The following is a 56,648-nucleotide window of genomic DNA, read 5'->3' on the forward strand; positions in this document are numbered from 1 at the left end:
CACCACCCAGGCGGGCCAGGTGATCCACGGCGATCAGACAATCTGGTTCAAAATGCTGGAAGAAGGGACCAAATCCTTTAGCAGCGACACTTACCAGAACGCCGGTAAATTCATGCAGGGCGAGTTCCCGCTGATGCTGTTCGCGCTGCCTGCGGCCTGTCTGGCGATGTATCATGAAGCCCACACCAAGAATAAGAAAATCGCCTTCGGTATTCTGTTCTCAGCGGCGTTAACCTGCTTCCTGACGGGCATCACCGAGCCGGTGGAGTTCACCTTTATCTTCGTGGCCCCAATCCTGTACGTCTTTAACGCTATTATGGCGGGTCTGGCCTACATGACGATGTATCTTCTGCACGCTCACATCGCCAAATCCTTCTCTGCGGGCCTGATTGACTACATTTCGTTTGGTATCCTGCCGTCGTTCAACGGCTATCAGACTAACTTCCTCAACGCCGTGATCATCGGTATTCCGATGGCGCTGATCTACTACTTCACCTTCCGCTTCGTCATCCGCCGTTTCGACGTCAAAACGCCGGGCCGCACGGAAGTGACCGCCACCACGGATGACAAAACCGACACCGAAATCGCGACCGAAATCATCGGCCTGCTGGGTGGCGCGAAAAACATCGACTCCGTCGGCTCCTGTATCACGCGTCTGCGTCTGGAAGTGGCGAAGAGTGATGAAGTGGATAAAGACGGGCTGAACGGTCTGGGTGCGCGCGGCGTCGTCTTCGTCGGCGATAACGGTATTCAGGTGATTTTCGGTGCCAGAGCACAGTTTATCGCCCAGACCATGTCCACCATGATCGGTAAATAATAAGATGCCGGACCGGCACGTCTCCTGTACTCTGGGAGGCGTGTCTTATCTGGCTGATAATCGAGAAATTTCAGGGAGCGAGTTTGAAGAAAGTCAGCATTATTGATGTCGCAAAACACGCAGGCGTATCGGTGTCCACCGTCTCGCTGGTGTTACGTCAGAAAGGGAAAATCTCAGAGGCAACGATTGAGAAAGTCCACGCTGCCATCAATACGCTTGGCTACATTCATAACGTCGCTGCCGCCAATCTTCGCGCCAACACCTCCAATCTTATCGGCCTGATCCTGCGTGATTTCAGCGACAGTTTCTCCATCAAAGTGATGGCGAGCATCGTGCAGGAGCTGGAAAAGCAAGGCTATATGGTTTTCCTCGGGCAGCCGCTTAACGATCACGAGCATCTTGAGCGCTGCCTGCTTTCGTTTAAACAGCAGGGCGTCGCCGGGGTGATCTATCTGGCGTCCGATACGCGAACCTCCACGCTTCCGGCGCAAATCCGCGAATGCCCGTTACCGCTGGTCGTGGTCTCCCAGTCCTTGCTGAATGAAACCTGCAATCTGGTGATGCGCGATAATCGCCAGGCGGCGAATCTCGCCACCCGTTATCTGATTGAGCGCGGGCATCGTAATATCGCCTATATCGGCGGGCGGGAAGGCTGTCTGATCCGCGAGCAGCGCCTGCTCGGTTTTCGCAGCGCGATGACGCAATACGGCCTGGTGAACCGCGAAGAGTCCGCCCCGGTCTGTAGCGACGATACCCAGGCGGCGGGGTTTATCACCCGTCAGCTGCTGGAAAAAAACAACACCATCACCGCCCTGCTGTGCCACTCGCCGGATGCGATGATCGGTTCGATTTCCGGGATTCATCAGGTCGGGCGTACCGTCGGAAAAGATGTGTTTCTGACGCAGCAGGTCGCGCTGGTCGGGTTTGAAGATATGCTGCATGTGAATCTGACCTCGCCGTCCTTCACCTATGTGTCGTCGGCGAGTGAAGAGACGGGCCGTCAGGCGGCCGGTTTAATGATTCGCAAGCTGAAAGAGCCAGATCTGCAAACGCAGCGGATTACCCTTTCCGGGCAGCTGATCGCGCGGGAGTCGGCCTAGAAATAGCAAAACGCCCGAACATGTCGGGCGCTTTATTGACTGTTTTACGGAATTGACCGGGTAACAGTGACCTACTTACGACGCCAGGTGGTGCCCTGCGGGCCATCTTCCAGGATGATCCCCATTTCGGTCAGGCGATTACGCGCCGCATCCGCCGCCGCCCAGTCTTTCGCCTGACGCGCTTCCAGACGCGCTTTGATCAACGCCTCAATTTCCGCCACTTCGCCATCGTCCGCCTGCGCGCTGCTTTGCAGGAACACTTCCGGCTCTTGCTCCAGCAGGCCGAGCACCGCAGAGAGTTTGCGCAGATGAGCGGCCAGCGCGTTCGCGGCAGCCATATCTTCTGTTTTCAGGCGGTTCACTTCACGCGCCATATCAAACAGCACCGAGTAGGCTTCCGGGGTGTTGAAATCGTCGTTCATCACCTCGATAAAGCGTGCTTCGAACGCATCGCCCCCTGCCGGTGCGACAGATTTGTCGGTGCCGCGCAGCGCGGTGTACAGACGCTCCAGCGCAGAACGCGCCTGTTTCAGGTTTTCTTCGCTGTAGTTCAGCTGGCTGCGGTAGTGGCCGGACATCAGGAAGTAGCGAACGGTTTCCGCGTCGTAATATTTCAGCACGTCGCGCACGGTAAAGAAGTTGCCCAGTGATTTGGACATCTTTTCGCGATCGACCATCACCATGCCGGAGTGCATCCAGTAGTTCACGTACTCGCCGCCGTGAGCACAGGTGGACTGAGCGATTTCGTTTTCATGGTGCGGGAACATCAGATCCGACCCGCCGCCGTGAATATCAAAATGCTTGCCGAGCTGCTTGCAGTTCATCGCCGAGCACTCAATGTGCCAGCCCGGACGCCCTTCGCCCCACGGGGATGGCCAGCTTGGTTCACCGGCTTTGGACATTTTCCACAGCACGAAGTCCATCGGGTTGCGCTTCACGTCAACGACGTCAACGCGCGCACCGGCCTGCAGCTGGTCCAGATCCTGGCGAGAGAGCTGGCCGTAGTTCGGATCGGTCGGCACCGAGAACATCACATCGCCGTTGTCGGCAACATAGGCGTGACCACGGGCGATCAGCTTTTCGGTGATATCGATAATTTCATGAATGTGGTGCGTGGCACGCGGCTCGCTGTCCGGACGCAGAATATTGAGTGCATCAAAATCTTTGTGCATCTCAGCGATCATGCGGTCCACCAGCGCGACAAAACTCTCACCGTTTTCATTAGCGCGTTTAATGATTTTGTCATCAATGTCGGTGATGTTACGCACATACTTGAGCGTATAGCCCAGGAAACGCAGGTAGCGAGAGACCACGTCGAACGAGACAAAAGTACGCCCATGACCGATATGACAGAGATCGTAAACAGTGATACCACACACGTACATGCCGACTTCCCCGGCATGGATAGGTTTAAATTCCTCTTTTTGGCGCGTCAGAGTATTAAAGATTTTTAACATCGAAGATTCCGTGTAGACGTGTGTGGATAATAAAGTCTGTATAATACCCATAATTCAGACCGGAATCAGCACACAATGCAAGATGATCCCGTCTTACGGTTATGCTATAACAGCCCTCTTATCTGTGACCTTACAGAGGTCGACGTACCACAATACCGGAACAGGATGCAAAAATGGTTACTTTCCACACTAATCATGGCGATATCGTCATCAAAACTTTTGACGATAAAGCGCCTGAAACAGTTAAAAACTTCCTGGACTACTGCCGCGAAGGTTTCTACAACAACACTATTTTCCACCGCGTGATCAATGGCTTTATGATTCAGGGCGGCGGTTTTGAACCTGGCATGAACCAGAAAGAAACCAAAGAAGCGATCAAAAACGAAGCGAACAACGGTCTGAAAAACACCCGTGGTACGCTGGCAATGGCGCGTACCCAGGCTCCACACTCTGCGACTGCCCAGTTCTTCATTAACGTGGCTGACAACGACTTCCTGAACTTCTCCGGCGAAAGCATGCAGGGCTGGGGCTACTGCGTATTCGCAGAAGTGGTTGAAGGCATGGACGTGGTTGAGAAAATCAAAGGCGTGGCAACTGGCCGCAGCGGTATGCACCAGGACGTTCCTAAAGAAGACGTTATCATTACCAGCGTGACCGTCAGCGAGTAATTGGTGGCGACACTCTTTATTGCAGACCTCCATCTGCAAACAGAAGAACCGGCGATCACCGCCGGTTTTCTGCGTTTTTTACAAGGCGAAGCCCGCTCTGCCGATGCGCTCTACATTCTGGGCGACCTCTTTGAAGCCTGGATTGGCGACGACGACCCCAACCCTCTGCACCGTGAAATCGCCGCCGCCATCAAAGCGCTGGTTGATTCCGGCGTCCCCTGCTTCTTCATCCACGGCAATCGCGATTTTCTGATTGGCAAACGCTTTGCCCGTGAAAGCGGCATGATGCTGCTGCCGGAAGAACAGGTGCTCGATCTCTACGGTCGCCAGGTGCTGATCATGCACGGCGACACGCTCTGCACCGACGATACCGGCTATCTGGCGTTTCGCGCCAAAGTCCATACGCCATGGATTCAGACCCTGTTTCTCGCTCTGCCGCTGTTTATCCGCAACCGCATTGCCGCCAAAATGCGCGCAGGCAGTAAAGCCGCCAACAGCAGCAAATCCCTGTCCATCATGGATGTGAATCCGCAGGCGGTTATCGAGGTGATGGAAAAACATCGCGTGCAATGGCTTATTCACGGCCATACCCATCGCCCTGACGTCCACACGCTATCCGCTAACGGCGAGCCCGCGCACCGCGTCGTGTTAGGCGCGTGGCACACGGAAGGCTCAATGGTAAAAGTCACGCCAGACGGTATAGAACTGATCCCTTTCCCGTTTTAATCCCCCTCTGTTTGTTGCCGAAATCATCGCTACGCAATCGTTTTCCTGCTCGTGATTTAATGCTATTCTCTGTGCCCTCAAAGCAGTGTGTTCCGCACCCACAGGAGTTTTAAGACGCATGTCTTCCCGCAATAATCCGGCGCGTGTCGCCATCGTGATGGGGTCCAAAAGCGACTGGGCTACCATGCAGTTTGCCGCCGAAATCTTCGAAATCCTGAACGTTCCACATCATATTGAAGTGGTCTCCGCGCACCGTACCCCCGATAAACTGTTCAGCTTCGCCGAAGGCGCAGAAGAGAACGGCTATCAGGTGATCATTGCCGGTGCGGGCGGTGCTGCACATCTGCCAGGCATGATCGCCGCCAAAACGCTGGTGCCGGTGCTGGGCGTGCCGGTGCAAAGTGCAGCCCTGAGCGGCGTTGACAGCCTCTATTCCATCGTACAGATGCCGCGCGGGATCCCGGTCGGTACGCTGGCGATTGGCAAAGCGGGTGCCGCGAACGCTGCGCTGCTGGCGGCACAAATTCTGGCAACACACGATAAAGAACTGCATCAGCGTCTGGCAGAGTGGCGTAAAGCCCAGACCGACGAGGTGCTGGAGAATCCGGATCCGCGAGGTGAGGCATGAAACAGGTCTGCGTCCTCGGGAACGGTCAGCTGGGCCGAATGCTGCGTCAGGCGGGTGAGCCGCTGGGCATCAGCGTCTGGCCCGTCGGGCTGGACGCTGAGCCAGAAGCCGTGCCGTTTCAGCAAAGCGTCATCACCGCTGAAATCGAGCGCTGGCCGGAAACTGCGTTAACCCGCGAGCTGGCGCGTCATAACGCCTTCGTGAACCGCGATGTGTTCCCGATTATTGCTGACCGACTGACGCAAAAACAGCTGTTCGACAAGCTGGGCCTGGCGACGGCCCCGTGGCAATTGCTGGCGGATAAAAGCGAATGGCCGGCGGTCTTCGAGACCCTCGGCGAGCTGACGATCGTGAAGCGTCGCACCGGCGGCTACGACGGGCGCGGCCAGTGGCGTTTGCGTGCAAACGAAACCGCCGAGCTGCCGGACGAGTGCTACGGCGAATGTATCGTCGAGCAGGGGATCAATTTTAGCGGCGAAGTGTCGCTGGTTGGCGCGCGCGCCCATGACGGCAGCACGGTGTTTTATCCCCTGACCCATAACCTGCATCAGGACGGCATTCTGCGCACCAGCGTGGTGTTCCCGCAGGCGAACGCCACTCAGCAGGCGCAGGCCGAAGATATGCTCTCAGCCATCATGCATGAGCTGGGCTATGTCGGCGTCATGGCGATGGAGTGCTTTATCACGCCAGCCGGTCTGCTGATCAACGAACTCGCCCCGCGCGTGCATAACAGTGGCCACTGGACACAAAACGGCGCCTCTATCAGCCAGTTTGAGCTGCACCTGCGCGCCATCACCGATCTGCCGCTGCCGCAGCCGGTGGTGAACAGCCCGTCGGTGATGATCAATCTCATCGGTACCGATCTGAATTATGACTGGCTGAAACTGCCGCTGGTCCATCTGCACTGGTACGACAAAGAGGTGCGCGAAGGCCGAAAAGTCGGGCATCTCAATCTGAACGATGACGACGCTGGCCGCCTGAGCGCCACTCTCGAAGCGATGGTTCCGCTGCTGCCACCTGAGTACGCAAGCGGCATCGCCTGGGCGCAAAGCAAACTCAAATAAGGTCTAAATGCCGGGGAGTTGATCTTTTCCTTCCCCGGCATCTTTCAACGCGCGTAAAATCCCCGCCTATTGCTGTTTTGTTTCCTTCAGGACTTCTCATGAACGATGGAACGGACTATCGCGCGATCCTTGCCGCCGATACCCCTTTAATCGACGTTCGCGCGCCGATCGAATTCACCCAGGGCGCCATGCCTGCTGCGCTCAATTTGCCGCTGATGACCGACGACGAACGCGCCGCAGTGGGCACGTGCTATAAACGCCAGGGGCCAGAAGCCGCGCTGGCGTTGGGACATAGTCTGGTCAGCGGCAACACGCGGGAAGAGCGGATTAACGCCTGGCGCGACGCCTGTCTGGCTAACCCTGGCGGTTATCTCTGCTGCGCGCGTGGCGGGCAGCGCTCGCACATTGCCCAGGCGTGGCTAAACGCGATGGGCATTGATTACCCGCTGATTGTGGGCGGCTACAAAGCCCTGCGTCAGACCGCGATCCAAGCCACCGCCGAACAGGTGCAAAAGCCGATGGTGCTGATTGGCGGCTGTACCGGCAGCGGCAAAACGCTGCTGGTTAAACAGCACGCGTCGGGCATCGACCTGGAGGGGCTGGCGCGTCATCGCGGCTCATCCTTTGGCCGCACGCTTAACGCTCAGCTGTCGCAGGCCAGTTTTGAAAATCACCTGGCCGTTGCGCTGCTGAAAAAGGACGCCGCACGCTGGGTGCTGGAAGACGAAGGCCGAATGATTGGCTCCAACCATCTGCCGGAGTGTCTGCGCGAGCGCATGGCGCAATCGCCTATCGTGGTGGTGGACGATCCTTTTGATATTCGTCTTGAACGCCTGCGCGAGGAGTATTTCGCGCACATGTGGCAGGATTTTTCAGCCGCATTCGGCGAAGAAAAAGGCTGGCAGGAGTACACCGACTATCTGCACCACGGCCTGTTCGCCATCCGCCGCCGTCTGGGGTTACAGCGGTTTGCAGAGTTCAGCGCCTTACTTGATTCCGCGCTCATCGAGCAGCAGCGCACCGGACGTACCGAGGCGCACTATTCCTGGCTTGCGCCACTGCTCAATGACTATTACGACCCGATGTACCGCTTTCAGCTGGCGAAAAAAGCCGACAAAATTGTCTTTCGGGGCGATTTTAACGCGGTGGCCACCTGGCTGGTGGCCTGATTCTCTAACGGCGATCGCGCTTATCGGCGCGCTTCGCCAGCCAGTCGCCCAGCACCTGAACAATCTGCACCAGCACGATCAGCGCGATCACGGTGACAACCATCACCTGGGTTTCGTAACGGTAATAGCCGTAGCGGATCGCCAGATCCCCTACCCCACCGCCGCCGACAATTCCCGCCATCGCCGAGTAACCGATCAGGCTCACCAGCGTAATGGTCAGGCCACGCAGCAGCCCGGCGCTCGCTTCCGGCAGTAAAACGGTGCAGATAATCCGCATCGGGCTGGCACCAAAGGCTTCTGCCGCTTCGATGATCCCCTTGTCCACTTCTCGCAGGGCGCTGTCCACCAGACGGGCGTAAAACGCAATCGCCGCCACGGAGAGCGGAACCGACGCCGCAATCGGACCGATGGTGTTGCCGAGCAGCAGCTGCGTCAACGGCAGCAGCAGAACCAGCAGGATCACGAACGGCACCGAACGGATAATGTTCACCAGCACGGAGCTCACCAGATAGACAGCGCGGTTTTGCCAGAACAGGTGGCGGTCGGTGACGAAAATCAAAAAGCCGAGCGGCAGGCCGCCAATTATCGCCAGCACCGTTGAGATGCTCAGCATCTGGAAGGTTTCGTTAAACGCAAGGCCCAGATCGGCCACTAAATCATCCACGGATCACCTCCACCTGGGCTGTACGATGACGAATATGTTCCACGGCAGACGCCACCACGGACGGGTCATCCGCCGTCAGTTGCACCACCAGAATCCCCAGCGCGCGTTCACCGATGTACTCGATTTTGCCGTGCAGAATATTCACCGCCACGCCAAATTTAATCGCCACATCCGAGAGCACGGGCTGCTCGGCGGAATCCCCGATAAACAGAATTTTCAGCAGTTGCCCCGGCAGGTGCTGCTGCAACCGCTCCGGCAGGGTCAGGTTCAGAGTATGGGAGACCAGCTGCTGCGTGAACGGATGCTGCGGATGGGCAAAGACGTCAAACACCTCGCCCAGCTCCACCACTTCGCCGCCGGACATCACCGCCACGCGATCGCAGATAGATTTGATCACGTTCATCTCATGGGTGATCAGCACGATCGTGATCCCCATCTGCTGGTTGATCTGCTTCAGCAGCGCCAGAATGGTGGCCGAGGTTTCCAGATCCAGCGCGGATGTCGGTTCGTCGCAGAGCAGGACGTCAGGATGGTTGGCAATCGCACGGGCGATCCCCACGCGCTGTTTCTGCCCGCCGCTCAGCTGCACCGGGTAACGATTCGCTTTGTCCGTCAGCCCGACCAGGGCGAGGATCTCCGCCACACGCGGGGCGATGTTGCTGCGCGCCCATCCGGCGGCTTTGAGGCTGAACGCCACGTTCTGCGCCACCGTGCGGGTATGCATTAAATTGAAATGCTGGAAAATCATGCCAATACGCTGGCGTGCTTTACGCAAATTCACGCCGTCGAGGGCGGAAATCTCCACGCCGTTAACATTCACGCGGCCCGCGCTCGGGCGCTGGAGCGCGTTAAGGGTGCGCAGCAGCGTGCTTTTCCCGGCGCCGCTGGTGCCGACAATGCCAAAAATCTCGCCCGTCGCAATCGTCAGGCTGACGTCGGAAACCGCACGGGTGGAAGGTCCACGTCCTGTCTGGAAGTCGACGCATACCTTGTCTAACTCAATCATGACTACCTCAGAAATGCGAAAAGGGCAGACTCGGCTGCCCTGTCGATCGGTTATGCGATTACGGTTTTGCGGCCGTCATCCAGTCCGGTTTCTGGAAAGCGGTGTACACGTTTTTCGGATCGTCGATCACCGCGCGATAGGCCGGGGACTGCACCACCGCCACGATATCTTTCGCGAAGGGTTTATCCGCATCTTCCGTGCGTACGGCGATGATATTTTTCAGGTTTTCATCGAGATGCTCCTGCGCCAGAGCGCTGGAGAGATCCAGCCCGGCGGCAATCGCAAAGTTGCCGTTCACCAGCGAGGCTGTAACGCTATCAAGCGTGCGCGGCAGCTGCGCGGCTTCCAGCGGTTTGAACACCAGCCCTTTCGGGTTGCTGGCAATATCGCGCTCAGAGGCTTTGGTTGGATCGATGTTGTCTTTGATGGTGATTAATTTCAGGGACTGCAGGAAACGCAGGCCGCGCGCGAGATTGGTCGGGTCGTTTGACAGGGTCACAATATCGCCCTTTTTAAGCTGATCCAGGCTCTTGATCTGGCGCGAGTAAAAGCCCATTCCCGCGGTCGGCACGGTGAGTAATTTGGTCAGTTTCAGCCCTTTATCCGCCGTGAACTTATTAAAATAGAGCGAGTGCTGGAACAGGTTAGCGTCGATGCTGCCGTTTGAGAGCGCCATATTCGGCTGCACGTAATCACTGAATTCGCGCACCACGACCTTGTAGCCCTTCTCTTTCAACGAGGGGGCAATGGCCTGTTTCACCATATCGCCGTAAGGGCCTGGGGCGACGCCAAACACAATGGTGTGCGGATCGCTGTTAGCGTGGGCGGTCTGCAAACCGCAGAGCAGCAAAAGCGCACCGGCAGCAGCGCGAAGCGTGTGACGAATTCCCATGAGATCTCCATTTCAAAGCGGTGTGACGTTGTGATGCCCCGTACGATGCGGGGCAGAGTCTGTTTAACATGACACAGATCACAAGCGGTTGTCCTTGAAATTATTTCATGATGTTGCGGAATATGTCGTTGAATGTGCAGGAGATTGGGATATGCGTTTTATGGGAAAGGATAGTCAGTGCGTGTATATAACCGGGGAGATCGGCACAGTTCGTGGCCCCGGTAGCAATGTGCCACCGGGGCCACGCGTTCAGACTTAGAAGTCGTAACGCAGACGTACCAGGTTCATATCACCCAGGTCGTCGGTGCTGGAGGTAAAGACGTGCTCGTAATCAACACGGAAACCGTAATCCAGCTGGAAGCTCACACCCACGCCATTATCGGTGCGCTGGTAGTTGCGGCCATTCACATACTCAATACGATCGCCCATCACGTACGGCTGAACGGATTTCAGCGCATACTGGCCAACCGGGATTTTGTAGCCCGCGAAGTATTCAATACCCCACGCATCACCGGCAAAGTAGTCGTTCACGGACACTTTTTTGGTGGTCATGAAGTTCTGATACCAGCCGCCGCCTGCGGAGAAGGTCCAGTTGTCCGGGGTCCAGCTCAGTGCCGTACCGAGGATGTTCTGGTCGTAAGATTTGCTGTCGCCGTTGTCCGGGTTACGCATATCCGCACGGGTGTAGTTCCACGCCGCGCCCCAGGTCAGGTCGGTAGTCAGGTGATAATCCAGACCCAGTGAACCGCCGCCTTTACGTTTGTAACGCAGGCCGTTACCTGGCAGGTATTCACCGTCTTCAAACAGGTAGGAGGCGTAGATATCGGCATCGCCCACGGTTTTCTTATATTTCAGCATTTTGCGTGAACGATAAGAGCCGTCATAGTCGCCGTTGATGCCGTTACCCGGAGCCTGACCGATCATGTCATAGTCCCAGATATCGGTTTTCGCGCCCACCACATCGTAATAGACGCTGTTCTGTTGACCGAAGGTCAGCGTACCCCAGGTATCGCTTTTCAGGCCGGTGTAGAGCATACGGCGAGAGGTGTCGTTCGCGCCTTCTGCGTAGTGATTATCCCAGTCGAACAGTGCCGGAATGTTCACACCCAGCTCGTAGTAGCTTATCCAGCTAATGTCATCGAACAGGTAGTAATCTGCGGCGAAACGGAAACGTGTACCGCCGTCGAAGCCGTTACGCTTGTAAGAACCTTTGTCGCCGTCGCCCGTCATCATGTTGAACTGAGGACGAATACTGCCGCCAACGGTGAAGTTAAGACGACTCAGGGGGTTGCCCGCCTGCGGATCTTGTTTCAGTACGGTGATTTCCGCTTGTGCTGCGAAAGACGCCAATGCCACTGCCGCGCCGATCGTTGCCGCCAGCGCTGTTTTTTTTATGGTCATTATTATTCCTTGATAGACACGCTGCTAATTATTTAGCAGACAAATAATATCCGGAATTAAACGAGCCGTGGTGTTGGGTTTTTAATGTTTTGTGCTGCTAAAAGTGGGGGTATTATCGATTTGTGCTACTTAATGATTACACACCAGTATATAAACCGGTGCGTAATCATCACGTGAGGGAATTAACTGGCAAACTGACGGAACAGAGCTTTGCCTTTTAACAGACGCGTTCCCAGCCAGCCACCGCACAAGGAGAGCAGCACTGCGCCGGAGACCGGAAGGATCAGCCACAGCCGCCAGTCCGGCTCCCACGGGAAATCGAAGACTTTGGTCTGAAGCACGGCCAGCGCGGTTTCAGCACCGATGGCCGCCACCAGTCCCGACACCAGTCCCAGCAGCGCAAACTCGCACCACAAGGTTGTGCGCAGCAGGGATTTACTCGCGCCGAGCGTGCGGTACACCACCAGCTCCTGATGGCGCTGTCGCATCCCCACCTGCACCTGCGCCAGCAGCAGCAATAGGCCGCAGGCGGTGACCAGCACCACCATGACCTCCAGCGCACGGCTTACCTGCTCCAGCACCTGGCCGACCTGTTTCAGGATCGCGCCAATATCCAGCAGGCTCACCGTCGGGAACTCGCGGTTCAGCTGCGTCAGCATGCCGTTGCCGTTTTCCCAGCGGAAGCTGGTCAGCCAGCTTTGCGGCTGCCCGTCGAGCGCCCCGGACGGGAAGATAAAGAAGAAGTTCGGACGCAGGCTTTCCCAGTCCACTTTGCGCAGGCTGGTCACTTTGGCGCTAAAGTCCTGGGTATCGCCAGTGAAGGTCACCGTATCCCCTAAACCGACTTTCAGCCGCGCGGCCAGCCCTTCTTCCATCGACACTTCACCCGCTTTTGGCGGCCAGTTTCCGGCGGTAATCGGGTTGTGATCCGGGCGCTTGTCCTGCCAGGTCAGATTCAGCTCACGGTTAAGCGCCTCGTCCTGATTCCCCTCCGTCGGCTTGCCGTTAATCTGCGTCAGCCGCGCGCGGACAATCGGATAGAACGACTCGGGCACAATCTGATGCTCAGACAGGAAACCCTTTAGCGGCGTGACCTGCTCCGGCGCGATGTTAATCAGGAAATAGTTCGGGCTTTCCGGCGGCAGCTGCTGCTGCCAGCGGTCAAGCAGATCGCCGCGCAGCACCAGCAGCATCGCCAGCAGCATAAAGGAGAGTGAAAATGCCGACAGCTGGCTGAGGGTGGACCACGGCTGGCGCAGCAGACGATTCACCGCCAGACGCACGGGCAGGGATTTCAGCGTCAGCCCTTTCAGCACGTTCAGCAGCATCCAGCCCAGCACGCCGCACAGCAGCGCCAGCACAACGGCGCCGGCCAGTACCGCCCACAGCAACATGCTGCCGCCCATCAGCCAGGCGAGCAACATCACGACTACCGCCACCACAACCGGCAGATAGAATTTCAGCGGCCAGACGCTGGCGACCACATCCCTGCGCAGCACTCGCAGCGGCTGCGTGGCCAGCAGCAAGCGATAAGGGCGAAGCCCCACCAGCAGCGAAATCACCACCATCGCCCCCATGGCCCACAGCCACGGCCACAGGCTGGCTGGCGGAAGTGCGGCAGGCAGCACCGGTTTCAGCAGGATCATCAGCACTTTTTCAAACAGCAGCCCAATCGCCCCGCCGGTAATGGCAGACAACGCCAGCACCATCAGCCACTGGCCGACGATCAGCTTGCGCAGCTGCGCCCTGCCCGCGCCGAGGGTTTTCAGGATCGCCACCAGATCGTAGCGGCTGCGGCAATAGTGCCCCATCGCCACCGCCACGGCAGCAACCGCCAGCAGCAGGGTCAGCAGCGCAGAGAGCAGTAAAAACTGTTGCGAGCGTTCGAGGGATTTCCCCAGCGCGCCGTCGTCCTGCTCCATGCCAATCCAGCGATGTTCCGGTTTCAGCTGCGGTTTCAGCCACTTTTCGTAGGCGTCGATCTGCGCAGGCGTGCCGCCAAATTTGTAGCGCCAGGTGACGCGGCTGCCCGGTTGTACGGCTCCGGTTTTTGCCACATCAGCGGTATTCATCAGCAGACGTGGTGCCATCTGGAAGGGGTTAAAGCCGGAATCCGGCTCCTGCACCACTTCCCCGGCGATTTTCAGCGTGGCGTCGCCCACGTCGATGCTGTCGCCGGTTTTCAGGTTCAGCAGCGCCATCAGCCGTGGAGCCAGTAGCACAGAGCCTGCCGTCGGTTTTAAACCCGGCGGCTCGGTGTGCAGCTCGCCGTACATGGGATAGATATCGTCGACCGCTTTCACGCTCGCCAGCTGAGGCGTATCAGCGGCGAAGGTCATGGTCTGGAAACTCAACTGCTGACCGACCTTCAGCCCCTGTTTACGCGCCTCATCGATCCACGCCTGCGGCACATCGCGTGAGCTGCTCAGGGTGCGGTCGCCCGCCATAAACTCGCGGCTTTGCTGACTTAAGCCCTTTTCCATACGATCGCTAACGCTGCCGAGCGCCAGCACGCAGGCCACCGCCAGACTCAGCGCCAGCCAGACAATCAACAGCGAGGGCGAGCGCCATTCGCGCCAGAACCAGCGTGCAATCATGCTTCCTCCTGCAATTGCCCGTTAACCAGACGCAGACGTCTGTCGCAGCGGGCGGCAAGCTGCGGATCGTGGGTGACCAGAATCAGCGTGGTGCCGTGCTCGCGGTTGAGGGAGAAGAGTAAATCGGCAATTTTATCGCCGGTCTGCCGGTCGAGATTCCCCGTCGGTTCATCGGCAAACAGCACTTCCGGGCGACCGTTGAACGCCCGCGCCAGCGCCACACGCTGCTGCTCGCCACCGGAAAGCTGCGCCGGAAGATGATCCAGACGCTTGCCTAACCCAAGCTGCTCCAGCAGCGCTTTGGCACTGCTGCGGCTCTGACTGGCGTTTTCACCGCGCAGCAGACCCGGCAGCTCAACGTTTTCCAGCGCATTGAGGGTCGGGATGAGCATGAAAGACTGAAACACAAAGCCGATATGCTTTGCTCGCAGCGCCGCACGCGCCTCTTCATCGAGCTTATGCAGCGGCTGACCGACCAGGTTGACCTCCCCGCTGCTGCCATCGTCCAGCCCGGCCAGAATCGCCAGCAGCGTGGACTTACCGGAACCGGATTCACCAATCAGCGCAATGGTTTCAGCGCGTTTGACAACGAGTTCAACTCCGGTGAGGATGGATAGCTCGTGCTCCCCCTGACCGACGGACTTCTTAAGATGATGAACTGCAACAATGTTTTCCGCTGGCATTTGCCCTTCCTGTTTCTGATTCTGATGACCTTTCGCGCCGCTGCGGCGGACACGTTACTGGTGCTGGGTGACAGCCTGAGTGCGGGCTACCGGATGGCGGCCACTGCCGCCTGGCCTGCGCTGCTCAACGATAAGTGGCAGACCCAAACGCCGGTGCTGAATGCCAGCATCAGCGGCGATACGTCCCAGCAGGGGCTTGCGCGCCTGCCCGCTTTGCTCAAACAACATCAACCGCGCTGGGTGCTGGTCGAACTGGGCGGTAACGACGGTCTGCGGGGATTCCAGCCGCAACAGACAGAAGAAACCTTACGCAAAATTATTACGGATATTCAGGCCGCCAATGCGCAGCCGTTATTAATGCAAATTCGTCTGCCTGCGAACTACGGACGCCGTTATAATGAGGCCTTTAGCGCCATCTATCCCAAGCTTGCCAAAGAATTCGATATTCCGCTGCTGCCATTTTTCATGGAGGAGGTCTATCTGAAACCGCAATGGATGCAGGATGACGGTATTCACCCCAATCGCGACGCCCAGCCCTTTATTGCAGACTGGATGGCGACTCGACTGGCTCCTCTAGTTAAACATGACTCTTAATTAAGCGGAGATCCTGACAGGTAAAGTTATGCAAAAATCGGTCTTAATTACAGGATGTTCCAGCGGAATTGGCCTTGAAAGCGCGTTCGAACTGAAGCGCCAGGGATTTTGGGTAATCGCCGCATGCCGGAAACAAGAAGACGTGGAACGCATGAACAGCAAAGGTTTTCAGGGCGTGTTACTGGATCTGGACTCGCCGGAAAGCATTGAACGCGCCGCCGCAGAAGTGATCGCTCTCACGGGTAATCGTCTGTACGGCCTGTTTAACAACGCCGGTTTTGGCGTGTACGGCCCGCTGCAAACCATCTCGCGCGAGCAGCTTGAGCAGCAGTTTTCCACCAACTTTTTTGGCATCCACCAGCTGACCATGGCGCTGTTGCCTGCGATGCTTCCCCACGGAGAAGGCCGCATTGTGATGACCTCGTCGGTGATGGGCCTGATCTCCACGCCGGGCCGTGGGGCATATGCCGCCAGCAAATATGCGCTGGAAGCCTGGTCAGATGCCTTACGCATGGAGCTGCGCCACAGCGGAATTAAGGTCAGCCTGATTGAGCCAGGCCCGATTCGCACCCGTTTCACTGAAAACGTAAATCAAACCCAGTCCGACAATCCGGTCGAAAACCCTGGCATTGCCGCACGCTTTACCCTCGGACCAGAGGCAGTTGTCACCAAAGTGCGCCATGCTTTTGAAAGCGATCGCCCGAAAATACGCTACCCGGTGACCCTCGTCACCCACGCCGTGGGCTTGCTCAAACGTCTGCTGCCGGGGCGCATGATGGATAAAATTTTACGCGGTTGAGTTGAAGCCACGCTCCTCATCCCCCATGTATTTGTCAAATTGATAAAAGAGAATGCCGTATGTCCGTACAGAATATTGTCAACATCACTGAAGCGAACCTGCACCAGACACTCGAAGTGTCGATGACCAAACCTGTGCTGTTCTATTTCTGGTCCGAGCGCAGCCAGCACTGTCTGGAGCTGACGCCGGTGCTGGAAAGCCTGGCGGCGCAGTACAACGGTCAGTTCCTGCTGGCAAAACTGGACTGCGACGCCGAGCAGATGGTGGCCTCCCAGTTTGGTCTGCGTGCCATTCCAACCGTCTATCTGTTCCAGAATGGTCAGCCCGTAGATGGCTTCCAGGGCCCGCAGCCCGAAGAGGCGGTTCGCGCCCTGCTCGATAAAGTGCTGCCGCGCGAAGAGGAGCTGAAAGCGCAGCAGGCGCTGGCGTTAATTCAGGAAGGCAAACACGACGAAGCGCTGCCGCTGCTGAAAGAGGCGTGGCAGATGTCGAACCAGGACAGCCAGATTGGCCTGCTGCTGGCGCAGACGCAGATCGAACTGCACCGTTCAGAAGAGGCTGAAGCAGTGCTGAAAACCATTCCGCTGCAGGATCAGGATACCCGTTATCAGGGTCTGGTAGCGCAAATTGAGTTGCTGAAACAGGCAGCTGATACGCCGGAGATCCAGCAGTTGCAGCAGCAGGTAGCCGAGAACCCTGACGATGCGGCGCTGGCCAGCCAGCTGGCGTTACAGCTTCATCAGGTCGGGCGTAACGAAGAGGCGCTGGAGCTGCTATTTAGCCATCTGAAAAAGGATCTGGCGGCTGCTGACGGCCAGGCACGTAAAATGTTCCAGGAGATCCTGGCGGCACTGGGTACCGGCGATGCGCTGGCCTCAAAGTATCGTCGCCAGCTTTACGCCCTGCTCTACTAATCCAGTCTGAAAGCCGGGCAAGCGACGCGCTGCCCGGCAACACACCTGCGCGTTACTCTGCATTTTTCAGTTGCGTCACCACCAGCTGATGGCGCGAGTTGTAGAATTTTCGATAGGTTAAATAGCAGGCGATAATGGTCGACAGGCTGGCCGTCGAGAGCAGCATAAACGTCACCATAATCTGATACTTAATCGCTTTCACGGGATCAATACCGGCAAAAATCAGCCCGGACATCATCCCCGGTAAACTCACCAGCCCGACCGTTTTCGCCGAATCAACCGTTGGGATCAGCGACGATCGTATACTCTCACGGATTAATCGCGCCGACGCCGTTTTTGGCGTGGCTCCCAGGCTGAGTTTCTCCTGGATCTGCTGCTGCTCGCTGCTAAAACGCTGGCCGAGATTGTTGTAGCACAACCCCACCGCCACCATCGCGTTACCCGCAATCATCCCGGAAATCGGGATCACCTGCATCGGCGAAAATTCAATCGATCCCGACAACACCAGCACTGCCAGCGTCAACGCCGTGCCGGTGGTGATGGCGATAAACGAAGAGATAAAGGCCTTGTCGATGTATTTACTGCGTTTTTGCGCATTCCACGCGGCGTTAAAGCAGATAAACAGCACCATCAGCAGCGTCAGCACCGCGTGGTTGACATTGAAAATATACTTCAGCACATAGCCGACGATAATCAGCTGAATGACCGCCCGGCAAATGCTCCACACAATGTCCTTTTCCAGACCGAGCTTCTCCCGATGGCTGACCAGAATCGCCACCAGGACCAGCACCATCGAAAGCGCCAGTGATTCGTTGGTAATATTATGCTCGTTCACGGTTTTCCTCCTTCATCTTCCCGCCCTGTGGCTGAAGGGTAATCACCTCATCTGCGTGGGCAATCTCACCGGCGTCGTGCGTTACCCACAGCACCGCAATGTTGTTCTCTTTGGCATAGCGATGAATGATCTCATTCACGTTGCGTTTGTTGTTTTCGTCGAGGGCGCTGGTCACTTCATCCAGCAACAGCACTTTGGGCAGAAACTGCAGATTACGAATCAGCGAGACGCGCTGTTTTTCACCGCCGGAAAGTTCGTTTACGGACTTTGTCAGGGTTTCCGCTGGCAGACTAAAACGCGCCAGATCGGCAATGAATTTTTCCGGTTCGGGGGCTTTATCGCGGATCTGCCAGGGGAAGATCAGATTGTCGTACACCGTCTCACCAAACAGCGAGGGCGTTTGCACGCAGTAGGAGACCTGCTGGCGATAATGCTCGGGTGTGAGCGTCGTGATGTCCTTGTCTTCAAAGAAAATTCGCCCTTCCGTCGGGCTGAGGAGTGAGGCGATAATCTTCAGCAACGTGCTTTTACCGCAGCCAGACGGGCCCGTAATGAGCCTGAATTCCCCTGGCTGCACGTTGAAGCTAATCTGCTGCAATATCGTGGTTTCGCCCACGCGAAAACCCACGTTCCTGAGTTCCAGAAGCGCATTATTATCCTTCATATTATTTCCCGTTTTTTAATTCAGCTTCGTTCCAATATTGTAACCACGTTAATGGATTGGAGGCGAACTTCCCTGCAATAGTCGATATACTTAAGTTCAACAAACGAGCAGTTTTTGCTGCTCCACGGAATGCAAAACAGGAGGTTTTCATGTTGATCGTCATCCCTATCCTTATTTTCGTCGCGCTGGTGATCGTTGGGGCAGGCGTAAAGATCGTGCCCCAGGGTTATCAGTGGACGGTCGAACGTTTCGGCCGTTACACCAACACCCTCCAGCCAGGCCTGAGTCTTATCGTCCCGTTCATGGATCGTATTGGGCGTAAAATCAACATGATGGAACAGGTGCTGGATATCCCTTCCCAGGAGATCATTTCCCGAGATAACGCCAACGTCACCATCGACGCCGTTTGCTTTATTCAGGTGATCGACGCGCCAAAAGCCGCCTATGAGGTCAGCAACCTGGAGCTGGCGATTATCAACCTGACCATGACCAACATCCGTACGGTACTGGGGTCGATGGAGCTGGACGAAATGCTCTCCCAGCGCGACAACATCAATACGCGCCTGCTGCATATCGTTGATGAAGCGACCAATCCGTGGGGGATTAAAGTCACCCGTATCGAAATCCGCGACGTACGCCCACCGGCAGAACTGATTTCGTCGATGAACGCCCAGATGAAAGCCGAGCGAACCAAACGTGCGTACATTCTTGAGGCCGAAGGGGTGCGTCAGGCAGAGATCCTGAAAGCCGAAGGGGAGAAACAGTCGCAAATCCTGAAAGCCGAAGGGGAACGCCAGTCGGCCTTCTTACAGGCAGAAGCCCGTGAACGTTCCGCCGAGGCAGAAGCACGCGCCACCCAGATGGTGTCCGAGGCCATCGCGGCCGGTGATATCCAGGCAATTAACTACTTCGTGGCGCAGAAATACACCGATGCGCTGCAGAAAATTGGCTCCGCCAACAACAGCAAAGTGGTGATGATGCCGCTGGAAGCCAGCAGTCTGATGGGCTCTATCGCCGGGATCGCGGAGCTTATCAAGAATAGCGGAGATGAGCGCAAAAAATGATTGAGATGATTGCAGCACACCCTCATGTTTTCTGGCTCAGCCTGGGCGGGCTGTTGCTGGCGGCTGAGATGCTGGGCGGCAACGGGTATCTGCTCTGGAGCGGCGTCGCGGCGGTCATCACCGGGCTACTGGTCTGGATCGCACCTTTTGGCTGGGAGTGGCAAGGTGCCCTCTTCGCCCTGCTGACGCTTGTCGCCGCCTGGCTCTGGTATCGATGGCTAACGCGCCAGGTGCGCGAGCAAAAACCCGCCGATGCTGCACTCAATCAGCGCGGCCAACAGCTGGTGGGTAAGCGCTATACGCTGGATACCACGTTAATTAACGGGCGCGGACACGTACGCGTCGGTGACAGCACGTGGCCAGTGGTCGCCGATGATGATCTCGTGGCAGGGACTCGCATTGAAGTCATCGCGGTTGAAGGCATTACGCTTCGGGTGAAAGCCCGTTAAACGCTGGCCTTACGATGGCAGCAGCCGGAAAGATTATCAATAATCGGACAGTCGGCGCTGTCATCCCCCGGACAGGATTCGGCGAGTGAGAGCAGCTGTTCACGCATCGCCTGCAGCTCCAGGATATGGCGCTCGATTTCCGCGACCTTTTCCAGAGTTCTCTTTTTCACATCGGCGCTGTGCCGTTTAGGATCGTTGAACAGATGGACCAGTTCACCGCACTCTTCAAGGTTAAACCCCACCTGCCGGGCCTGGCGTAAAAGCGTGAGTTCTTCGAGGTGCAGCTGCGTGTAACTGCGATAGCCGTTTTCGCTGCGCAGCGGCGGCGTGACCAGCCCTTTCTCTTCGTAAAAACGAATCGCTTTGCTGGTTAACCCGGTTTTTTTTGCCACATCACTGATATTCACATTTCCCCCTTGACCTTCCCCTTGATGGAAGGTTTAACCTTCATAACACTGTTCCAGAAAGAGTATGTTGGCTGAATAATCATACAGGAGTTTTGCTATGTCTCACACAATCAACCTGAGGCTGGATGGCCTGACCTGCGGTCACTGCGTCAAACGTGTCAAAGAGAGCCTCGAACAACGTCCTGACGTTGAAAGTGCAGACGTGACGATCGAAAGCGCCGTTGTCACTGGCAGCGCCAGCGCCGACGCGCTGATCGATACGGTTAAACAAGCAGGTTACGGGGCGGAGCTAAGCCACCCAAAGGCTAATCCGCTGACAGAGTCATTAACCCCGTCGGAAGCACTGACAGCGGACACTTCTGAGCTTCCGGCAGCCCATGATATTGACGACAGCCAACAGCTGCTGATCAACGGCATGAGCTGTGCCAGCTGCGTCTCCCGCGTACAGAATGCGTTGCAGGCCGTACCGGGCGTCTCACAGGCGCGGGTAAACCTCGCGGAACGCACTGCGCTGATTATGGGCAGTGCGTCAGCCGCAGAATTAGTGCAGGCGGTGGAAAAAGCCGGCTACGGCGCAGAGGCCATTGAAGATGATGCCGAGCGCCGCGAACGCCAGCAAGAGACCGCCATCGCCACCATGAAACGCTTCCGCTGGCAGGCGATTGTCGCTCTGCTGGTCGGTATTCCGGTGATGGTGTGGGGAATGCTCGGCGACAACATGATGGTCACCGACGACAACCGCACGCTGTGGCTGGTGATTGGTGTGATCACCCTTGGTGTGATGGTCTTCGCCGGTGGGCATTTCTACACCAGCGCCTGGAAGAGCCTCAAGAACCGCACCGCGACGATGGACACACTCGTCGCCCTCGGCACCGGCGCGGCGTGGCTCTATTCCATGAGCGTGAACGTCTGGCCGCAGTGGTTTCCGATGGAAGCACGCCATCTCTATTACGAAGCGAGCGCGATGATTATTGGTCTGATCAACTTAGGCCATATGCTTGAAGCGCGCGCGCGCCAGCGGTCGTCCAAAGCGCTGGAACGTCTGCTTGATCTCACGCCACCGTCGGCCCGCGTGGTGACGGACGAGGGTGAAATCAGCCTGCCGCTCGCCGAGGTGCAGGCAGGCATGACGCTGCGCTTAACGACGGGCGATCGCGTGCCGGTCGACGGTGAAATCACTCAGGGTGAAGCCTGGCTGGATGAAGCGATGCTGACCGGTGAACCGGTGCCGCAGCAAAAATCCGCCGGTGATGCAGTCCATGCCGGTACGGTGGTGCAGGACGGCAGCGTGCTTTTCCGCGCCAGCGCTGTCGGGAGTCATACGACGCTTTCTCGCATCATTCGCATGGTGCGCCAGGCGCAAAGCAGCAAGCCGGAGATCGGTCAGCTCGCCGATAAAATTTCCGCCATATTTGTGCCCGTGGTGGTCGGCATCGCGCTGTTCAGCGCCGCCATCTGGTACGTTTTTGGCCCGGCACCGCAGATTGTCTACACCCTGGTCATCGCCACCACAGTGCTGATCATCGCCTGTCCGTGTGCTTTAGGGCTGGCGACGCCGATGTCGATTATTTCCGGCGTTGGTCGTGCCGCCGAGTTTGGTGTGTTGGTTCGCGACGCCGATGCCCTCCAGCGCGCCAGCACGCTCGACACGCTGGTGTTTGATAAAACAGGCACCCTCACCGAAGGCAAACCGCAGGTCGTGGCGGTGAAAACCGTCGGTGTTACGCAAGAAGATGCCTTACGTCTGGCCGCCGCGCTTGAACAAGGCTCCAGCCATCCGCTGGCGAGAGCGATTCTCGAGAAAGCCGGTCACGCAGCATTGCCGCAGGTGAATAACTTCCGCACCCTGCGCGGGCTGGGGGTCAGCGGTGAAGTCGATGGCCATACGCTGCTGCTTGGTAATCAGGCACTGCTCAACGAAAACGGCATTGATACCGCTGCACTGAACGATGAATTAACCGCCCAGGCCTCTCAGGGCGCTACGCCGGTGCTGTTGGCGGTCGAGGGTAAAGCGGCAGCGCTGTTCGCTATCCGCGATCCGCTGCGGGCCGACAGCGTGGCCGCGCTGAAACGTCTGCATCAGGCTGGCTATCGTCTGGTGATGCTCACCGGCGACAACCCGACCACTGCCAACGCCATTGCCAAAGAAGCAGGTATCGACGAGGTGATCGCGGGCGTGCTGCCAGATGGCAAAGCCGATGCGATTATCAAACTGCAACGTCAGGGCCGACAGGTGGCGATGGTCGGCGACGGCATCAACGATGCGCCCGCACTGGCGCAGGCGGATGTCGGGATCGCCATGGGCGGCGGGAGCGATGTGGCCATTGAGACGGCGGCGATTACCCTGATGCGCCATAGCCTGATGGGTGTTGCCGATGCGCTGGCAATTTCGAAAGCCACGCTGCGCAACATGAAGCAAAATCTGCTCGGTGCGTTTATCTACAACGCGTTCGGCATCCCGATTGCCGCCGGGATCCTGTGGCCGCTGACCGGCACCTTGCTCAACCCGGTCGTCGCCGGGGCGGCAATGGCGCTCTCGTCCATTACCGTGGTCAGCAACGCGAACCGGTTGCTGCGCTTCAAACCGAAAGAGTAAACCTCCAGGCCGGGTGGCGAATTCGCCCAACCCGGCCTGGAGTTGCACCTTCAGCCACCACGCGCTAGCATGAACTTTTCCATCAATGGAGCGCGTATGAGTCTGTTTAGTCGTATAAAAACCACCTTCCGCGCTTTGTTTCCCCGCCGCTATCCCTGGCCGGGGCTGGATATTTCACTCCCGGGCGGGCAGCATCTGCACCTGGTCGGCAGTATCCATATGGGTACGCGCGATATGTCGCCCCTGCCACCGGCACTGATACAACTGTTGCGCAAAGCCGATGCGCTGATCGTCGAAGCCGATATTTCCGGCAGCGAATCGCCGTTCGCCAATCTCGATATCCCGCCGCCGCTGAGCGAACGTCTCAACGAAACACAGCGCGCCGAGCTTGAACGTGTGGCCGATGAGCTGGGGCTTTCTTTATCCCTTCTGGAAACGCAGTCCCTGTGGCAAATCGCCATGGTATTGCAGGCGACGCAGGCTCAACGACTGGGTTTGCGCGGGGAGTACGGTATCGACTACCAGCTCCTCAACGCCGCGCGCGCGCGTAATCTTGCCATTATTGAGCTGGAGGGCGCCGACAGTCAGGTTGCTCTTTTGCGCCAGCTTCCTGAGGATGGACTGCTGCTGCTGGATGATACCCTCACCCACTGGCACACCAACGCGCGTCTGTTGCAGATGATGATCAGCTGGTGGCTGGAGACGCCGCCGGCCAACGGCAAGCTGGAACTGCCCTCGACCTTCAGCGAATCGCTGTACGATGTGCTGATGCATGAGCGCAATCAGGCCTGGCGAGAAACGTTGCAGGCTCTGCCCGCCGGGCGTTACGTGGTGGCCGTGGGGGCGCTGCATTTGTATGGCGAAGGGAATTTGCCGTCACTGTTGAAATAAAAAAAATGGCCAATATTTCTATTGGCCCGTCAAAGAGGAATTTCATCGTTATTATTATGCCGAAGGAGACCTTCGGTCAGAGCCGATTGTCGCTCAAAGTAACCATCACTGCCAATACTATTGCGCAAGATGGTGCTATTTTTTAGACAGCTGTCAGGCGTATGCTGAGCGCATAAATTGTCTGTGGTAAGAAGGATCATTATGACTCCCGCCGTTAAATTACTCGAAAAAAACAAAATTCCTTTCCGTATCCATACCTACGATCACGACCCCAGTGAAACAAACTTTGGCGACGAAGTGGTGCGCAAGCTGGGCCTGAACGCGGATCAGGTCTATAAAACGCTGCTGGTGGCGGTCAACGGTGATATGAAGCACCTGGCCGTGGCAGTGACGCCTGTGGCCGGTCAGCTGGATTTAAAGAAAGTCGCCAAAGCGCTAGGTGCGAAAAAGGTCGATATGGCCGATCCGATGGTTGCGCAACGCACGACCGGCTATCTGGTGGGTGGAATTAGCCCTCTCGGGCAGAAGAAACACCTGCCGACATTGATTGATGCGCCGTCGCAGACTTTTGACACTATCTATATTTCCGGCGGTAAGCGCGGGCTGGATATTGAGCTGGCGGCGGGCGACCTGGCGAAGATGCTGGATGCGACGTTCGCGGATATTGCGCGCCGGGATTAACGCCCTGTCCCCTTAGCGGGCCAACGTTCAGGCATCAATTTTATCGTTAAATCCGGACAGCGCAGGAACCCGCGTACACATCGTACATACGGATTCCTGGCACTGCCCGAGTTCAAAAAGGGCGAACAAAATAGCCCGTTACTGCCAGCTCACCTCGCCTTTCGGCTCGTAGGCATTCACATCCAGCGGAGAATTTTGCTGGATGTACTGCTTAAGCACTTCGGCGTCGATAAAGCCGGTGTTGACGTAGCCCGGTTTGTTGTCGATATGCGGATACCCGTCGCCGCCCGTGGCGTTAAAGCTTAATGTTGCCATGCGGTAGGTTTTAGCGGGATCGACTGGCTCACCTTTGATTTTCAGATCGTTAAGCGTGCCATTTTTCGCCGTAAAGCTGACGTTGGCAAACTGCGGATAGGCCCCGGAGTCCGGCTTCATTTGCGCAACGGCGGTCAGATAGTCGATCACCTCTTTTCCGCTCATGTCCGCATACACCACGATGTTGCCGAACGGCTGAACCTTCAGCACGTCTTTGTAGGTAATATCGCCGCCGTCGATGGAGTCACGCACACCGCCGCCGCTCATGACGGCAAAATCAGCACCGGTGCGCGCCATTTGTGCCGCCAGCAGCAGACGGCCCATGTTGGTCTGCACGAAGCGGACCTTACTGCGATCGCCTTCCAGTCGGCCATTCACCGTACCGATTTTCACATCAAGCTGCGCTTTCCCTTTGTTCTGGAATGGCGTCAGCAACGACAGCATCTGGGCGTTTTCAGCAATTTCCGGGGTGTAAAGTACGCGCTCACTTTTCCCGTCGTCGTAGGTCACTTTCTTCTTCAGGTTCACCGGGATCAGCTGGTAGCGCACCATTTTCATTTCGCCGTTGCGGAATTCAAAATCGGCGCGCCCCACATATTTGCCCCACTCGTGCGCCTGAACAATCCAGATCCCGTTCTGGCGATCCGGTGCGCACGGCGTACCCGGCACGTAATCAACCTGCTTTTTATTCTCCGATGCCATGCACACCGGGTTTTGTGAGTGACCACCCACAATCATCGCCAGCGAGCCTGCTGGCAGGCTGCGCGCCATTTCCACGTCACCAGGCGCGTTCGAGCCGTGCTCGCCGTTGTCGTAGTGCCCCATATGGGTGGTGGCGATAATCACGTCTGGTTTTTCGTTTTGATTCAGCTCCTGAATCACCAGCTTCGCTTCGTCAGCCGGTTTGCGGAATTCGATATCCGTGAAATATTCCGGATTACCAATTTTCGCCGTGTCGTCGGTGGTTAACCCGATCACCGCGATTTTCAGATCGTCGCGTTTGAACAAGGCCCAGGGTTTAAACAGGCGCTCGCCGGTACTCTTCTGATAAATATTGGCCGAGAGGAACGGGAATTTGGACCATTTTTCCTGCTGGCGCAGAACGGTTAGCGGGTTATCAAACTCATGGTTACCGACGGCCATCGCGTCATAGCCGATTAAATTCATGCCGCGGAAATCCGGCTCGGCGTCCTGCAAATCGGATTCCGGCACGCCGGTGTTGATATCACCGCCTGACAGCAGCAGAACGCTGCCGCCCTCGGCCGCCACCTCTTTACGAATACCGTCCACCAGCGTTTTTTGTGCGGCCAGACCGTACTCGCCATATTCGCTACGCCAGAAATGGCCGTGGTGATCGTTGGTATGGAGAATGGTTATTTTATAGGTTTTATCTTTTTCGTACGCCTGCGCAGGCTGGCTTGCCAGCGCCCATGCGGCTATCAGCGCCAGTGCGACGCCTCGCTTCATTAACTTCATATTCTCGCTCCCTGACCAAAAGACAAACGCAAAAATTACAATGAGTAAGAAGAATAGACAAATATGTTTTCAGAATTGCGACTTTCTTCAAATCTCGCGCACAGGTATGTTAGCGGGATAATAATGACATCCTGTACTTCTCCTAATAATAGACGTGGTATTTATGGCAATCAGTGAATCGACTCCGCCTGTTACGGGCACTCCGGCGTCCGCGCCGAAATCGCGCACCGCATTTGGTATTTTGGGTGCCATCAGTCTGTCGCATCTGCTTAACGATATGATTCAGTCGCTGATTCTGGCGATCTATCCGCTGCTGCAGTCAGAATTTTCATTAACCTTCGTGCAGATCGGGATGATTACGCTGACCTTCCAGATGGCGTCGTCCCTGCTCCAGCCGGTAGTCGGCTACTGGACGGATAAATACCCGATGCCGTGGTCCCTGCCTATTGGCATGTGCTTTACCCTGAGCGGGCTGGTGCTGCTGGCACTGGCAGGAAGCTTTGAGATGGTGCTGCTGGCTGCGGCGCTGGTGGGTACCGGTTCGTCGGTCTTCCATCCGGAGTCCTCGCGCGTCGCGCGCATGGCCTCAGGTGGACGTCATGGGCTGGCGCAATCTCTGTTCCAGGTCGGCGGCAATTTTGGCAGCTCCCTCGGCCCTTTGCTGGCCGCCGTGGTCATTGCCCCCTACGGAAAAGGTAACGTTGCGTGGTTCGTCCTCGCGGCGCTGCTGGCCATCGTCGTGCTGATCCAGATCAGCCGCTGGTACGCGGCTCAGCATCGGGTAAACAAGGGGAAACCTAAAGCCGTGATTATCAATCCGCTTCCGCGCGATAAGGTCATTCTGGCGGTGAGTATCCTGTTGGTGCTGATTTTCTCGAAATACTTCTATATGGCGAGCATCAGCAGCTATTACACCTTTTATCTGATGGAGAAATTCGGATTATCGGTGCAAAACGCCCAGTTCCACCTGTTTGCTTTCCTGTTTGCGGTTGCGGCGGGAACCGTCATTGGCGGCCCTGTGGGTGATAAAATTGGGCGTAAATATGTGATTTGGGGCTCTATCCTCGGCGTAGCGCCTTTTACCCTTGTTTTACCCTATGCAAGCCTTGAATGGACGGGGATTTTAACCGTGATCATTGGCTTTATCCTCGCGTCCGCGTTTTCCGCTATCCTGGTGTATGCTCAGGAGCTGATGCCGGGTCGTATTGGCATGGTTTCCGGGCTGTTTTTCGGATTTGCGTTTGGGATGGGAGGCCTTGGTGCGGCTGTGCTGGGGCTGGTTGCAGACCACACGAGCATCTTCCTGGTCTATAAAATCTGTGCTTTCCTGCCACTTCTGGGGATACTGACCATATTCCTGCCTGATTATCGCCATAAGGCGTAGTTTCTCTGCGGTCAAAGTAAACTTTGGCCGCACCTCTCACCTACTGCCATAAGGCTTTCCTCTTCATCCCTCCGGTAATTTGTCCTAATCTGCTTTTTTTAACGCTTATTGCTGTTTTCTTCAAATTTCAACAATTATTCATAAACATAATGGCCGAAATTGTCATAAACTATTAATCGGCTTTTTGGTTTTTACGCCAAAAATGGAACACCCCACGACGAAAGGAGACGGAATGCATCACGCCACACCGCTTATCACCACCATTGTAGGTGGACTTGTGCTCGCTTTTATCCTTGGCATGATCGCCAACAAATTACGTATTTCTCCTCTCGTGGGCTATTTATTAGCGGGTGTGCTGGCGGGTCCGTTTACGCCGGGTTTTGTTGCGGATACCAAACTGGCTCCTGAACTGGCGGAATTAGGCGTGATTCTGCTGATGTTCGGCGTGGGCCTGCACTTCTCCCTGAAGGATTTGATGGCGGTAAAGCATATCGCCATACCCGGCGCAATCGCCCAGATAGGCGTGGCGACGTTGCTGGGGATGGCGCTTTCCGCTCTGCTTGGCTGGTCGCTGATGACCGGTATTGTATTCGGGCTGTGTCTCTCAACCGCCAGTACCGTGGTGCTGCTGCGCGCGCTTGAGGAGAGGCAGCTGATAGACAGCCAGCGCGGGCAAATCGCCATCGGCTGGCTGATTGTTGAAGATCTGGTGATGGTCCTGACGCTGGTTCTGCTGCCTGCCGTCGCCGGTATGGTTGAACAAGATAACGTCGGCTTTGCCACGCTGGCGCTGGATATGAGCATTACCATCGGCAAAGTGGTCGCCTTTATCGCCATTATGATGCTGGTGGGCCGCCGTCTGGTGCCGTGGATCCTCTCCCGCAGCGCCGCTACCGGCTCTCGCGAACTGTTTACGCTGTCGGTGCTGGCCCTGGCGCTCGGTATCGCCTTCGGTGCCGTCGAGCTGTTTGACGTCTCCTTTGCGCTGGGTGCGTTCTTCGCAGGTATGGTGCTGAACGAATCCGAGCTGAGCCACCGCGCGGCGCACGATACGCTGCCGTTGCGCGATGCGTTTGCGGTGCTGTTCTTTGTTTCCGTCGGCATGCTGTTTGATCCGCTAATCCTGATCGAGCAGCCGCTGGCCGTGCTGGGCACGCTGGCGATTATTATCTTCGGTAAATCCGTGGTGGCATTCGGCCTGGTCAGACTGTTCGGCCACTCACCGCGCACCGCGCTCACCATCGCCGCCAGCCTCGCGCAGATTGGTGAGTTTGCCTTTATCCTGGCAAGCCTCGGCATGGCGCTGAACTTGCTGCCACAGGCCGGGCAGAACCTGGTGCTGGCGGGGGCGATCCTCTCCATTATGCTCAACCCGGTGCTGTTTGCCCTGCTTGAGAAATACCTCGATAAAACCGAAACGCTGGAAGAGCAGACGCTGGAAGAAGCGATTGAAGAAGAGAAGCAAATCCCGGTGGATATCTGCAACCACGCCCTGCTGGTCGGTTTTGGCCGCGTCGGGAGTCTGCTCGGTGAGAAACTGATGGCGCAGGGCATTCCGCTGGTGGTGATTGAAACGTCACGCACCCGTGTGGATGAGCTGCGCGCGCGCGGCATCCGCGCGGTGCTGGGTAATGCGGCGAACGAAGAGATTATGAATCTGGCGCATCTGGACTGTGCGCGCTGGCTGCTGCTGACCATTCCGAACGGCTACGAGGCGGGTGAAATCGTGACCAAGGCACGGGAGAAGTGCCCGACTATCGAGATCATTGCTCGCGCGCATTATGACGATGAAGTGGAATACATTACCGAACGGGGAGCGAATCAGGTGGTGATGGGCGAACGTGAGATTGCCAATACCATGATTACATTGATCGAGAAGCCGCCAATTGAAGAGGCGGTAACGGGTTAAACGTCTTCGTTCTGCCCCCTCTCTACGCGAGAGGGGGAACACTCTTCCCTCACCGTCAGGGCGAGGGAAACCATCAACGATCCCAGTACGACTCTTCCAGACTGTCTTCCCGTTCCGGCAAGCCACGCGTTAAGCGCGGGGAGTGCTGATTCAGCACCTGATAGCTCACGCGGTTCGCGTACTTACACACCTGCGCCAGCGACGAATAGGTCAGCCAGTTCAACTGGTGTTTGCTCGAATTAGGGACGTTGGTGCGATGATAGGCGTTCGCAGTGATGTCGTGCAGCAGGGCGGCCAGCGCGCCATCGCCTGCGCCATTGGTGTTCATGATCTTCTCGGGTCCGCCCATGTACGGGGCAATGTGCGAGAAAATACGCAGCGGATTCACGCAATCTTTGTGACGCATCGCGCGGCTGAACTCGTACTGGTTGAACTCGGCAATCGCCCCCGGTAGCAGCGGGTGCTGGGTTTTGCGTTTGTTCTCTTCTTCGGTAAACCCGGCCATAAACAGCCCGATCGGGCCTGCGGTGCAGAGCACCAGGTCTACCCAGTCCAGCGCCTTATCGGCGGCCAGCAGCGGGTCACTTTCACCCGTCAGGGCTTCAGCCTCTTCTTCGTTCATCGCCAGAATCGAGACGTGCTCTTTCAGGAACGCCTGCCACCACTCCGGGTTATCGGCGATCACAAACTTGGTGCCCAGCGTCAGCACCACCGGCACGTTGTATTTCTTCGCGTACTCCACCGCCTTCATGGTCGCTTCCGGCATCGGTTCGCCGGGCTTGCAGCGCACCAGATAGGAGGTAAGCACCAGCGCGGAGGCACCGGCAATCACCTCTTCCGGAATACTTTCCGCGCGAAGTTTGTTCATGTGCCCAGGGCTGATGGCAAAGGTTCGCTCGCCGGCGTCGCTGATCAGCGTAAAGCAGCGGCCTATGGCGCCATCGACGCCCTGCAGGTAGTTCAGATCGGTACGGCTGGAGGTGTTGCAGAGGTAGCGGTAGGCGTAGCCACCGATTTCGATATTGCGGCACATGACGCCCAGTAAGACGGAGCGGTCATCGGCCAGCACCGAATAGTTGTGCATGGTATTGCCGATGGTGCCACCAGCAAACTGATGCGTGATCAAGTTTTCGCGCACCAGCTCCTGATACAGGGCTTCGGCAACATCATCTTCGATCACCAGCGAATGCCCGGAACTCAGCCCATAACGTGCGACAAACGCATCATCCACTTTTGCTTCGATATCCACCAGTGTCTGATCGATACCGACCACCCAGGCTGCGTTAGTTTCTTTGACCGGCTGAATCTGTTGCAGCAGCGGATCGCGGGCGTTGACGGGGAAATAGTGTTTGGACTTGCGTTTACCGGGAAATTTCATGATCAGGGCTGCGAGTGACTATTGGGCCGGAAATGGTAGCACAAACCCGGCCCAATGCGCGATTAGCGGCTACCGGTCACCAGCGCCGCCATCATCTCAATATGTTCCGGGGAGTCGTTAAGTGCCGGAATATATTCATACTTCGTGCCGCCCGCTTCGAGGAAGAACTCCCGGTTTTGAACCGCGATCTCCTCCAGAGTTTCGAGGCAGTCCGCCGAGAAGCCCGGCGACATCACCTGAACATGTTTCACACCCTTCTCGCCCAGCATTTTGAGCGTTTCATCGGTGTATGGCGTCAGCCACGGCTCACGGCCAAAGCGCGACTGGAAGGTCATCATCACCTTTTCCGGCGGCAGTCCAAGAGCAGAAACCAGCTCGCGGGTGGTGTCGCGACAGCGCTGTGGATAGTCATCGCCTTCATCGGCGTAACGCTGCGGAATACCGTGGTAGGAGAGCAGCAGCAGATCCGGCTCGCCGTGTTTTTCAAACGAGGCGCGCGCACTGCTGACCAGCGCCGCGATATACAGCTCGTTTTCGGCGTAATCGCGGATAAAGGTAATACCCGGAATACGGCGACGGGTGGCAAGAATGCGCGCCAGTTCGTCCCAGACGGCGGCCACCGTCGAGCAGGAGTATTGCGGATAGAGGGCCAGCACCACGATGTGATCCACGTCCTGTGAAAGCAGTTCGTCGACCGCGCTTTCCAGCGACGGTTTACCGTAGCTCATTCCGAGGGCGACAGGCATATCCGGTAAACGGGCGGCCAGCGCTTTTTCCTGACGACGGCTGTAGACCATCAGCGGCGAGCCCTCTTCCATCCACACCGACTGATAGAGCTTAGCCACACGGGGGGAACGAATCGGCAGAATGACACCGCGCAACAGCGGCCACCACAGCAATTTTGGCGTATCCACCACGCGGGAGTCGCTTAAGAACTGTCGCAGATAACGTTTAACTGCCGCAGGGGTAGGTGCTTCTGGAGTGCCCAGATTGGCAAGCAGGATGCCGGTTTTCGCCTGACTCATTCACGCCTCTTAACCATTTGAATAGCTAATGATTGTAACTGAAAAGCGGGGAAACGGAACCCATTGCAGCAATAGGTGGAGCGGGGATTGTCGGAGGGTGGCGTAAACGCCTATCCGGCCTACAGAATTCTAAGCAGGCCGGATAAATCGCACATTAGCCGAGGATTTTTTCCAGCTCTGCGCGCACGTCAGCCACGGCTTTGGTGCCGTCAACTTTCGCGTATTTGGTGTTACCGGACTGCGCTTCTTTCGAATAGTAGCCGATCAGTGGCGCGGTCATCTGATGGTATTCCACCAGGCGTTTACGCACGGTCTCTTCCTGATCGTCTTTACGCGTGGTCAGCTCTTCGCCGGTCACGTCGTCTTTGCCTTCCACTTTCGGTGGATTGAATTTGATGTGGTAAACGCGGCCGGAAGCAGCGTGAACGCGACGACCGATGATGCGGTCAACGATCAGTTCGTCAGGCACGTCGAATTCCAGAACGTAATCCACGTTGATGCCCGCTTCTTTCATGGCGTCAGCCTGCGGAATAGTACGCGGGAAGCCGTCCAGCAGGAAACCGTTGCGGCAATCTTCCTGAGTGATGCGTTCTTTTACCAGTGCGATAACCAGTTCATCAGTCACCAGTTTGCCCGCGTCCATAATGTCTTTCGCTTGTTTGCCCAGCTCGGAGCCAGATTTAACAGCGGCACGCAGCATGTCACCCGTAGAGATTTGCGGAATACCGTATTTCTCCATGATGAACTGAGCCTGAGTTCCTTTACCCGCGCCCGGAGCGCCAAGCAGAATAATACGCATTGCGAAAATCCCCTCAAAAGTTGGTTCAATATTTCAAAAAGCGCTAAACAATACCATCAGAACGGGTATCGCTCAAGGAAGGCGGGACGGCTGAAACGGTTAACGGGGGAGATTATTTAGGTTAGTGCGGTTTGGTGCCCTCACCCTGGCCCTTTCCCTCGGGGAGAGGGAGAGGACCAGGGGAGGCCGGGTGATTACGCCATCAACAGCGCATTCACACGTTTGATGAACAGGTTTGGATCTTCCAGCGTGCCGCGCTCGGCCAGCAGGGATTGATCCAGCAGCAGCTCAACCCACTCTTTAAACTGCGTTTCGTCCTGGGTATCCGCCGCGCGTTTAACCAGCGGGTGATCCGGGTTCAGTTCAAAGATGTATTTCACTTCCGGGATCGCCTGACCCGCAGCGGCAAACAGTTTCGCCATCTGGGTGCCCATTTCATCCGCATCGGTGGTCACAATCGCCGGGGTATCGGTCAGACGGTGGGTGAAACGTACCTCTTTCACGCGATCGCCCAGCAGGGTTTTCACACGCTCAACGAATGGCTCCAGCGCCTTTTCCGCCTCTTTTGCCGTTTCGTCCACTTCATCCGCCAGCTTGTCGATAGATTCGTCAGCTTTCGCCACGGACTGGAAGGATTTACCGTCGAACTCGGTCAGGTAGTTCATCATCCACTCATCGATGCGGTCGGAAAGCAGCAGGACTTCGATGCCTTTCTTACGCAGCAGTTCCAGATGCGGGCTGCTCTTCGCGGCGGCATAGCTGTCTGCGGTGATGTAGTAGATCTTCTCCTGCCCTTCTTTCATGCGGGACACATACTCTTCGAGAGAGACCGTCTGCTCGGAAGAGTCAGTGTGCGTAGAGGCGAAACGCAGCAGTTTGGCGATGGCTTCCACGTTCGACGAATCTTCCGCCGGGCCTTCTTTCAGCACCAGGCCGAACTGTTTCCAGAAGGTCTGGTATTTTTCAGCGTCGTCTTTCGCCAGTTTCTCAAGCATCTGCAGGGAGCGTTTGGTCAGAGCGTTACGCAGGTTACGCGTGACGGTGCTGTCCTGAAGGATTTCACGCGAGACGTTCAGCGGCAGATCGTTGGAATCTATCAGGCCACGCACAAAGCGCAGATAGTTAGGCATGAACTGCTCAGCGTCGTCCATGATGAACACGCGCTGCACGTACAGCTTCAGGCCGTGCTTGTGATCGCGGTTCCACATGTCCCACGGCGCCTGGGCCGGGATGTACAGCAGGCTGGTGTACTCCTGCTTCCCTTCCACGCGGTTGTGGCTCCAGGTCAGCGGATCGGTAAAGTCGTGGGCGATGTGCTTGTAGAATTCGTTATATTCGTCGTCTTTAATCTCAGACTTGTTACGCGTCCACAGCGCCTGGGCTTTGTTAATTTTTTCCCATGAAACTACGGTTTCGCCGTCGACTTCTTCGGTTTTTTCGATCTCTACCGGCAGCGCGATATGGTCGGAGTATTTGCCGATAATAGAGCGCACGCGCCAGTCATTCAGGAAATCGTCTTCGCCTTCGCGCAGATGCAGGGTGATCTCGGTCCCGCGATCGGCTTTGGTGATGTCATCAACGGTGTATTCACCTTCACCGTGAGATTCCCAGAACACGCCGTTTTCTGCGCTATCGCCCGCTGCACGGGTGCGCACGGTCACTTTGTCGGCCACGATAAAGGCGGAGTAGAAGCCCACGCCGAACTGGCCGATCAGCTGGCTGTCTTTCGCCTGATCGGAGCCCATGGACTCAAGGAAGGATTTGGTGCCCGATTTCGCGATGGTCCCGAGATGATCGATCACCTCGTCGCGGTTCATACCAATACCGTTGTCGGCAATGGTCAGGGTGCGGTTTTCTTTGTCAAAAGAGACGCGCACGCGCAGCTCGCCGTCACCTTCATACAGATCCGGATTGGACAGCGCGCGAAAACGCAGTTTGTCCGCCGCATCTGAGGCGTTCGAGATAAGCTCACGCAGGAAGATTTCTTTATTGGAATACAGGGAATGGATCATCAGGTGCAGAAGCTGTTTTACTTCTGACTGGAAACCACGGGTTTCTTGTCCTTTCATCTAGATCGACCTCAACAATGCCATTTAATGGGGTTTGAACACGTTGAGAGTGAGATGGGGATAGCGGGGAAGAATTTCAAGCGGAGGCCAGGGTTCCAGCCTCCGTTTGGTCAGAAAATAAGCTTGTGACGCCCAGCCAGAGAGTGAGACAGCGTGGTGCCGTCTACCATTTCCAGCTCACCGCCAACCGGCACGCCGTGGGCGATTCGACTGGCCTGCACGCCGTACTGCGCGCACAGTTCACCGATGTAGTTCGCGGTCGCTTCGCCTTCCACCGTCGGGTTGGTGGCGAGGATCACTTCGGTCAACGTCTCGGATTCCAGACGCTGCTCAAGGCGATCGAGACCGATATCGTCCGGACCAATGCCATCCAGCGGAGAGAGATGGCCCATCAGCACGAAATAGCGGCCCGAAAACTGCCCGGTTTGCTCAATGGCGTAGATGTCCGCCGGACTCTCCACCACGCAAATCAGACCGTTTTCCTGACGACGCGGGTTCGAACAGATATTGCACACATCCTGCTCGGTGAAGGTACGGCAGTCCGCACAGTGACCGATTTCCGACATGGCGCGGGTGAGTGCCTGCGCCAGGCGCATCCCGCCGCTGCGGTCGCGCTGTAAAAGCGTAAACGCCATGCGTTGCGCTGATTTCGGGCCAACGCCCGGCAGGCAGCGCAACGCTTCCATTAACTGCGTGAGCAGCGGACTGGTTTGCATCAGAACGGCATCTTAAAGCCTGGCGGCAGCTGCATCCCGGAGGAGACAGAGGCCATTTTCTCTTTCTGGGTTTCGTCGATACGGCGCGCGGCATCATTAAATGCGGCAGCGACCAGATCTTCCAGCATATCTTTGTCGTCTTCGAGCAGGCTTGGGTCAATTTCCACGCGACGGCAGTTATGCGCGCCGTTGATGGTCACTTTGACCAGACCTGCACCGGATTCGCCAGTGACTTCCAGCTGTGCGATCTCTTCCTGCATTTTCTGCATTTTGTCTTGCATCTGCTGGGCCTGTTTCATCAGGTTACCCAGACCGCCTTTACCACCAAACATAGGCTTCTCTCTTAAGTAGTCACGTTAAGGACAACGACCGGGAGTCTGACTCACGGTCAAATGGGACGGATACTCTCTTCATCCAGATCGGCGTCGAAGAAACGGCGCAGGGTCTGGATGTTGTTATCCGCAATAATCGACTCGCGCGCCTGCGCGAGCTTCTCTTCATAAATGGCCTGACGCCACTCCAGCGGCGTGCGCATCGCCTGATTATCATCTTCAATGATAGTCAATTCAACCGGCGCGCCCTGTAATGTGGAGAGCGCCTCAGCCAGCACCTGTTGTGCGCTGGCGGAATTGAGATGACGCTGGCCCGGACGCAGATGCAGACAGATATGATTTCCATCCTGCTCTTTCCAGGCGTTGAGCGCGACCTGCTCGACCAGTTTCGGCAGCTTTAACTGGCTGACCTCAGCGGCCCAGGCGTCACGCTCAAGGGATTCCGCCGCAAGCTTCGCGGAAAGCTCCGGCGTTTTATCATGCTCCAGCGCTTTCTTCAGCGCTTTTGGCGTGGCGACTTCTACCTTTACCTCTTCGGTGATGGTCGTCGCTTTCCAGCGGTAAGCCTCTTTCTTCGCCGGGGCTTTTTGTTCGAGCGCCGACGGTGACGGGCGCGACTGGACGCGCTCCGTTACCGATGCCAGTCGTTCGAGTGCGGCGTTGTTAACCGGCCGCGCTCTTCCTGGCGCTGCCGGTTCACTCTTTTTTGGTTTGGTTGCTCCCTGCGCACGCTGTAGCTGACTGCGCGCGGCGAGCACCGAACTGGTGGCATCCGGCAGCGGAACGTCCGGCCCAGGCGGTGGCGCTGCGTGCTGCGGCATCGGTGGCGGCGTCATCACCGCCGTCGGTGCGACGGGGGCGTAGGATTGTCGCGGCACTTCAGGCTCGGGCAGCGGCATTCGCGGATGGAACGCCAGGGCACGCAGCAGCGTCATTTCGACGCCCATGCGGCGGTCCGGTGCGAACGGCAGCTCTTTGCGGCCAATCAGTAACGTCTGGTAGTAGAGCTGTACGTCAGCCGGTGGAACCGTGCGCGCAAGCTCACGCATTCGCTGTTCAATCGTCGCCATGTCCGCGCCGATCGCCGACGGGGAAAGTTGCAGCATCGCCACGCGATGCAGCAGCGCCAGCATTTCGACCAGCAGTGCTTCCCACTCCACGCCGCGAGAGGCCGCGACGTTCACCAGAGACATGGCGCGTTCGCCGTTGGCTTCGATGATGGCTTCAATCAGCGACAGGGCCTGATCGTCGTCGAGGGTGCCGAGCATGGTGCTCACCGCCTCGGTCGAGAGCTGGCCATCGCCGCTGGCAATCGCCTGATCGGTCAGACTTAATGCGTCACGCAGACTGCCATCCGCCGCGCGGGCCAGCAGTTGCAGCGCACGCGGTTCGTGAGTGATCTTCTCTTCATCGAGGATGTGCTCGAGCTGCGCGCGGATCTGATCGACATCGAGCGCCTTCAGATGGAACTGTAGACAGCGCGACAGGATCGTGACCGGCAGTTTTTGTGGATCGGTCGTCGCCAGCAGGAATTTAACGTGCGATGGCGGCTCTTCCAGCGTTTTCAGCAGGGCGTTAAAGCTGTGGCGCGACAGCATGTGGACTTCATCGATCAGATAGACCTTGAAGCGACCACGCGCCGGCGCGTACTGCACGTTATCCAGCAGATCGCGGGTATCTTCAACCTTGGTGCGCGACGCGGCATCGATTTCGATGAGATCGACAAAACGCCCCTGCTCGATCTCCCGGCAGTTATCACATACACCACAGGGTGTGGCGGTGATCCCGGTTTCGCAGTTGAGGCCTTTTGCCAGCAAACGGGCAATAGAGGTTTTACCGACGCCGCGCGTGCCGGAGAAAAGATACGCGTGATGGATGCGTCCTAGCGATAAACCGTTCGCCAGGGCGGTCAGCACATGTTCCTGGCCGACGACGTCAGCGAAGGTTTGGGGTCGCCACTTTCGGGCTAACACCTGATAACTCATGGGCAGGCTCTGCAACGCTGGAAGGTGGATATTCAGGGGGGTAATGCTAACACAACCTCACCCATTGGGCGAGGTTGCGGGATGAGGGATTAATGACCCGGGAAAGGGACCAGGCTGTAGCTGGTGATACCCTGTTTTTCCAGGCGCTGTTCGCCGCCGAGATCGAACAGATTGATGATGAAGGCCGCATCGGTCACTTCGCCACCCAGACGACGGATCAGCTTCACGGTCGCTTCGATCGTGCCGCCAGTGGCCAGCAGATCGTCCACCACCAGCACTTTGTCACCCGGCTTGATCGCATCCACGTGAATTTCCAGCTGATCGGTGCCGTACTCCAGCTCATAGCTCTCGGCAATGGTTTCACGCGGCAGTTTGCGCGGTTTACGAACCGGCACAAAGCCCACGCCCATCGCCAGCGCAACCGGTGCGCCGAACAGGAAGCCACGCGCTTCCGTCCCTACTACTTTGGTAATCCCGGCGTTTTTATAACGCTCAACCAGCAGTTCAATGCTGAGTGCGTACGCTTTCGGGTCTTCCAGCAAGCTGGTGACATCACGGAAAAGAATGCCAGGTTTTGGATAGTCCTGGATGCTTTTGATGCTGTTTTTCAGAAATTCAAGCTGCTGCGCAGTCGCGGTCATAAATGTATGCCTGGTTAAAAACGGTGTTACTCACGGCGCGCATAACATGATGGTCAAAGTAACAAGCGATTAACTTTTGACCAGGCGCACCTGTGCTCGAAAACGGTCGAATTTACTGGCTGCGCGGGATAATTGCAACAGCCATCATTGCACTTCAGTGCTTTTGTTGCTTTTCATCAACGACGGGGATTCGCCACATAAAGAAAAGCAGACAGGAGAGGATCACCAGCAGCAGGATTCGCACCCACATCATCTTCACCAGCCATAATGAAATGGCGAAGGTCACGAGGATCACCGCAATTGCGCGAGGCTTTGCGCCAGGCGGCATCGCCCGGTATTGTTGCCAGTGGCGCAGATAGCCGCCAAACCACGAGCGATAGAGCAGCCACTGGTGAAAGCGCGGCGACGAGCGGGCAAAACACCAGGCCGCCAGCAGAATAAAGGGCGTCGTAGGCAGCAGCGGCAAAACCACGCCAAGCGTACCCAGCACTACCGCAAGCCAGCCAATGATGATTAAAATAGTACGCTTCATAATGCGAATCGTTATCAAACTGAACGGCTACTTTACCACTGGAGAGCGTATTGAAAACAGCCTTGCTTTTAGAGACGCTGCAAAATCAGCTGATTGCCCTGCGCGCGCAGGCATCACCGCTATTGCAGCATGCGACGCTGAAACCACGCTTTGACCGGCAGCTGTTTCGTACACGCAGTACGTTGATAAAAGATTATCTCGATGAAGCCCAACATAATCTTGATGAGCTGCGTCACGCCGTGGAGAGCCAGCAACGCGAGCAGGTGGCGTGGCTGGCTGACCATCTGGTGGAACAGATAACTGCCCTGCACCGGGAGATGACCGCCTGGCCGCTTCGCGCGTGGGACACGCCCTCGCCTGGCGCGGCAAAATGGCAGCGCAAGCGGCTGGAGCATCAGGATTTTGAACGTCGTCTCTATGCGATGAAAAACGAACGCGAACAGCAGCTGAAAGGGAGCGAAACCCTGGAAGAGCAGCAGCGTTTGATGCGGGAAATTTCCGCCCTGGAAGGACGACTCACCCGCTGCCGTCAGGCGCTGGATGAGATAGAGCGCGTAATTGCGCGTATGACCCGCTAAATGGAGATGAACATGTCGCTTGAAAACGCCCCCGACGAAGTCAAACTGGCCGTCGATCTGATTATGCTGCTGGAAAATCATGATCTGCCGGCAGAGACGGTGCTGAAAGCATTGGAGATTGTGCGGCGCGATTTCGAAGGGAAAGTGAGGGACGATCGCCCTCACCCTGCCCCTCTTCCTTGAACTTGAAGAAGAAGGCGTTCGATTAGGCTGGTGTTGGATCGTCGCCTTTGATCTCGCGCTTCACTTCCGTATGCTCGTCGCCCTTCTCGTTGCGCAGATGCACTTCAAGCTGGTTGAAGGCGATATTAATGTCGTTTTCACGGCACAGACGATCGATGGTGCGGTTCAGTTCGTCCACCGCATAGCTGCGATCGCGCAGCTCTCGCACGTATAAACGCAGCTCGTGATCCAGGGTGCTCGCCCCGAAGGTGGTAAAGAAGACGGACGGCGCGGGATCGTGCATCACTTTCGGATGTTCCGTTGCGGCCCGCAGCAGCACCTCTTTCACTTTATCCAGATCCGATCCGTACGCCACGCCGAGGCGGATCACCACGCGGGTGATGGTGTCGGAGAGCGACCAGTTGATCAGACGTTCCGTGACGAAGGCTTTGTTCGGGATGATCACCTCTTTGCGATCGAAGTCGGTAATTGTCGTCGCGCGGATGCGGATCTTGCTGACCGTCCCGGAGAACGTGCCAATGGTGACCGTATCGCCGATACGCACCGGGCGTTCGAACAGAATGATCAGACCGGAGACGAAGTTACCGAAGATCTCCTGCAAACCAAAGCCCAGACCCACCGACAGAGCGGCGGCCAGCCACTGCAGTTTATCCCATGAGACGCCCAGCGAGCCGAAGACGGTCATCGCCCCGACCACCAGAATCACATAGTTGAGAATAGTGGTGATGGCGTAAGACGAGCCCTGGCGCATGTTCAGGCGCGACAGCACCAGCACTTCCAGCAGCCCCGGTAAGTTGCGAATTAACGCCCAGGCCACCACCGATGAGACCAGCGCGAACAGCAGGCTACCCATTGTCACGCTTTTCATCACCGCCGCACCGGCTTCGGTGCCGTTGTATTGCCACAGCGTAATACTGTCGAGATAGGCAAACACGGTGATTAAATCAGACCAGATCGCCCAGAATATGACGCCAAACAGGGCCACCATCACCAGCATGGTGATGCGTAGCGTCTGCTGGTTGACCTGCTCCAGGGCGATAGTCGGCTCTTCCTGCGGCTCCGCCCCTTCTGCGCCCTCCTTCACCATATTCTGACGACGCGCCAGCGCACGGCGATAGGCAATGCGGCGCGCCGCGACGCTCAGCCCGCGCAGCACCGTCTGATAGAGCAGGTTCCAGAGGATCACCAGGTAGACGGTTTCAATCCAGCGGCCCGACAGGCGCAGTGTGGTATAGAAATAGCCCGTCGCGGTGAGCACCATCAGCGCCAGCGGAATAATCGCCAGCACCGTGACGGTGATTAGGCGAATATTATGCGACTCTTTATCGCGCCAGCTGTCGCGGCACATCGGCCACATCAGCACGGCGATCAGCAGCAGGTTGAGGAAAATCGCCAGCTGACCCAGCACGTCATCCATCAGATGCAGCGGGGAAAGTTCAGCCACGACGGACCAGAAGTGCAGCGGCAGCAGCGCCAGACTCACGCGCACAATCTGGCGACGCCAGTGGCTGGTGAGCTGTTCCGGCATTGAGAAGTGACGCACCGCCACCCCGTCTTTTTCCAGCACTTTCCAGCACAGGCCAAACACCAGCCAGAACAGCGCCAGTTTTTTACTGAACGCCCACAGCAGATCGCTGATGTTGAGCTGCATCGTCAGCAGAATCAGCCCCGCCGCCAGAATAAACAGGCATACCGGCAGGGCGCGGATCAGATCGATAAGAATCGCTTTTGACGTATGGAGCTGGCTGTCGTTGCGCAGTTGCCCGACTTCATGGGCGAGCTTCGCCTGGTATTTTTTGAGCCAGCCGAGACGCCAGCGGATCAGCCCCGCAATCAGCAGCAGCGGCAGCCCGGCCAGGAAGGCAATCATCACCGCAGGCCAGGCTTTCTCCCAGTTCACTGTGATTTTCATGCTCTTGATCTGGGATTTCAGCGCCTCCGGGAAGGACTTCAGCCAGTCCCAGTCCATCGGTTTGTTGCTGTTAACCCAGAAGATTTGCTGGGTGAGGATCTCTTTCAGGCTTTTCGACACGCTCACCAGCTGCTGCTGGTTGATTTGCAGGTTAATCGCCATCATCAGCTGGTTGCCCAACTGTTTGTTGAGCTGGTCGAGTAGCTCGCGGCGCATATCCACCACCTGCAACAGCGCGTCGTGCACTTCGTCGTTCACTTCGCTGGTATGGCCCTCTTCCACTTTGGCGACAAACGCATCGCTCTGGAAAAGCGCATCACGCTGCTGGTTGATTTCAAACTGCTCCAGACGCAAATCCGCGATGCGGTTGGTCATGTCTTCCAGCTCGTCGGCGGAGGGCAGCGTCTGTTGTTGCTGATACAGAATGCGCGATAACAGCAGGCTGCCCTTGAGCACCGCAATCTGTTCTTTAATATTGCGTTCGGCCTGCAGGGCGCGATCCAGCCAGTTTTTCACTTTGATATTTTGCTGAACCAGCGAGTTACCGCTTTCGGTAGCCTGAATCAGGCGCTGGCTGAGCTGATGGTTCACATCCAGCTCCTGCTTCACCAGCGGGTTGTTCTGGATGCGGGTGGTTTCATCCGGCGAGACGGCTTCCTGCGCGGTTTTTTCGGTTAGCGTCAGGCGCTTACTGTTGACCGCTTCCTGCAGGAGTTGGAGCTGGTGTTCCAGACGATTAATATTAGCGGTGACATAATCCCGTTGCTTTTGCAGCGTATCCTGCAAAATGGTGTTGCCTTCAAGGCTTTTGCGTTGCTGGTCGATCTGCGCATTGAGCAGCGTCTGCTGGGCCAGCAGCAGCGTTTGCTGAGTCGGGCGCAGCGCCCCCTCGCCGAGCGTGGTGCCATTCAGGCGGTTGCGGATCTGCTGGAGCTGCTGAGAGGCCGAGTACATGGCATTCTGCACGCGCTCCGGCTGGGTTTGCAGCGAGACCAGTTGGCTGTTGTAAGTGGCGAGATCGCTCTGCCCGGTCTGCAGGTCATCGAGCACCTGAGTCATACGGGATTCAAGCTGGCGCAACGAGAGCGTGGCCAGGGTTTTGCGGGTTTCGTCGTCGTTATCGACGTCGCTCAGGGCATTCAGCGCGGCGGTCGCCTGCCGCATTTTTTCCGGCGCTTCAGCCACTTTCTGACGCAGCTGGGCGGTTTCGGTTTTGACGCGCTCAATTTTATCAAGGGTTTCGAGCGTCTCGGTCAGATCGGCCTGAATCAGTTTTTCCTGCGGGGTCAGCTCTTTTTGTTTGTTCAGCGTATCCAGCTGAGACTGAACATCCGCACGCGTCGGCCCGTCGCTGTTATTCTCAGCGCGAGCGTAAACGGCAGAAGCCGTAGTGAAGAAAAAAAGCACGGCGAAGATCAGGACAAAAACAGGGTTTTGCGAGCGAGTGTAGTGCAGCATAGTGATGAATTTGATGTCAGAAATGACCGGGAATAGTCTGGTGCGAAGGATATCACGGCAGGTGAAAGCAGAATAGCGCGAAGGCAATCCTCCAGGAGAATTCCTGGTACCGATCAGGCTGGCAGCGCGCCCGGCTCCATCCGCAGCGTCGGGCAGAACTGGCACATCTCCAGCAAAATGGCGACGTAGCTGCGTGCTTCTTTTTTCAGGTCAAAGGACTGCGGGGCAAACAGCCAGTTTTCCATCAGCCCGGAGATATAGCTGCGCATCAGGATGGCGGTGCGGCGGGTGAGTAAATTTTCCGGCAGCATATTCGCCTGAATGCATTGATTCAGAGTATATTCGATGCGATCGTAGCTCTCCAGACACAGGCTTCTCTGCGCCTGTTGCACTACGGCCATTTCACCGACAAACTCACATTTATGGAAGATGATTTCCATCATCAGGCGGCGTCTTTCTTCAATGACCGTCGCCTCAAGGACATGGACCAGAATTTCTCTCAGAACTGAGAGTGGATCGTCAGGGAATTTTGCCCGATACTCAGTCTCAAGATCGGTAATACTGGATTCTGATAACTCCCAAATTTCACTGAATAAATCTGACTTATTTTTGAAATGCCAGTAAATCGCTCCCCGTGTGACGCCAGCGGCCTGAGCAATCTGCGCCAGAGAGGTTGAAGAAACCCCCTGCTGCGAAAACAGACGTAATGCCACATCCAGGATGTGTTGACGTGTCTCAAGCGCTTGTTGTTTGGTTTTTCGTGCCATACGTCAATGAATTTACAGGAGTCAGATTTACATACATTTATGAATGTATGTACCATAGCACGACGATAATATAAACGCAGCAATGGGTTTGCGGACTTTTGATCCATTGATCAATTTGAAATCGGACACTCGAGGTTTACATATGAACAAAAACAGAGGGTTAACGCCTCTGGCGATCGTTCTGATGCTCTCAGGCGGCTTAGCGCTTACAGGATGTGATGAGAAACAGGCTCAACAAGGAGCACAGCAGATGCCAGAAGTAGGTGTCGTTACGCTGAAAACTGAACCTCTTCAAATCACCACAGAATTACCAGGCCGTACAAGCGCTTACCGCGTTGCGGAAGTTCGTCCTCAGGTTAGCGGCATTATCCTGAAACGTAACTTCACCGAGGGTAGTGATATCAAAGCGGGTGTTTCTCTGTATCAGATTGATCCGGCAACCTATCAGGCCTCGTACGACAGTGCGAAAGGTGACCTGGCGAAAGCCGAAGCGGCAGCCAAAATTTCTCAGGTGACCCTGAACCGTTATAAAAAGCTGCTCGGCACGCAGTACATCAGCCAACAGGATTACGACACGGCGCTGGCCGATTCTCAACAGGCTAACGCTGCGGTACTCGCTGCAAAAGCCGCTGTTGAAACGGCACGCATTAACCTGGCGTACACCAAAGTGACCTCCCCTATCAGCGGTCGCATTGGTAAATCAGCTGTCACCGAAGGTGCGCTGGTGCAGAACGGTCAGGCCACCGCGTTGGCTACCGTGCAGCAGCTTGATCCGATCTATGTTGATGTTACGCAGTCCAGCAACGATTTCCTGCGTCTGAAACAAGAGCTGGCAAGCGGTGCGCTGAAGCAAGAAAACGGCAAAGCAAAAGTGGAGCTGGTGACCAGCGATGGCATCAAATTCCCACAGGCTGGCGCGCTGGAATTCTCTGACGTGACCGTCGATCAAACCACTGGTTCTATCACCTTACGCGCAATCTTCCCGAACCCTGACCACACGCTGTTGCCAGGTATGTTCGTGCGTGCCCGTCTTGAAGAAGGCACCAACCCAACCGCACTTCTGGTGCCACAGCAGGGCGTAACACGTACGCCACGCGGTGATGCCAGCGCGCTGGTTGTGGGTGCGGATGACAAAGTCGAAACGCGTCAAATCACTGCTACGCAGGCGATTGGCGACAAATGGCTGGTGACGGACGGTTTGAAAGATGGCGATCGCGTGATTGTCACTGGTTTGCAAAAAGTACGTCCTGGCGCGCAGGTGAAAGCGCAGGAAGTCAAATCTGACGATAAACAACAAGCCGCAGCCGGTGGCCAGTCAGAACAAACCAAGTCTTAACTTAAACAGGAGCCGTTAAGACATGCCTAATTTCTTTATCGATCGCCCCATATTTGCGTGGGTGATCGCCATCATCATCATGCTTGCAGGGGGACTGGCGATCCTGAAGCTGCCCGTAGCGCAATATCCAACGATTGCGCCGCCAGCAGTTTCGATCACCGCGACCTATCCTGGGGCTGATGCAAAAACGGTGCAGGACACCGTGACTCAGGTTATCGAACAGAACATGAACGGTATCGATAACCTGATGTACATGTCCTCCAACAGTGACTCAACCGGTACGGTTCAGATCACGCTGACCTTCGAGTCTGGTACGGATGCGGATATCGCGCAGGTTCAGGTGCAGAACAAACTGCAGCTGGCGATGCCGTTACTGCCGCAAGAAGTCCAGCAGCAGGGTGTAAGCGTGGAGAAATCCTCCAGTAGCTTCCTGATGGTTGTCGGCGTTATCAACACCAACGGCACCATGACGCAGGAGGATATTTCCGACTACGTGGGCGCCAACATGAAGGACGCCATCAGCCGTACTTCAGGTGTGGGTGACGTTCAGCTGTTTGGTTCCCAGTACGCGATGCGTATCTGGATGGACCCGAACAAACTGAACAACTTCCAGCTGACCCCTGTCGACGTGATTAGCGCGATTAAAGCGCAGAACGCCCAGGTTGCAGCCGGTCAGTTAGGCGGTACACCGCCGGTGAAAGGGCAGCAGTTGAACGCCTCTATCATCGCGCAGACCCGTCTGACCTCCGCCGATGAGTTCAGCAAAATTCTGCTGAAGGTCAATCAGGATGGTTCTCAGGTTCGCCTGCGCGACGTTGCGAAGGTTGAGCTGGGCGGTGAAAACTACGACATCGTGGCGAAGTTTAACGGCCAGCCGGCTTCCGGTCTGGGGATTAAACTGGCGACCGGTGCGAACGCCCTGGATACCGCGACCGCGATCCGTGCTGAACTCGCAAAAATGGAGCCGTTCTTCCCGTCAGGTCTGAAAATCGTTTACCCGTATGACACCACACCGTTCGTTAAAATCTCGATTCACGAAGTGGTGAAAACGCTGGTCGAAGCGATCATCCTGGTGTTCCTGGTTATGTACCTGTTCCTGCAAAACTTCCGCGCGACGCTGATTCCAACCATCGCCGTTCCGGTCGTACTGTTAGGGACCTTTGCAATACTGGCGATATTCGGCTTCTCGATAAACACCCTGACGATGTTCGGGATGGTGCTCGCCATCGGCTTGCTCGTGGATGACGCCATCGTGGTGGTCGAAAACGTCGAGCGTGTGATGGCCGAAGAGGGGCTGCCGCCGAAGGAAGCGACGCGTAAATCCATGGGCCAGATCCAGGGCGCGTTGGTCGGCATCGCGATGGTTCTGTCTGCGGTATTTATCCCGATGGCCTTCTTCGGTGGGTCAACCGGTGCGATTTACCGTCAGTTCTCCATCACCATTGTTTCGGCAATGGCGCTGTCGGTTCTCGTGGCGTTGATTCTGACCCCTGCTCTCTGTGCCACCATGCTGAAACCTGTTCAGAAAGGCGGCCACGGCGAGCATAAAGGCTTCTTCGGCTGGTTTAACCGCATGTTCGATAAGAGCACGCACCATTACACCGACAGCGTAGGCAACATTCTGCGCAGTACTGGTCGTTATCTGCTGCTCTATATCATTATCGTCGTGGGCATGGCATTCCTGTTCGTTCGTCTGCCAAGCTCCTTCCTGCCAGATGAAGACCAGGGCGTGTTCCTGACGATGGCACAGCTTCCGGCGGGTGCCTCGCAAGAACGTACCCAGAAAGTGCTGGATGAAGTGACCAACTACTACCTCACCAAAGAGAAAGCGAACGTTGAATCCGTGTTTGCGGTTAACGGCTTTGGCTTTGCGGGTCGTGGTCAGAACACCGGTATCGCCTTCGTTTCTCTGAAAGACTGGAGCGAGCGTCCAGGCGATGAGAACAAAGTCGAAGCGATCACCGGGCGTGCGATGGGAACCTTCTCGCAGATTAAAGATGCGATGGTATTCGCCTTTAACCTGCCAGCGATCGTCGAACTGGGTACGGCAACCGGCTTCGACTTCCAGCTGATCGACCAGGGCGGTTTGGGTCACGAGAAACTGACTCAGGCTCGTAACCAGCTGTTTGGCGAAGTGGCGAAACATCCTGATCTGCTGGTCGGTGTGCGTCCTAACGGCCTGGAAGATACCCCGCAGTACAAGATCGATATCGACCAGGAAAAAGCACAGGCGCTGGGCGTGTCTATCAGCGACATCAATACCACACTGGGCGCAGCCTGGGGCGGTAGCTACGTCAACGACTTCATCGACCGCGGTCGTGTGAAGAAAGTGTACGTGATGTCTGAAGCGCAGTACCGTATGTTGCCGAACGATATCAACAACTGGTATGTGCGCGGCAGCGAAGGTCAGATGGTTCCGTTCTCCGCCTTCTCTACTTCACGTTGGGAATACGGTTCACCGCGTCTGGAGCGTTACAACGGCTTGCCATCGATGGAAATCCTTGGTCAGGCGGCACCAGGCAGAAGTACCGGTGAAGCGATGAACCTGATGGAAGAACTGGCGGCGAAACTCCCTTCCGGCATCGGCTACGACTGGACGGGGATGTCCTATCAGGAACGTCTGTCCGGCAACCAGGCCCCTGCCCTGTACGCCATCTCGCTGATTGTGGTGTTCTTGTGTCTGGCAGCATTGTACGAGAGCTGGTCGATTCCGTTCTCCGTCATGCTGGTGGTACCACTGGGTGTTATCGGTGCGCTGCTGGCCGCGACATTCCGTGGCCTGACCAACGACGTTTACTTCCAGGTGGGCCTGCTGACAACCATTGGCTTGTCGGCGAAGAACGCGATACTTATCGTCGAATTCGCCAAAGATCTGATGGATAAAGAGGGCAAAGGTCTCGTTGAGGCCACGCTGGAAGCGGTACGTATGCGTCTGCGTCCAATCCTGATGACCTCCCTGGCGTTTATCCTCGGGGTAATGCCGCTGGTTATCAGTACCGGTGCGGGTTCCGGCGCGCAGAACGCCGTGGGTACCGGCGTAATGGGCGGGATGATTACCGCAACCGTACTGGCTATCTTCTTCGTTCCGGTGTTCTTCGTGGTGGTACGCCGCCGCTTTAGCCGCAAGAATGAAGATGTGGAACACAGTCACTCAGTAGATCATCACTGATACCGGTTTCACATGCTAAAAAGGCCGCAAATTGCGGCCTTTTTCTTTATCTGACGAAAATCATAAATTACGCTTATTGTTCGTTTATTTATTTTATGTCACCGCATTGAACTTCTGTTGTTTAAAGTCATCGTTAATCCTTACGGCAATTATTTAATTATTTCGTTTGCCCGAAAGATATTAGGATTATTCCTGGCGGTTTTAGGTAATGAGGAAGATTTGGGATTCCACATTTCAGGTGTAAGTTTTAGCTAACATGATGAATCCTAAGGTAGCCGACAAAATCTCTGCCATGATTTAGATAAAATTGGCACCGTGAATGAGGGAGATTCAGAGACGAACGGCGGCTAACGTTTTAATTGTAATTTTTCGTAATAGCGCGGTGAAATCTTGATCAGCATGGCTTATAGTTAAAGACATCAGGAAACAGCACCCGTTAAGGTAAGCTAGTTGTATCCATCCCGACAGCGTTGCTCGGGTGAGTAAAGAATCACTCAAAAGGGGATGCGCTATGGACGAATACTCGCCAAAAAGGCATGATATCGCGCAGTTGAAATTTCTCTGCGAATCCTTGTACCATGACTGCCTTGCCAATCTTGATGAAAGTAACCATGGCTGGGTTAATGATCCGACCTCCGCAATCAATTTGCAGCTAAATGAACTCATAGAGCATATAGCAACCTTCGCACTTAATTATAAAATTAAGTACAATGAAGATAATAAATTGATTGAGCAAATTGATGAATATCTGGACGACACCTTTATGTTGTTCAGCAGTTACGGCATTAACACACAAGATTTGCAAAAATGGCGTAAATCGGGAAACCGCCTATTCCGTTGTTTCATCAACGCGAGCAGAGCTAACCCGGTCAGTCATTCATGTTAAAATTATTACAATTACTAAGGTGAATTTATGTCTGATAAACCATTAACAAAGACAGATTATTTGATGCGCTTGCGACGCTGCCAGTCACTGGACACCCTGGAGCGTGTTATTGAAAAGAATAAATATGAACTTCCCGATCATGAACTGGCTGTATTTTATTCAGCAGCCGACCACCGCCTTGCAGAGTTAACGATGAATAAACTGTATGACAAAATCCCAGTATCTGTGTGGAAATTTGTCCGTTAATACGTAGTGCTTTGTTTTGAGGTTATATCATTACCTTCTTACGCTGAATTCACCTTTCGATATACGATCCCTGCGTGGCAAACAGACCCATCGTTTCAAACGTGCACGTCGGCAACAATGTTGTGATTATCATCACATCAGCTTAATGGGAACGTTCCCTTTCACGACGAGGTTCTTTACGCTGTAGCGTCAGGACCATTCCCGTGAGGTTTCCCATGAGTGAAGAAAAACAGAAAATGATTGCCGGTGAGCTTTACCGCCCCTCTGATGACACATTGCGGGTAGAGCGTCTGCGCGCGCGCCATCTGGTTCATCGTTATAACCATACGGAACCCGATGCTAAAGTTGAGCGTCGGGCAATATTGACGGAGCTTCTCGGCCAGGCAGAAGATGCCTATATCGAGCCAAGCTTTCGCTGCGATTACGGCTATAACATTTATCTCGGTAAATCGTTCTACGCCAACTTCGACTGCGTGATGCTGGATGTCTGCCCTATTCATATCGGTGATAACTGTATGCTGGCGCCAGGCGTGCACATCTACACGGCCACCCATCCCCTGGATGCCACAGAACGCAACAGCGGCGCTGAATTAGGCAAACCAGTGACCATCGGTAATAATGTGTGGATCGGTGGTCGCGCGGTAATAAACCCAGGCGTCACGATTGGCGATAACGTGGTGGTGGCTTCCGGTGCGGTGGTCACCAAAAACGTGCCGAGTAACGTGGTGGTCGGGGGCAACCCGGCGAAGATCATCAAAACGCTTTAAGGCAGAAGCCGGTAACTGTTATGGTTTTTATGCCCATAACTGTTACTTCTTTCACCCCCACCGCTCCCCTAAAATGGGCAGATCCCCTGTATTTTGCAAAATTCATGAAGGTTATAAATGACAGAGATACAGCGCCTGCTTACTGAAACCATCGACGATCTGAATGCCCGCGAAAAGCGCGATAATCGCCCGCGCTTTAGCATTAGCTTTATCCGTAAACACCCTGGCCTGTTCCTGGCGATGTACGCCGCACTGCTGGCGACGCTGGTCGTTATGCTGCTGTCAGAAACGCTGATCGACTCGGTCTGGCTGCTGGTGGTACTTTTCGTCGTCTTTAACGGCTTTTTCTTTTTCGACGTTAATCCCCGCTATCGCTATGAAGATATCGATGTACTCGATTTCCGCGTTTGCTATAACGGTGAGTGGTACAACACGCGCTATGTGCCGTCGGAGCTGATCAGCAATATTTTGCATTCGCCAAAGGTAGAAGACGAGCAAAAGGCGAAACTGCAGAAAATGATCTCCACCAAAGGTGAACTGTCGTTCTACGACGTCTTCACCCTTTCTCGCCCTGCCACTGCGTAATCAGGGTCTGCAAGCGCCTGATCCCAGGCGCAAACTGCGACGCTGACGTATTCCCGTATCCCAGCACCAGCCCGGTTTGTCCCTGGTTTGTATCAAGGTAGTAACCGCTCAGGGCGGCCGGTGCGAGCTGAAAGGCTCTTGCCTGCTGCACAATCGCTTTATCATCCACACCATCAATAGCAACGGTCAGATGCATACCGCCCTCACCGGCCAGCACCCGATGTGGAACGTGCAGTTCAGCGGCGAGCGCCTCGCGTAGCTGTCGGTAGCGCTTGCGATACAGCCTGCGCATCGCTGCAAGATGGCGCGCGTAGTGCCCCTCTTCGATAAACAACGCCAGGGTGCGCTGTTCGGCGCGATGCCCACCGCGCAGCAGCGAGCCGATGGCCGGGTGCGCAGCGCGGGCTAACGCCTTCGGGAGCACCATAAATCCGGTACGCAGCGACGGAAAGAGCGTTTTACTGAACGTCCCGAGATACACCACCGGCGCGTTCTCCTGCATCCCCATCATCGCTGGAACCAGTTCGCCACTGTAGCGAAACTCGCTGTCGTAATCGTCTTCGATAATCCAGGCATTGTGCTGACGGGCAAACTCCAGCAGCGCCAGCCGCCGGTTAATACTTAACACGCTCCCGTAGGGAAACTGGTGCGACGGTGAGGTGAATATCAGTTTGGGTGAGTGCTCATGGTTTTCCAGACGCATGCCCTCTTCATCGACGGGCATACCGACCATCGTCAGGCCCGATTTGGCAAACACACTTTTCGCCCCGGCGTACCCCGGATCTTCAATCCAGGCGATATCCCTTGTTTCACTCAACAGCTGGGTACAAAGACTGACGCCTTCCAGCGCCCCTTCGGTGATCACAATCTGGCTGGCATCACACTGGATGCCGCGCGAGAGCGCAAGATGACGGGCAATCGCCTCACGAAGCGTAAGCTCACCCGCCGGTGAACCATAGCCCAGCAGCGCACTGCCCTCTTCGCGCAGAACCCGATCGTACAGACGCCGCCACAGAGGCAGCGGGAAATAGTTGATCGCAGGCGTACCGGGGGTAAACGCGGGCACCGGAGTACCACGCGGTGTCGGCGCAGGAAGATTCGCCACCCGGCGCGCAAGGGTGATGTCCAGGGCTTGCGATGACTGCCCGGCGTGACTGTGCGCGAGATGTGCCACCCGCGTGCCCTGTCGGTTGCGCAGCAGATAACCCTCCAGCGTCAGCTGTTCCAGTGCGCCGTTCACCGTGTTACGCGAAATCGCTAACTGTTGGGCGATCAGACGGGAGCCGGGTAACCGGCTGTCGGCCTGCAATCTGCCGCTCAGAATCGCCTCACGCAATGCCCGATACAGCGTGCGCTGGAGTGTTTCAGCCCCACGGCGTTGCAGCGCCTGGGTGATGAGTGTGTAAAAGTCGTCGCCTGGAATGTTCATCTCGCCCTCCGTGGTACCACCATAACACACTCATGTGGACCTTTTTACAGAGCCACATTTTTCTTACTCTGAGGCTCTCTTTAAGCCAACGGGAATCAAGATGAATCAATTCAACCAGTTTGGTCAGCCAGTGGGCGATGAACTTATCGACTGGCAGCCGCGACCGTATCCAGAGCGCGTAGAGCTAAACGGACGCTATTGCACCTTAACGCCGCTACGCCCGGAACACGCCGCCGCGCTGTTCGCCGCTTATCAGCTGGCGGAAGATACCCGCAGCTGGACCTGGCTGTTGCGTGAACCGGATGCAAACGTAGAGGCGTTTACGGCATGGGTTGAGAGCGTCTGCACACTGTCCGATCCGATTCACTTCGCGGTCATCGACAACCAGACTCAGGCTCCCGTCGGCACGCTGGCGCTCATGCGCATCGATCCGAAAAACGGCGTGGTGGAGGTGGGTCATGTCCATTTCTCCCCCCTGCTGAGCCGCACGCCGATGTCCACAGAAGCCCAGTATTTACTGATGCGCTACGTGTTTGAGGTGCTGGGCTATCGTCGCGTTGAGTGGAAATGCAACAGCCTCAATGAGCCATCACGGCGCGCGGCGCTGCGCTTAGGATTTCAGTATGAAGGGCGTTTCCGTCAGGCGCTGGTGACCAAAGGCCACAACCGCGATACGGACTGGTTTTCAATCATAGATAAAGAGTGGGAGACACGGGATCGCGCCTTTCAGAACTGGCTTGCCGCCGACAATTTCAGCGCCGACGGCAAGCAGATAAAGTCCCTGGAAAATTGGCGAATGCTACAGAACTAACGTCTTTTCTTACGTCCCTGCACCGCTTTAAACCGCGGATTCGTTTTGCAGATCACGTACAGGCGGCCTTTGCGTTTAACAATCTGACAGTCCGGATGGCGCTGTTTTGCACTGCGCAGCGAGTTAAGTACCTGCATGATTAACCTCGCTTCGCATTAATGAAACCGCCAAAACGCTGACGGAAACGGGCCGCGCTGCCTTCGGTCGAGAAGGTTTTCTGCTTACCGGTGTAATACGGGTGCGATTTCGATGACACCTCGATGGTGATGTACGGAAACGTCTCGCCGTCGAGTTCGATTTCGCGGTCGGTCTTAATGGTCGAGCCTACTTTAAAATATTCGTTCGCACTGGTGTCGTGAAAAACGACGGTGCGGTAGTACGGATGGATATCAGCTTTCATGGTCATCTCGTCATGTTTTGTTATAACATAACAAAATGGTATCCGAGTCGCGAACAAAAAACAACCCCCGCCGTCAGGCGAGGGTTTAGCTTACTTTTCTTCCGCCTGTTCTTTCCCCACCAGCATGGTCGTCAGGACAAACGACAGCACCAGCGCTATCACCACGCCCGAGAGCGCAAAGATAAAGTAAGGCCCAATATAGGCCGGCAGACTGAAAATGCTCGACAGAATGTAGCCGTAGAGACGAACGCCAAAGAACGCGATAAACGCTGAGGCCAGAGAGCTGGCGACGGTGGCGGCGATAAACGCTTTTTTGTAGCGCGTCAGCACCCCAAACAGCGCCGGTTCCGTAATCCCGAGCAGAGCGGAAATGGCGGCAGACAAGGTCACGGTGCGCTCCTGCCGATCGCGGCTTATACGCCAGATTGCAAAGGTCGCCCCGGCAATCGCCATGTTAGCCATAAACATCATTGGCATCAGCATGTCGTAGCCGCGATCGCTGAAGTTTTGCAACGCGATAGGCGTCATTGCATGGTGCATGCCGGTGAGGATCGCCACCGGACGAATCGCGCCGACCACCAGCCCGGCGAAACTCGCCGACACGCCAAACAAGCCTTCGATAAACAGCGCCAGTCCTTTACCGAGCCAGATGCCAATCGGCCCGATCACCACCAGCGCGGCCAGTGCGCCGAGGAACAGCGTCAGCGTCGGCGTAAAGACCGTTTTCAGTACGTCGGGCATGATGCTGTCCACCCAGCGGTGGATGTAGCTCAAAGCCAGAATAGAGAAAATTACCGGGATCACGCTGGAGGCATAGTTAAAGACCGACACCGGAATCACGTCCAGCAGCCAAATCGCGCTGACCGCCCCTTCCTGATGCGTGGCCAGCGCTTTCGCCGCCTCGATGAGCGACGGATACATCAGACAAGCCGCAACGGCCGCCGCCAGATATTCGTTAGTCTTAAAGATTTTCGCCGCCGAAACGGCAAGGAAAAATGGCAGGAAGTAAAAAACGCCGCTGGCGATGAGATCGATCACCATCACCGTGTCGCTTTTCGCCGAAACAACTTTCAGGGCGATAAGCCCGGCCAGCAGACCTTTGATCATCCCTGCACCGGCAATCGCCGGTACGATCGGGCCAAACACGCCCGACACCGTGTCCATAAACAGCGACACCAGGCTCTTACGCCCTTTTGTCGCCGCAGGTGTCGCGGTGTCGTTATTGCCCAGTACGCTAAGCATTTGCTCGTACCAGCTGTTCACCTTCGGCCCGATAATCACCTGGAACTGATCGCTCTGCAGCTGCGCGCCCAGCACGCCAGGCAGTTTTTTAATCTCGTTTTGATCGACTTTATTATCGTCAATGAGATCAAAGCGTAAGCGCGTCATGCAGTGCCAGACTTTATTTATATTCCCCTGGCCGCCGACCAGACGAATAATATTATTGATGGCTTCTTGCGTCCCCATAAAGACTCCTGCCGGATGTTGTTGTCGTTTTAATGTTGCCATGAGGATAATTAAACCCTCACAACAAAACAAACCAATAAAATTTGATTCCGCTCACACTTAGCCATAACAAAAGCCTAAAAACCCTCATCAATCTAAAATTGGTCTGGTTTTTAATTACTATATCGTTAAATAACTGACCAAAATAAATAGTCAAAAAAACGGTTTACCCGCCAACATTTTTAGGGTGATGATATTCCCCATAACCTATTCCCACAGAGCCCCCAAGGAGTTATTTCGTGACGCCTGTGATGATTAAAAATATCGAATGTTTTATTACCCGCCCGGACCGACATAATCTGGTGACGGTACGTGTCACCACCGACCAGGGGATCACCGGCCACGGCTGCGCCACCTTTCAGCAGCGCCCGCTGGCGGTTAAAACTCTGGTGGATGAGTACCTCAAACCGCTGCTCATTGGTCGCGATGCCAACAATATCGAAGATCTGTGGCAGATGATGAACGTCAACGCCTACTGGCGTAACGGCCCGGTGATGAACAATGCGATATCGGGTGTCGATATGGCGCTGTGGGACATCAAAGGCCAGCTGGCAGGCATGCCGCTCTATCAACTGCTGGGCGGCAAATCCCGCGACGCGATCCCCGCCTACAGCCACGCCAGCGGCGAAACGCTGGAAGAACTGTTCGCCTCCGTGGATTCACTGCTGGCGCAGGGTTACCGGCATATTCGCTGTCAGCTTGGCTTTTACGGTGGCACGCCGTCGGCACTTCACGCCCCGGATAATCCAACGCCTGGCGCCTGGTTCGATCAGCAGGAATACATGGCGAACACCGTCGAGATGTTCCGCGCGCTGCGGGAAAAATATGGCTGGAAGCTGCACATTTTACACGACGTCCACGAGCGACTGTTCCCGCAGCAGGCCGTTCAGCTGGCAAAACTGCTCGAACCGTTCCAGCCCTATTTTATTGAAGACATTTTACCGCCGCAGCAGAGCGCCTGGCTGGAGCAGGTGCGCCAGCAAAGCTGCGTACCACTGGCGATGGGAGAATTGTTCAACAACCCGGCAGAATGGCACGACCTGATCGTCAATCGTCGTATCGACTTCATCCGCTGTCACGTATCACAGATCGGCGGGATCACCCCGGCCATCAAACTGGCGCATCTGTGTCAGGCTTTTGGCGTGCGTCTGGCGTGGCACGGGCCGGGCGACATGACCCCTATCGGCGTGGCGGTGAATACCCATCTGAATATTCATCTGCATAATGCCGCGATTCAGGAGTTCATTCCGCGTTCGCAAACCACGGATGCGGTTTTCCCTGGCGCACC

Annotated in this window: 53 protein-coding genes and 1 other annotated feature (2 of these 54 only partly in view); of the genes, 27 read left to right on the forward strand and 26 right to left on the reverse strand. The window is 56.1% G+C overall.

Annotation, left to right across the window (positions count from 1 at the left end):
- Positions 1–817: the 3' portion of a PTS transporter subunit EIIC gene (locus OVA10_RS19095; protein WP_100777337.1), read on the forward strand. It extends 683 nt beyond the left edge of the window; 817 of the gene's 1,500 nt are visible here — the last part of the coding sequence; the start codon falls outside the window, past its left edge; the stop codon is at positions 815–817.
- 83 nt (positions 818–900) lie between these two features.
- Positions 901–1,917 carry a Mal regulon transcriptional regulator MalI gene (gene malI / locus OVA10_RS19100; RefSeq protein ID WP_102104251.1) on the forward strand — a complete coding sequence of 339 codons (1,017 nt, stop codon included), beginning with the start codon at positions 901–903 and terminating at the stop codon, positions 1,915–1,917.
- Positions 1,918–1,988: 71 nt separating this feature from the next.
- Here malI and cysS read toward each other — a convergent pair whose 3' ends face one another.
- A complete protein-coding gene (cysS, locus tag OVA10_RS19105; protein WP_102104252.1) occupies positions 1,989–3,374 on the reverse strand; it encodes a cysteine--tRNA ligase in 1,386 nt (461 codons plus the stop codon).
- Positions 3,375–3,547: 173 nt separating this feature from the next.
- Between cysS and ppiB the strand changes: the two genes are divergently transcribed.
- From ppiB to mnmH, 5 genes are all read left to right on the forward strand, one after another.
- Positions 3,548–4,042, forward strand: coding sequence for a peptidylprolyl isomerase B (ppiB, locus tag OVA10_RS19110; protein WP_107704116.1), 495 nt, complete (start codon positions 3,548–3,550; stop codon positions 4,040–4,042).
- A gap of 3 nt (positions 4,043–4,045) precedes the next feature.
- Positions 4,046–4,768, forward strand: a complete 723-nt coding sequence (gene lpxH, locus OVA10_RS19115) for a UDP-2,3-diacylglucosamine diphosphatase (RefSeq protein ID WP_268196620.1) — start codon at positions 4,046–4,048, stop codon at positions 4,766–4,768.
- Between the two features lie 118 nt (positions 4,769–4,886).
- Positions 4,887–5,396, forward strand: a complete 510-nt coding sequence (gene purE, locus OVA10_RS19120; protein WP_100777340.1) for a 5-(carboxyamino)imidazole ribonucleotide mutase — start codon at positions 4,887–4,889, stop codon at positions 5,394–5,396.
- Positions 5,393–6,460, forward strand: a complete 1,068-nt coding sequence (gene purK / locus OVA10_RS19125) for a 5-(carboxyamino)imidazole ribonucleotide synthase (RefSeq protein ID WP_123429344.1) — start codon at positions 5,393–5,395, stop codon at positions 6,458–6,460. Before purE ends, purK begins: the two co-directional genes overlap by 4 nt.
- Before the next feature lie 98 nt (positions 6,461–6,558).
- Entirely contained in the window at positions 6,559–7,629 is a 1,071-nt protein-coding gene (mnmH, locus tag OVA10_RS19130; protein WP_268196621.1) for a tRNA 2-selenouridine(34) synthase MnmH, read from the forward strand.
- A gap of 4 nt (positions 7,630–7,633) precedes the next feature.
- Here mnmH and OVA10_RS19135 read toward each other — a convergent pair whose 3' ends face one another.
- The 6 genes from OVA10_RS19135 to ybbA all read right to left on the reverse strand — a co-directional run bounded on the left by OVA10_RS19135 (position 7,634) and on the right by ybbA (position 14,872).
- On the reverse strand, positions 7,634–8,293 hold the full coding sequence (locus OVA10_RS19135) for a methionine ABC transporter permease (RefSeq protein ID WP_100777343.1): 660 nt from the start codon (positions 8,291–8,293) through the stop codon (positions 7,634–7,636).
- The gene (gene sfbB, locus OVA10_RS19140; protein WP_268196622.1) at positions 8,286–9,299 is read right to left on the reverse strand and encodes a virulence-associated ABC transporter ATP-binding protein SfbB; all 1,014 of its coding nucleotides are present in this window, start codon (positions 9,297–9,299) and stop codon (positions 8,286–8,288) included. Before sfbB ends, OVA10_RS19135 begins: the two co-directional genes overlap by 8 nt.
- 58 nt (positions 9,300–9,357) lie before the next feature.
- Positions 9,358–10,191, reverse strand: coding sequence for a MetQ/NlpA family ABC transporter substrate-binding protein (locus OVA10_RS19145; RefSeq protein ID WP_123429346.1), 834 nt, complete (start codon positions 10,189–10,191; stop codon positions 9,358–9,360).
- Positions 10,192–10,446: 255 nt separating this feature from the next.
- Positions 10,447–11,598 carry a porin gene (locus tag OVA10_RS19150; protein WP_181827920.1) on the reverse strand — a complete coding sequence of 384 codons (1,152 nt, stop codon included), beginning with the start codon at positions 11,596–11,598 and terminating at the stop codon, positions 10,447–10,449.
- A 176-nt stretch (positions 11,599–11,774) separates the two neighbouring features.
- On the reverse strand, positions 11,775–14,189 hold the full coding sequence (gene ybbP / locus OVA10_RS19155) for a putative ABC transporter permease subunit YbbP (protein ID WP_142503643.1): 2,415 nt from the start codon (positions 14,187–14,189) through the stop codon (positions 11,775–11,777).
- Positions 14,186–14,872: a putative ABC transporter ATP-binding protein YbbA gene (gene ybbA, locus OVA10_RS19160; RefSeq protein WP_100777348.1), complete on the reverse strand. Its 687-nt coding sequence runs from the start codon at positions 14,870–14,872 to the stop codon at positions 14,186–14,188. The genes ybbP and ybbA overlap by 4 nt, the downstream gene beginning before the upstream one ends.
- Between ybbA and tesA the strand changes: the two genes are divergently transcribed.
- Genes tesA through OVA10_RS19175 form a run of 3 tightly spaced genes read left to right on the forward strand, consistent with a single transcriptional unit; the run spans position 14,840 to position 17,179 of the window.
- Positions 14,840–15,466, forward strand: a complete 627-nt coding sequence (gene tesA / locus OVA10_RS19165; protein ID WP_100780759.1) for a multifunctional acyl-CoA thioesterase I/protease I/lysophospholipase L1 — start codon at positions 14,840–14,842, stop codon at positions 15,464–15,466. The two genes, ybbA and tesA, sit on opposite strands and share 33 nt — an antisense overlap.
- A 28-nt stretch (positions 15,467–15,494) precedes the next feature.
- On the forward strand, positions 15,495–16,265 hold the full coding sequence (locus OVA10_RS19170) for an SDR family oxidoreductase (protein ID WP_268196623.1): 771 nt from the start codon (positions 15,495–15,497) through the stop codon (positions 16,263–16,265).
- A 59-nt stretch (positions 16,266–16,324) separates the two neighbouring features.
- A complete protein-coding gene (locus OVA10_RS19175) occupies positions 16,325–17,179 on the forward strand; it encodes a co-chaperone YbbN (RefSeq protein WP_102104260.1) in 855 nt (284 codons plus the stop codon).
- Between the two features lie 52 nt (positions 17,180–17,231).
- Here OVA10_RS19175 and fetB read toward each other — a convergent pair whose 3' ends face one another.
- Positions 17,232–18,014 carry an iron efflux ABC transporter permease subunit FetB gene (fetB, locus tag OVA10_RS19180; RefSeq protein ID WP_268196624.1) on the reverse strand — a complete coding sequence of 261 codons (783 nt, stop codon included), beginning with the start codon at positions 18,012–18,014 and terminating at the stop codon, positions 17,232–17,234.
- The gene (fetA, locus tag OVA10_RS19185) at positions 18,001–18,678 is read right to left on the reverse strand and encodes an iron efflux ABC transporter ATP-binding subunit FetA (RefSeq protein ID WP_100777352.1); all 678 of its coding nucleotides are present in this window, start codon (positions 18,676–18,678) and stop codon (positions 18,001–18,003) included. Before fetA ends, fetB begins: the two co-directional genes overlap by 14 nt.
- A 149-nt stretch (positions 18,679–18,827) precedes the next feature.
- Here fetA and OVA10_RS19190 point away from each other — a divergent pair, with 149 nt between their 5' ends.
- Together OVA10_RS19190 and OVA10_RS19195 are read left to right on the forward strand one after the other, a co-directional pair.
- On the forward strand, positions 18,828–19,742 hold the full coding sequence (locus OVA10_RS19190) for an SPFH domain-containing protein (RefSeq protein ID WP_100777353.1): 915 nt from the start codon (positions 18,828–18,830) through the stop codon (positions 19,740–19,742).
- A complete protein-coding gene (locus tag OVA10_RS19195) occupies positions 19,739–20,191 on the forward strand; it encodes an NfeD family protein (RefSeq protein ID WP_100777354.1) in 453 nt (150 codons plus the stop codon). The genes OVA10_RS19190 and OVA10_RS19195 overlap by 4 nt, the downstream gene beginning before the upstream one ends.
- On the opposite strand, the gene cueR is transcribed toward OVA10_RS19195, so the two are convergent.
- Entirely contained in the window at positions 20,188–20,598 is a 411-nt protein-coding gene (gene cueR, locus OVA10_RS19200; protein WP_100777355.1) for a Cu(I)-responsive transcriptional regulator, read from the reverse strand. The two genes, OVA10_RS19195 and cueR, sit on opposite strands and share 4 nt — an antisense overlap.
- 97 nt (positions 20,599–20,695) lie before the next feature.
- Between cueR and copA the strand changes: the two genes are divergently transcribed.
- The 3 genes from copA (at position 20,696) to ybaK (ending at position 24,766) form a co-directional block, all read left to right on the forward strand.
- Positions 20,696–23,194, forward strand: coding sequence for a copper-exporting P-type ATPase CopA (copA, locus tag OVA10_RS19205; protein WP_268196625.1), 2,499 nt, complete (start codon positions 20,696–20,698; stop codon positions 23,192–23,194).
- 96 nt (positions 23,195–23,290) lie between these two features.
- Positions 23,291–24,085 carry a TraB/GumN family protein gene (locus OVA10_RS19210; RefSeq protein WP_268196626.1) on the forward strand — a complete coding sequence of 265 codons (795 nt, stop codon included), beginning with the start codon at positions 23,291–23,293 and terminating at the stop codon, positions 24,083–24,085.
- Positions 24,086–24,286: 201 nt separating this feature from the next.
- Entirely contained in the window at positions 24,287–24,766 is a 480-nt protein-coding gene (ybaK, locus tag OVA10_RS19215) for a Cys-tRNA(Pro)/Cys-tRNA(Cys) deacylase YbaK (protein ID WP_268196627.1), read from the forward strand.
- 138 nt (positions 24,767–24,904) lie between these two features.
- Here ybaK and ushA read toward each other — a convergent pair whose 3' ends face one another.
- Positions 24,905–26,557, reverse strand: a complete 1,653-nt coding sequence (gene ushA, locus OVA10_RS19220) for a bifunctional UDP-sugar hydrolase/5'-nucleotidase UshA (protein WP_123429352.1) — start codon at positions 26,555–26,557, stop codon at positions 24,905–24,907.
- A gap of 163 nt (positions 26,558–26,720) precedes the next feature.
- Between ushA and OVA10_RS19225 the strand changes: the two genes are divergently transcribed.
- Both OVA10_RS19225 and ybaL read left to right on the forward strand, forming a co-directional pair.
- Positions 26,721–27,941 carry an MFS transporter gene (locus OVA10_RS19225; protein WP_100777360.1) on the forward strand — a complete coding sequence of 407 codons (1,221 nt, stop codon included), beginning with the start codon at positions 26,721–26,723 and terminating at the stop codon, positions 27,939–27,941.
- A gap of 232 nt (positions 27,942–28,173) precedes the next feature.
- Positions 28,174–29,850, forward strand: coding sequence for a YbaL family putative K(+) efflux transporter (gene ybaL, locus OVA10_RS19230; RefSeq protein ID WP_100777361.1), 1,677 nt, complete (start codon positions 28,174–28,176; stop codon positions 29,848–29,850).
- A gap of 73 nt (positions 29,851–29,923) precedes the next feature.
- On the opposite strand, the gene OVA10_RS19235 is transcribed toward ybaL, so the two are convergent.
- From OVA10_RS19235 to OVA10_RS19275, 9 genes are all read right to left on the reverse strand, one after another.
- Complete coding sequence (locus OVA10_RS19235) at positions 29,924–31,228, reverse strand: inosine/guanosine kinase (RefSeq protein ID WP_100777362.1); 1,305 nt, start codon at positions 31,226–31,228, stop codon at positions 29,924–29,926.
- Positions 31,229–31,290: 62 nt separating this feature from the next.
- On the reverse strand, positions 31,291–32,253 hold the full coding sequence (gene hemH, locus OVA10_RS19240; RefSeq protein WP_102104267.1) for a ferrochelatase: 963 nt from the start codon (positions 32,251–32,253) through the stop codon (positions 31,291–31,293).
- Between the two features lie 154 nt (positions 32,254–32,407).
- On the reverse strand, positions 32,408–33,052 hold the full coding sequence (adk, locus tag OVA10_RS19245) for an adenylate kinase (RefSeq protein WP_100777364.1): 645 nt from the start codon (positions 33,050–33,052) through the stop codon (positions 32,408–32,410).
- Positions 33,053–33,246: 194 nt separating this feature from the next.
- Positions 33,247–35,121, reverse strand: coding sequence for a molecular chaperone HtpG (gene htpG, locus OVA10_RS19250; protein ID WP_102104268.1), 1,875 nt, complete (start codon positions 35,119–35,121; stop codon positions 33,247–33,249).
- Between the two features lie 110 nt (positions 35,122–35,231).
- Positions 35,232–35,837 carry a recombination mediator RecR gene (gene recR, locus OVA10_RS19255; RefSeq protein WP_100777366.1) on the reverse strand — a complete coding sequence of 202 codons (606 nt, stop codon included), beginning with the start codon at positions 35,835–35,837 and terminating at the stop codon, positions 35,232–35,234.
- A complete protein-coding gene (locus OVA10_RS19260) occupies positions 35,837–36,169 on the reverse strand; it encodes a YbaB/EbfC family nucleoid-associated protein (RefSeq protein ID WP_052283815.1) in 333 nt (110 codons plus the stop codon). Before OVA10_RS19260 ends, recR begins: the two co-directional genes overlap by 1 nt.
- 56 nt (positions 36,170–36,225) lie before the next feature.
- Entirely contained in the window at positions 36,226–38,154 is a 1,929-nt protein-coding gene (gene dnaX / locus OVA10_RS19265) for a DNA polymerase III subunit gamma/tau (protein WP_268196628.1), read from the reverse strand.
- Positions 36,832–36,896, reverse strand: a sequence feature (DnaX frameshifting element). Its footprint overlaps the gene before it by 65 nt.
- Positions 38,155–38,243: 89 nt before the next feature.
- Positions 38,244–38,795, reverse strand: coding sequence for an adenine phosphoribosyltransferase (gene apt / locus OVA10_RS19270; RefSeq protein WP_010428187.1), 552 nt, complete (start codon positions 38,793–38,795; stop codon positions 38,244–38,246).
- Positions 38,796–38,949: 154 nt separating this feature from the next.
- Positions 38,950–39,327, reverse strand: a complete 378-nt coding sequence (locus OVA10_RS19275; protein ID WP_100777368.1) for a DUF454 family protein — start codon at positions 39,325–39,327, stop codon at positions 38,950–38,952.
- Positions 39,328–39,377: 50 nt separating this feature from the next.
- On the opposite strand from OVA10_RS19275, the gene priC reads away from it, so the two are divergent.
- Positions 39,378–39,905 (forward strand): primosomal replication protein N'', encoded by a 528-nt coding sequence (priC, locus tag OVA10_RS19280; protein WP_123429356.1) that lies wholly within the window; start codon positions 39,378–39,380, stop codon positions 39,903–39,905.
- A 12-nt stretch (positions 39,906–39,917) separates the two neighbouring features.
- Positions 39,918–40,088 (forward strand): pleiotropic regulatory protein RsmS, encoded by a 171-nt coding sequence (rsmS, locus tag OVA10_RS19285; RefSeq protein ID WP_123429357.1) that lies wholly within the window; start codon positions 39,918–39,920, stop codon positions 40,086–40,088.
- Positions 40,089–40,110: 22 nt separating this feature from the next.
- On the opposite strand, the gene mscK is transcribed toward rsmS, so the two are convergent.
- Together mscK and acrR are read right to left on the reverse strand one after the other, a co-directional pair.
- On the reverse strand, positions 40,111–43,464 hold the full coding sequence (mscK, locus tag OVA10_RS19290; protein WP_268196916.1) for a mechanosensitive channel MscK: 3,354 nt from the start codon (positions 43,462–43,464) through the stop codon (positions 40,111–40,113).
- Between the two features lie 107 nt (positions 43,465–43,571).
- Positions 43,572–44,225, reverse strand: a complete 654-nt coding sequence (gene acrR, locus OVA10_RS19295; RefSeq protein ID WP_100777371.1) for a multidrug efflux transporter transcriptional repressor AcrR — start codon at positions 44,223–44,225, stop codon at positions 43,572–43,574.
- Positions 44,226–44,367: 142 nt separating this feature from the next.
- Here acrR and acrA point away from each other — a divergent pair, with 142 nt between their 5' ends.
- The 6 genes from acrA (at position 44,368) to OVA10_RS19325 (ending at position 51,214) form a co-directional block, all read left to right on the forward strand.
- Positions 44,368–45,561 (forward strand): multidrug efflux RND transporter periplasmic adaptor subunit AcrA, encoded by a 1,194-nt coding sequence (acrA, locus tag OVA10_RS19300; protein ID WP_100777372.1) that lies wholly within the window; start codon positions 44,368–44,370, stop codon positions 45,559–45,561.
- A gap of 22 nt (positions 45,562–45,583) precedes the next feature.
- Positions 45,584–48,730 carry a multidrug efflux RND transporter permease subunit AcrB gene (gene acrB / locus OVA10_RS19305; RefSeq protein WP_100777373.1) on the forward strand — a complete coding sequence of 1,049 codons (3,147 nt, stop codon included), beginning with the start codon at positions 45,584–45,586 and terminating at the stop codon, positions 48,728–48,730.
- A 511-nt stretch (positions 48,731–49,241) separates the two neighbouring features.
- Complete coding sequence (gene tomB, locus OVA10_RS19310) at positions 49,242–49,616, forward strand: Hha toxicity modulator TomB (RefSeq protein ID WP_100777374.1); 375 nt, start codon at positions 49,242–49,244, stop codon at positions 49,614–49,616.
- A 27-nt stretch (positions 49,617–49,643) separates the two neighbouring features.
- Positions 49,644–49,862, forward strand: coding sequence for an HHA domain-containing protein (locus tag OVA10_RS19315; protein ID WP_012016344.1), 219 nt, complete (start codon positions 49,644–49,646; stop codon positions 49,860–49,862).
- Between the two features lie 215 nt (positions 49,863–50,077).
- Positions 50,078–50,629, forward strand: coding sequence for a maltose O-acetyltransferase (maa, locus tag OVA10_RS19320; protein WP_268196629.1), 552 nt, complete (start codon positions 50,078–50,080; stop codon positions 50,627–50,629).
- A gap of 117 nt (positions 50,630–50,746) precedes the next feature.
- The gene (locus tag OVA10_RS19325) at positions 50,747–51,214 is read left to right on the forward strand and encodes a YlaC family protein (RefSeq protein ID WP_100777376.1); all 468 of its coding nucleotides are present in this window, start codon (positions 50,747–50,749) and stop codon (positions 51,212–51,214) included.
- Here OVA10_RS19325 and pdxR read toward each other — a convergent pair.
- Entirely contained in the window at positions 51,186–52,643 is a 1,458-nt protein-coding gene (pdxR, locus tag OVA10_RS19330; protein WP_268196630.1) for a MocR-like pyridoxine biosynthesis transcription factor PdxR, read from the reverse strand. The genes OVA10_RS19325 and pdxR overlap by 29 nt on opposite strands.
- 100 nt (positions 52,644–52,743) lie before the next feature.
- Here pdxR and OVA10_RS19335 point away from each other — a divergent pair, with 100 nt between their 5' ends.
- A complete protein-coding gene (locus OVA10_RS19335; RefSeq protein ID WP_268196631.1) occupies positions 52,744–53,454 on the forward strand; it encodes a GNAT family N-acetyltransferase in 711 nt (236 codons plus the stop codon).
- Here OVA10_RS19335 and ykgO read toward each other — a convergent pair.
- From ykgO to OVA10_RS19350, 3 genes are all read right to left on the reverse strand, one after another.
- Entirely contained in the window at positions 53,451–53,591 is a 141-nt protein-coding gene (gene ykgO / locus OVA10_RS19340; protein WP_005125190.1) for a type B 50S ribosomal protein L36, read from the reverse strand. The two genes, OVA10_RS19335 and ykgO, sit on opposite strands and share 4 nt — an antisense overlap.
- 2 nt (positions 53,592–53,593) lie before the next feature.
- Complete coding sequence (locus OVA10_RS19345) at positions 53,594–53,854, reverse strand: type B 50S ribosomal protein L31 (RefSeq protein WP_095281030.1); 261 nt, start codon at positions 53,852–53,854, stop codon at positions 53,594–53,596.
- Between the two features lie 90 nt (positions 53,855–53,944).
- Positions 53,945–55,321 carry a PTS transporter subunit EIIC gene (locus tag OVA10_RS19350; RefSeq protein WP_123429360.1) on the reverse strand — a complete coding sequence of 459 codons (1,377 nt, stop codon included), beginning with the start codon at positions 55,319–55,321 and terminating at the stop codon, positions 53,945–53,947.
- 278 nt (positions 55,322–55,599) lie between these two features.
- Between OVA10_RS19350 and OVA10_RS19355 the strand changes: the two genes are divergently transcribed.
- Positions 55,600–56,648, forward strand: partial view of an enolase C-terminal domain-like protein gene (locus OVA10_RS19355; protein ID WP_123429361.1) — the 5' portion only. The gene runs 151 nt beyond the window's last position; the window shows 1,049 of its 1,200 coding nt (coding positions 1–1,049); the start codon lies at positions 55,600–55,602; the stop codon falls past the right edge of the window.

This window comes from Lelliottia sp. SL45 (genome assembly GCF_026672535.1).
GTDB classification, from domain to species: Bacteria; Pseudomonadota; Gammaproteobacteria; order Enterobacterales; family Enterobacteriaceae; genus Enterobacter; species Enterobacter nimipressuralis.

What these genes read in the sequence shown, in the direction of transcription:
- cysS (WP_102104252.1), bottom strand. Translation starts at nt 3,374, where the DNA reads ATGTTAAAAATCTTTAATACTCTGACGCGCCAAAAAGAGGAATTTAAA.
- ppiB (WP_107704116.1), top strand. Translation starts at nt 3,548, where the DNA reads ATGGTTACTTTCCACACTAATCATGGCGATATCGTCATCAAAACTTTT.
- purE (WP_100777340.1), top strand. Translation starts at nt 4,887, where the DNA reads ATGTCTTCCCGCAATAATCCGGCGCGTGTCGCCATCGTGATGGGGTCC.
- purK (WP_123429344.1), top strand. Translation starts at nt 5,393, where the DNA reads ATGAAACAGGTCTGCGTCCTCGGGAACGGTCAGCTGGGCCGAATGCTG.
- mnmH (WP_268196621.1), top strand. Translation starts at nt 6,559, where the DNA reads ATGAACGATGGAACGGACTATCGCGCGATCCTTGCCGCCGATACCCCT.
- sfbB (WP_268196622.1), bottom strand. Translation starts at nt 9,299, where the DNA reads ATGATTGAGTTAGACAAGGTATGCGTCGACTTCCAGACAGGACGTGGA.
- OVA10_RS19145 (WP_123429346.1), bottom strand. Translation starts at nt 10,191, where the DNA reads ATGGGAATTCGTCACACGCTTCGCGCTGCTGCCGGTGCGCTTTTGCTG.
- ybbP (WP_142503643.1), bottom strand. Translation starts at nt 14,189, where the DNA reads ATGATTGCACGCTGGTTCTGGCGCGAATGGCGCTCGCCCTCGCTGTTG.
- tesA (WP_100780759.1), top strand. Translation starts at nt 14,840, where the DNA reads ATGATGAACTGCAACAATGTTTTCCGCTGGCATTTGCCCTTCCTGTTT.
- ybbA (WP_100777348.1), bottom strand. Translation starts at nt 14,872, where the DNA reads ATGCCAGCGGAAAACATTGTTGCAGTTCATCATCTTAAGAAGTCCGTC.
- OVA10_RS19170 (WP_268196623.1), top strand. Translation starts at nt 15,495, where the DNA reads ATGCAAAAATCGGTCTTAATTACAGGATGTTCCAGCGGAATTGGCCTT.
- OVA10_RS19175 (WP_102104260.1), top strand. Translation starts at nt 16,325, where the DNA reads ATGTCCGTACAGAATATTGTCAACATCACTGAAGCGAACCTGCACCAG.
- fetA (WP_100777352.1), bottom strand. Translation starts at nt 18,678, where the DNA reads ATGAAGGATAATAATGCGCTTCTGGAACTCAGGAACGTGGGTTTTCGC.
- OVA10_RS19190 (WP_100777353.1), top strand. Translation starts at nt 18,828, where the DNA reads ATGTTGATCGTCATCCCTATCCTTATTTTCGTCGCGCTGGTGATCGTT.
- OVA10_RS19195 (WP_100777354.1), top strand. Translation starts at nt 19,739, where the DNA reads ATGATTGAGATGATTGCAGCACACCCTCATGTTTTCTGGCTCAGCCTG.
- copA (WP_268196625.1), top strand. Translation starts at nt 20,696, where the DNA reads ATGTCTCACACAATCAACCTGAGGCTGGATGGCCTGACCTGCGGTCAC.
- OVA10_RS19210 (WP_268196626.1), top strand. Translation starts at nt 23,291, where the DNA reads ATGAGTCTGTTTAGTCGTATAAAAACCACCTTCCGCGCTTTGTTTCCC.
- ybaK (WP_268196627.1), top strand. Translation starts at nt 24,287, where the DNA reads ATGACTCCCGCCGTTAAATTACTCGAAAAAAACAAAATTCCTTTCCGT.
- ushA (WP_123429352.1), bottom strand. Translation starts at nt 26,557, where the DNA reads ATGAAGTTAATGAAGCGAGGCGTCGCACTGGCGCTGATAGCCGCATGG.
- OVA10_RS19225 (WP_100777360.1), top strand. Translation starts at nt 26,721, where the DNA reads ATGGCAATCAGTGAATCGACTCCGCCTGTTACGGGCACTCCGGCGTCC.
- ybaL (WP_100777361.1), top strand. Translation starts at nt 28,174, where the DNA reads ATGCATCACGCCACACCGCTTATCACCACCATTGTAGGTGGACTTGTG.
- OVA10_RS19235 (WP_100777362.1), bottom strand. Translation starts at nt 31,228, where the DNA reads ATGAAATTTCCCGGTAAACGCAAGTCCAAACACTATTTCCCCGTCAAC.
- hemH (WP_102104267.1), bottom strand. Translation starts at nt 32,253, where the DNA reads ATGAGTCAGGCGAAAACCGGCATCCTGCTTGCCAATCTGGGCACTCCA.
- adk (WP_100777364.1), bottom strand. Translation starts at nt 33,052, where the DNA reads ATGCGTATTATTCTGCTTGGCGCTCCGGGCGCGGGTAAAGGAACTCAG.
- htpG (WP_102104268.1), bottom strand. Translation starts at nt 35,121, where the DNA reads ATGAAAGGACAAGAAACCCGTGGTTTCCAGTCAGAAGTAAAACAGCTT.
- recR (WP_100777366.1), bottom strand. Translation starts at nt 35,837, where the DNA reads ATGCAAACCAGTCCGCTGCTCACGCAGTTAATGGAAGCGTTGCGCTGC.
- OVA10_RS19260 (WP_052283815.1), bottom strand. Translation starts at nt 36,169, where the DNA reads ATGTTTGGTGGTAAAGGCGGTCTGGGTAACCTGATGAAACAGGCCCAG.
- dnaX (WP_268196628.1), bottom strand. Translation starts at nt 38,154, where the DNA reads ATGAGTTATCAGGTGTTAGCCCGAAAGTGGCGACCCCAAACCTTCGCT.
- apt (WP_010428187.1), bottom strand. Translation starts at nt 38,795, where the DNA reads ATGACCGCGACTGCGCAGCAGCTTGAATTTCTGAAAAACAGCATCAAA.
- OVA10_RS19275 (WP_100777368.1), bottom strand. Translation starts at nt 39,327, where the DNA reads ATGAAGCGTACTATTTTAATCATCATTGGCTGGCTTGCGGTAGTGCTG.
- rsmS (WP_123429357.1), top strand. Translation starts at nt 39,918, where the DNA reads ATGTCGCTTGAAAACGCCCCCGACGAAGTCAAACTGGCCGTCGATCTG.
- acrR (WP_100777371.1), bottom strand. Translation starts at nt 44,225, where the DNA reads ATGGCACGAAAAACCAAACAACAAGCGCTTGAGACACGTCAACACATC.
- acrA (WP_100777372.1), top strand. Translation starts at nt 44,368, where the DNA reads ATGAACAAAAACAGAGGGTTAACGCCTCTGGCGATCGTTCTGATGCTC.
- acrB (WP_100777373.1), top strand. Translation starts at nt 45,584, where the DNA reads ATGCCTAATTTCTTTATCGATCGCCCCATATTTGCGTGGGTGATCGCC.
- tomB (WP_100777374.1), top strand. Translation starts at nt 49,242, where the DNA reads ATGGACGAATACTCGCCAAAAAGGCATGATATCGCGCAGTTGAAATTT.
- OVA10_RS19315 (WP_012016344.1), top strand. Translation starts at nt 49,644, where the DNA reads ATGTCTGATAAACCATTAACAAAGACAGATTATTTGATGCGCTTGCGA.
- maa (WP_268196629.1), top strand. Translation starts at nt 50,078, where the DNA reads ATGAGTGAAGAAAAACAGAAAATGATTGCCGGTGAGCTTTACCGCCCC.
- OVA10_RS19325 (WP_100777376.1), top strand. Translation starts at nt 50,747, where the DNA reads ATGACAGAGATACAGCGCCTGCTTACTGAAACCATCGACGATCTGAAT.
- pdxR (WP_268196630.1), bottom strand. Translation starts at nt 52,643, where the DNA reads ATGAACATTCCAGGCGACGACTTTTACACACTCATCACCCAGGCGCTG.
- OVA10_RS19335 (WP_268196631.1), top strand. Translation starts at nt 52,744, where the DNA reads ATGAATCAATTCAACCAGTTTGGTCAGCCAGTGGGCGATGAACTTATC.
- ykgO (WP_005125190.1), bottom strand. Translation starts at nt 53,591, where the DNA reads ATGCAGGTACTTAACTCGCTGCGCAGTGCAAAACAGCGCCATCCGGAC.
- OVA10_RS19345 (WP_095281030.1), bottom strand. Translation starts at nt 53,854, where the DNA reads ATGAAAGCTGATATCCATCCGTACTACCGCACCGTCGTTTTTCACGAC.
- OVA10_RS19350 (WP_123429360.1), bottom strand. Translation starts at nt 55,321, where the DNA reads ATGGGGACGCAAGAAGCCATCAATAATATTATTCGTCTGGTCGGCGGC.